54 protein-coding genes and 2 tRNA genes (1 of these 56 only partly in view) are annotated in these 57,333 nt (G+C 67.4%); 33 read left to right on the top strand and 23 right to left on the bottom strand.

Translation table 11 applies throughout. The annotated features are described in order from the left end of the window. The 3 genes from murJ to R1101_RS0100545 all read left to right on the top strand — a co-directional run. Positions 1–314: the 3' end of a murein biosynthesis integral membrane protein MurJ gene (gene murJ, locus R1101_RS0100555; protein WP_016931541.1), read on the top strand. 3,529 nt of this gene lie to the left of the window's left edge; the window shows 314 of its 3,843 coding nt (coding positions 3,530–3,843); the start codon falls outside the window, past its left edge; it ends in the stop codon at positions 312–314. Positions 315–408: 94 nt separating this feature from the next. Beyond that, positions 409–1,020, top strand: a complete 612-nt coding sequence (sigM, locus tag R1101_RS0100550) for an RNA polymerase sigma factor SigM (RefSeq protein WP_016931540.1) — start codon at positions 409–411, stop codon at positions 1,018–1,020. A gap of 54 nt (positions 1,021–1,074) precedes the next feature. Next, complete coding sequence (locus tag R1101_RS0100545; protein WP_232284637.1) at positions 1,075–1,800, top strand: hypothetical protein; 726 nt, start codon at positions 1,075–1,077, stop codon at positions 1,798–1,800. Between the two features lie 17 nt (positions 1,801–1,817). Here the strand turns inward: R1101_RS0100545 and R1101_RS0100540 are convergent, their stop codons facing one another. Beyond that, complete coding sequence (locus R1101_RS0100540) at positions 1,818–2,375, bottom strand: TetR family transcriptional regulator (RefSeq protein WP_016931538.1); 558 nt, start codon at positions 2,373–2,375, stop codon at positions 1,818–1,820. Between the two features lie 107 nt (positions 2,376–2,482). Between R1101_RS0100540 and R1101_RS0100535 the strand changes: the two genes are divergently transcribed. The 4 genes from R1101_RS0100535 (at position 2,483) to R1101_RS0100520 (ending at position 6,528) form a co-directional block, all read left to right on the top strand. After that, entirely contained in the window at positions 2,483–3,682 is a 1,200-nt protein-coding gene (locus R1101_RS0100535; protein ID WP_026002741.1) for an NADH:flavin oxidoreductase, read from the top strand. A 188-nt stretch (positions 3,683–3,870) separates the two neighbouring features. Next, positions 3,871–4,836 (top strand): thioredoxin-disulfide reductase, encoded by a 966-nt coding sequence (trxB, locus tag R1101_RS0100530; RefSeq protein WP_016931536.1) that lies wholly within the window; start codon positions 3,871–3,873, stop codon positions 4,834–4,836. 44 nt (positions 4,837–4,880) lie between these two features. Then, positions 4,881–5,216: a thioredoxin gene (gene trxA, locus R1101_RS0100525; RefSeq protein ID WP_016931535.1), complete on the top strand. Its 336-nt coding sequence runs from the start codon at positions 4,881–4,883 to the stop codon at positions 5,214–5,216. Positions 5,217–5,349: 133 nt separating this feature from the next. Beyond that, positions 5,350–6,528 (top strand): N-acetylmuramoyl-L-alanine amidase, encoded by a 1,179-nt coding sequence (locus R1101_RS0100520; RefSeq protein WP_016931534.1) that lies wholly within the window; start codon positions 5,350–5,352, stop codon positions 6,526–6,528. A 94-nt stretch (positions 6,529–6,622) separates the two neighbouring features. Here R1101_RS0100520 and R1101_RS0100515 read toward each other — a convergent pair whose 3' ends face one another. The 9 genes from R1101_RS0100515 to rpmH all read right to left on the bottom strand — a co-directional run bounded on the left by R1101_RS0100515 (position 6,623) and on the right by rpmH (position 13,553). Next, positions 6,623–7,312, bottom strand: coding sequence for a hypothetical protein (locus R1101_RS0100515; RefSeq protein WP_026002740.1), 690 nt, complete (start codon positions 7,310–7,312; stop codon positions 6,623–6,625). 58 nt (positions 7,313–7,370) lie between these two features. Continuing rightward, positions 7,371–8,585, bottom strand: a complete 1,215-nt coding sequence (locus tag R1101_RS0100510) for a ParB/RepB/Spo0J family partition protein (RefSeq protein ID WP_026002739.1) — start codon at positions 8,583–8,585, stop codon at positions 7,371–7,373. Further along, positions 8,582–9,553: a ParA family protein gene (locus tag R1101_RS0100505; RefSeq protein ID WP_026002738.1), complete on the bottom strand. Its 972-nt coding sequence runs from the start codon at positions 9,551–9,553 to the stop codon at positions 8,582–8,584. Before R1101_RS0100505 ends, R1101_RS0100510 begins: the two co-directional genes overlap by 4 nt. A gap of 620 nt (positions 9,554–10,173) precedes the next feature. Then, a complete protein-coding gene (gene rsmG, locus R1101_RS0100500; protein ID WP_037221823.1) occupies positions 10,174–10,854 on the bottom strand; it encodes a 16S rRNA (guanine(527)-N(7))-methyltransferase RsmG in 681 nt (226 codons plus the stop codon). Between the two features lie 108 nt (positions 10,855–10,962). After that, positions 10,963–11,511, bottom strand: coding sequence for a Jag family protein (locus R1101_RS0100495; RefSeq protein ID WP_016931529.1), 549 nt, complete (start codon positions 11,509–11,511; stop codon positions 10,963–10,965). Positions 11,512–11,533: 22 nt separating this feature from the next. Beyond that, positions 11,534–12,637 (bottom strand): membrane protein insertase YidC, encoded by a 1,104-nt coding sequence (yidC, locus tag R1101_RS0100490; protein WP_016931528.1) that lies wholly within the window; start codon positions 12,635–12,637, stop codon positions 11,534–11,536. Positions 12,638–12,706: 69 nt separating this feature from the next. Next, on the bottom strand, positions 12,707–12,997 hold the full coding sequence (gene yidD, locus R1101_RS0100485; RefSeq protein ID WP_016931527.1) for a membrane protein insertion efficiency factor YidD: 291 nt from the start codon (positions 12,995–12,997) through the stop codon (positions 12,707–12,709). After that, positions 12,994–13,389 (bottom strand): ribonuclease P protein component, encoded by a 396-nt coding sequence (gene rnpA, locus R1101_RS25595; RefSeq protein WP_026002736.1) that lies wholly within the window; start codon positions 13,387–13,389, stop codon positions 12,994–12,996. The genes yidD and rnpA overlap by 4 nt, the downstream gene beginning before the upstream one ends. Positions 13,390–13,409: 20 nt before the next feature. Continuing rightward, complete coding sequence (gene rpmH, locus R1101_RS29350) at positions 13,410–13,553, bottom strand: 50S ribosomal protein L34 (protein ID WP_006550910.1); 144 nt, start codon at positions 13,551–13,553, stop codon at positions 13,410–13,412. Positions 13,554–14,139: 586 nt separating this feature from the next. On the opposite strand from rpmH, the gene dnaA reads away from it, so the two are divergent. The 17 genes from dnaA to R1101_RS0100390 all read left to right on the top strand — a co-directional run bounded on the left by dnaA (position 14,140) and on the right by R1101_RS0100390 (position 34,440). After that, positions 14,140–15,891, top strand: coding sequence for a chromosomal replication initiator protein DnaA (gene dnaA / locus R1101_RS0100475; protein ID WP_016931525.1), 1,752 nt, complete (start codon positions 14,140–14,142; stop codon positions 15,889–15,891). A 499-nt stretch (positions 15,892–16,390) separates the two neighbouring features. After that, positions 16,391–17,575: a DNA polymerase III subunit beta gene (gene dnaN / locus R1101_RS0100470; protein WP_026002735.1), complete on the top strand. Its 1,185-nt coding sequence runs from the start codon at positions 16,391–16,393 to the stop codon at positions 17,573–17,575. A 22-nt stretch (positions 17,576–17,597) separates the two neighbouring features. Further along, the gene (recF, locus tag R1101_RS0100465; RefSeq protein WP_016931523.1) at positions 17,598–18,830 is read left to right on the top strand and encodes a DNA replication/repair protein RecF; all 1,233 of its coding nucleotides are present in this window, start codon (positions 17,598–17,600) and stop codon (positions 18,828–18,830) included. Continuing rightward, the gene (locus tag R1101_RS0100460; RefSeq protein ID WP_016931522.1) at positions 18,827–19,381 is read left to right on the top strand and encodes a DUF721 family protein; all 555 of its coding nucleotides are present in this window, start codon (positions 18,827–18,829) and stop codon (positions 19,379–19,381) included. The genes recF and R1101_RS0100460 overlap by 4 nt, the downstream gene beginning before the upstream one ends. Positions 19,382–19,595: 214 nt before the next feature. After that, entirely contained in the window at positions 19,596–21,632 is a 2,037-nt protein-coding gene (gyrB, locus tag R1101_RS0100455) for a DNA topoisomerase (ATP-hydrolyzing) subunit B (RefSeq protein WP_016931521.1), read from the top strand. A gap of 350 nt (positions 21,633–21,982) precedes the next feature. Then, positions 21,983–25,537, top strand: a complete 3,555-nt coding sequence (locus R1101_RS0100450) for a sensor histidine kinase (RefSeq protein WP_016931520.1) — start codon at positions 21,983–21,985, stop codon at positions 25,535–25,537. Then, a complete protein-coding gene (locus R1101_RS0100445; RefSeq protein ID WP_006550917.1) occupies positions 25,534–25,950 on the top strand; it encodes a roadblock/LC7 domain-containing protein in 417 nt (138 codons plus the stop codon). The genes R1101_RS0100450 and R1101_RS0100445 overlap by 4 nt, the downstream gene beginning before the upstream one ends. A 13-nt stretch (positions 25,951–25,963) precedes the next feature. Beyond that, on the top strand, positions 25,964–26,338 hold the full coding sequence (locus R1101_RS0100440; RefSeq protein ID WP_016931519.1) for a DUF742 domain-containing protein: 375 nt from the start codon (positions 25,964–25,966) through the stop codon (positions 26,336–26,338). Between the two features lie 13 nt (positions 26,339–26,351). After that, complete coding sequence (locus tag R1101_RS0100435) at positions 26,352–26,906, top strand: GTP-binding protein (protein WP_016691076.1); 555 nt, start codon at positions 26,352–26,354, stop codon at positions 26,904–26,906. Further along, the gene (locus tag R1101_RS0100430) at positions 26,906–27,718 is read left to right on the top strand and encodes an MHYT domain-containing protein (RefSeq protein ID WP_016931518.1); all 813 of its coding nucleotides are present in this window, start codon (positions 26,906–26,908) and stop codon (positions 27,716–27,718) included. Before R1101_RS0100435 ends, R1101_RS0100430 begins: the two co-directional genes overlap by 1 nt. A 146-nt stretch (positions 27,719–27,864) precedes the next feature. Further along, positions 27,865–28,704 carry an MHYT domain-containing protein gene (locus R1101_RS0100425; RefSeq protein ID WP_016931517.1) on the top strand — a complete coding sequence of 280 codons (840 nt, stop codon included), beginning with the start codon at positions 27,865–27,867 and terminating at the stop codon, positions 28,702–28,704. A gap of 132 nt (positions 28,705–28,836) precedes the next feature. Further along, positions 28,837–29,670 (top strand): MHYT domain-containing protein, encoded by an 834-nt coding sequence (locus R1101_RS0100420; protein ID WP_026002734.1) that lies wholly within the window; start codon positions 28,837–28,839, stop codon positions 29,668–29,670. A gap of 149 nt (positions 29,671–29,819) precedes the next feature. Beyond that, positions 29,820–32,324 carry a DNA gyrase subunit A gene (gene gyrA / locus R1101_RS0100415; RefSeq protein ID WP_016931515.1) on the top strand — a complete coding sequence of 835 codons (2,505 nt, stop codon included), beginning with the start codon at positions 29,820–29,822 and terminating at the stop codon, positions 32,322–32,324. Then, on the top strand, positions 32,325–33,551 hold the full coding sequence (locus R1101_RS0100410; protein ID WP_016931514.1) for a DUF3566 domain-containing protein: 1,227 nt from the start codon (positions 32,325–32,327) through the stop codon (positions 33,549–33,551). It abuts the gene before it with no gap. A 75-nt stretch (positions 33,552–33,626) separates the two neighbouring features. After that, positions 33,627–33,700: transfer RNA gene (locus R1101_RS0100405), tRNA-Ile, on the top strand. Between the two features lie 137 nt (positions 33,701–33,837). Further along, positions 33,838–33,910: transfer RNA gene (locus tag R1101_RS0100395), tRNA-Ala, on the top strand. A gap of 98 nt (positions 33,911–34,008) precedes the next feature. Beyond that, positions 34,009–34,440, top strand: a complete 432-nt coding sequence (locus R1101_RS0100390; protein WP_016931512.1) for a class I SAM-dependent methyltransferase — start codon at positions 34,009–34,011, stop codon at positions 34,438–34,440. Positions 34,441–34,482: 42 nt separating this feature from the next. On the opposite strand, the gene R1101_RS0100385 is transcribed toward R1101_RS0100390, so the two are convergent. From R1101_RS0100385 to R1101_RS0100375, 3 genes are read right to left on the bottom strand one after another with little or no spacing between them, the layout of a single operon-like run. Further along, complete coding sequence (locus R1101_RS0100385) at positions 34,483–35,055, bottom strand: TetR/AcrR family transcriptional regulator (protein ID WP_016931511.1); 573 nt, start codon at positions 35,053–35,055, stop codon at positions 34,483–34,485. 31 nt (positions 35,056–35,086) lie between these two features. Beyond that, a complete protein-coding gene (locus R1101_RS0100380; protein ID WP_016931510.1) occupies positions 35,087–35,767 on the bottom strand; it encodes an ABC transporter ATP-binding protein in 681 nt (226 codons plus the stop codon). Then, positions 35,764–36,894, bottom strand: coding sequence for an FtsX-like permease family protein (locus tag R1101_RS0100375; RefSeq protein ID WP_026002733.1), 1,131 nt, complete (start codon positions 36,892–36,894; stop codon positions 35,764–35,766). Before R1101_RS0100375 ends, R1101_RS0100380 begins: the two co-directional genes overlap by 4 nt. A 142-nt stretch (positions 36,895–37,036) precedes the next feature. Between R1101_RS0100375 and R1101_RS0100370 the strand changes: the two genes are divergently transcribed. From R1101_RS0100370 to R1101_RS0100355, 4 genes are all read left to right on the top strand, one after another. Continuing rightward, positions 37,037–37,537: a hypothetical protein gene (locus R1101_RS0100370; RefSeq protein ID WP_016931508.1), complete on the top strand. Its 501-nt coding sequence runs from the start codon at positions 37,037–37,039 to the stop codon at positions 37,535–37,537. Between the two features lie 77 nt (positions 37,538–37,614). Further along, positions 37,615–38,121, top strand: coding sequence for a copper chaperone PCu(A)C (locus R1101_RS0100365; RefSeq protein ID WP_016931507.1), 507 nt, complete (start codon positions 37,615–37,617; stop codon positions 38,119–38,121). Continuing rightward, entirely contained in the window at positions 38,114–39,289 is a 1,176-nt protein-coding gene (locus tag R1101_RS0100360) for a Dyp-type peroxidase (protein WP_016931506.1), read from the top strand. The genes R1101_RS0100365 and R1101_RS0100360 overlap by 8 nt, the downstream gene beginning before the upstream one ends. A 45-nt stretch (positions 39,290–39,334) precedes the next feature. Next, complete coding sequence (locus R1101_RS0100355; RefSeq protein ID WP_016931505.1) at positions 39,335–40,312, top strand: R2-like ligand-binding oxidase; 978 nt, start codon at positions 39,335–39,337, stop codon at positions 40,310–40,312. Positions 40,313–40,340: 28 nt separating this feature from the next. On the opposite strand, the gene R1101_RS0100350 is transcribed toward R1101_RS0100355, so the two are convergent. Beyond that, complete coding sequence (locus tag R1101_RS0100350) at positions 40,341–41,447, bottom strand: hypothetical protein (protein WP_026002732.1); 1,107 nt, start codon at positions 41,445–41,447, stop codon at positions 40,341–40,343. Between the two features lie 215 nt (positions 41,448–41,662). Between R1101_RS0100350 and R1101_RS0100345 the strand changes: the two genes are divergently transcribed. Further along, positions 41,663–42,955 (top strand): lipase family protein, encoded by a 1,293-nt coding sequence (locus R1101_RS0100345; RefSeq protein WP_016931504.1) that lies wholly within the window; start codon positions 41,663–41,665, stop codon positions 42,953–42,955. A gap of 73 nt (positions 42,956–43,028) precedes the next feature. Here R1101_RS0100345 and R1101_RS0100340 read toward each other — a convergent pair whose 3' ends face one another. Together R1101_RS0100340 and R1101_RS0100335 are read right to left on the bottom strand one after the other, a co-directional pair. Then, a complete protein-coding gene (locus tag R1101_RS0100340; RefSeq protein ID WP_026002731.1) occupies positions 43,029–44,984 on the bottom strand; it encodes an acyl-CoA dehydrogenase family protein in 1,956 nt (651 codons plus the stop codon). 370 nt (positions 44,985–45,354) lie between these two features. Next, positions 45,355–45,807 (bottom strand): hypothetical protein, encoded by a 453-nt coding sequence (locus R1101_RS0100335; RefSeq protein WP_016931502.1) that lies wholly within the window; start codon positions 45,805–45,807, stop codon positions 45,355–45,357. A 102-nt stretch (positions 45,808–45,909) separates the two neighbouring features. On the opposite strand from R1101_RS0100335, the gene R1101_RS0100330 reads away from it, so the two are divergent. Together R1101_RS0100330 and R1101_RS0100325 are read left to right on the top strand one after the other, a co-directional pair. Continuing rightward, positions 45,910–46,437 carry a peptidylprolyl isomerase gene (locus tag R1101_RS0100330; protein ID WP_016931501.1) on the top strand — a complete coding sequence of 176 codons (528 nt, stop codon included), beginning with the start codon at positions 45,910–45,912 and terminating at the stop codon, positions 46,435–46,437. A 10-nt stretch (positions 46,438–46,447) separates the two neighbouring features. Continuing rightward, positions 46,448–47,374, top strand: a complete 927-nt coding sequence (locus R1101_RS0100325; protein WP_026002730.1) for a rhomboid family intramembrane serine protease — start codon at positions 46,448–46,450, stop codon at positions 47,372–47,374. On the opposite strand, the gene R1101_RS0100320 is transcribed toward R1101_RS0100325, so the two are convergent. Both R1101_RS0100320 and crgA read right to left on the bottom strand, forming a co-directional pair. Next, positions 47,359–47,817, bottom strand: coding sequence for a PH domain-containing protein (locus R1101_RS0100320; RefSeq protein ID WP_016931499.1), 459 nt, complete (start codon positions 47,815–47,817; stop codon positions 47,359–47,361). The genes R1101_RS0100325 and R1101_RS0100320 overlap by 16 nt on opposite strands. Before the next feature lie 104 nt (positions 47,818–47,921). Next, positions 47,922–48,185: a cell division protein CrgA gene (gene crgA, locus R1101_RS0100315; RefSeq protein WP_016931498.1), complete on the bottom strand. Its 264-nt coding sequence runs from the start codon at positions 48,183–48,185 to the stop codon at positions 47,922–47,924. 103 nt (positions 48,186–48,288) lie between these two features. Here crgA and R1101_RS0100310 point away from each other — a divergent pair, with 103 nt between their 5' ends. Both R1101_RS0100310 and R1101_RS0100305 read left to right on the top strand, forming a co-directional pair. Continuing rightward, a complete protein-coding gene (locus tag R1101_RS0100310; RefSeq protein WP_016931497.1) occupies positions 48,289–49,014 on the top strand; it encodes a DUF881 domain-containing protein in 726 nt (241 codons plus the stop codon). A gap of 125 nt (positions 49,015–49,139) precedes the next feature. Beyond that, positions 49,140–49,802 (top strand): aminodeoxychorismate/anthranilate synthase component II, encoded by a 663-nt coding sequence (locus R1101_RS0100305; RefSeq protein WP_016931496.1) that lies wholly within the window; start codon positions 49,140–49,142, stop codon positions 49,800–49,802. Positions 49,803–49,871: 69 nt separating this feature from the next. Here R1101_RS0100305 and pknB read toward each other — a convergent pair whose 3' ends face one another. The 5 genes from pknB to R1101_RS25590 all read right to left on the bottom strand — a co-directional run. After that, on the bottom strand, positions 49,872–51,776 hold the full coding sequence (gene pknB, locus R1101_RS0100300; protein WP_016931495.1) for a Stk1 family PASTA domain-containing Ser/Thr kinase: 1,905 nt from the start codon (positions 51,774–51,776) through the stop codon (positions 49,872–49,874). Beyond that, the gene (locus R1101_RS0100295) at positions 51,773–53,347 is read right to left on the bottom strand and encodes a serine/threonine-protein kinase (RefSeq protein WP_016931494.1); all 1,575 of its coding nucleotides are present in this window, start codon (positions 53,345–53,347) and stop codon (positions 51,773–51,775) included. The genes pknB and R1101_RS0100295 overlap by 4 nt, the downstream gene beginning before the upstream one ends. A 1-nt stretch (position 53,348) precedes the next feature. Continuing rightward, positions 53,349–54,833 carry a peptidoglycan D,D-transpeptidase FtsI family protein gene (locus R1101_RS0100290; RefSeq protein ID WP_016931493.1) on the bottom strand — a complete coding sequence of 495 codons (1,485 nt, stop codon included), beginning with the start codon at positions 54,831–54,833 and terminating at the stop codon, positions 53,349–53,351. Beyond that, entirely contained in the window at positions 54,830–56,278 is a 1,449-nt protein-coding gene (locus tag R1101_RS0100285; RefSeq protein WP_026002729.1) for an FtsW/RodA/SpoVE family cell cycle protein, read from the bottom strand. Before R1101_RS0100285 ends, R1101_RS0100290 begins: the two co-directional genes overlap by 4 nt. After that, positions 56,278–57,333 (bottom strand): PP2C family protein-serine/threonine phosphatase (locus R1101_RS25590; RefSeq protein ID WP_016931491.1); only part of this gene is annotated, 1,056 nt, incomplete at its 5' end. The genes R1101_RS25590 and R1101_RS0100285, both read right to left, overlap by 1 nt.

Here is a 57,333-nt window from a genome sequence, read left to right as displayed (position 1 = left end):
ATCCGTTCCCGTCGCTGAAGAACGGTGTCGGACTTCTGTTCACGCTCGCCGACGCATCGGAACTCTCCTCGGTGACCGTGACCACCGACATGCCGGGCACCGTTCTCGAGGTCCGCAGTGCTCCCTCCGAGTCGACGTCGCTCGATCAGACGCAGGTGATCGGTTCGGGCACACTGGCTTCCGGTGAGACCACCATCCCGGTCGAGTCGGACGGGCAGACCTCGCACGTGCTGCTGTGGATCACCGATCTGAGCTCGAGCGGCGGAAGCAACAAGAGTTCCATCTCCGAAGTGGAATTCACCACCGCAGGCTGACCGCGGACAGCCGGGCGGAACGGTCCGGATCGGCTACCATCCGCGCGTGCGAATTTTCGGGGGGATCGCAAAACTCGCCGTGCCCGACGGGGGTATGAACGACGGCTGTGCTGTGCCGGACGGGGTGGCAGCGGACGGGGTGGCGTCCGATGGTGTGGTGTCGGATGTCGAACTGCTCGCAGCACACGTCGCGGGCGACCGGCACGCCTTCTCCACCTTGCTGGCACGACATCACGACCATCTGTGGCAGGTCGCGCGGCGGACCAGTTACTCGAACGAGGACGCGGCCGACGCCTTGCAGGAGGCGCTGCTCGCGGCGCATCGGCGGGCGTCGAGCTTCCGGGAGGACGCCGCGGTACGCAGCTGGTTGCATTCGATCGTCGTCAACGCGTGCCTCGATCGCATCCGCCGCAATCGCGTACGCGTGACGGTCCCGTTGTTCGAGGACGATTCGCACGACCTGCGTACGGCCCGCGACCCCATCCGCGACGCCGAGGTGGCACTCGACATCGAATCCGCCCTGTTCGCACTGCCACCCGAGCAACGAGCGGCTGTCGTCGCGGTCGACGTCGAAGGTTTCTCCGTCCGGGAGGCCGCGCGGCGCCTCGGCATCCCGGAGGGCACGGTGAAGAGCCGGTGTGCCCGCGCGCGGAGCCGGCTCGCGGTCCTTCTCGACGACCTTCGCACCGACGGGAACCGATTGTGATCCGCCTCCGTCTTACTCTGGTGAGGGATGCCGAGCCGCGGAGGAGAGTCGCGCATGAACGAGGACGATATGCGCCCGTCGTACTCGGCCGAGGTGCCTCCGTCGTACTCTGCCGGGATGCGTCCGCCGTACTCCGCCGAGTTGCTCGCCGATCTGCACGCGGGTGTCCTCGAGGAGGCGTTCGCGGACCGGTTGTGGCCGCTGGTACGTCGCGATCCCCAGGCCGTCGCGTATCTGGCGCGACTCGATGCGACCCAGGCGCGGTTGTCGGCCCTGCGCGACGCTCCGTCGAAGGAAGCGATTCCGCCCGAGATCGCCGCGCGGATCGAGTCGGCGCTCGCGGAAGACCGGCCCACCCCGTCCCGGATGCTCGCGCAGCGTCGAGGGTGGGCGATGGCCGGTGTGGGGGTGGCTGCCGCGGTGGCGGTGATGCTCGTGATGGTCGTGCGCGGAACTGTTCTCGGCAACGATGATCCGGCCCGGATTCCCGTCGCGGCCGCGGAGGACGAGACCCTGCTCGAGCCCTCCGCCCTGCGGACGATGATCGGTGAGACCGAGCCCGGTCTTCTCGGCGGCCCCGATCGTCTCCGGGAATGTCTGGACGCGAACGGTTTTTACGGGCAGGCACCTCTCGGTTCACGCACCGTGCGGTTCGGGGACGACGATGCCGTCCTCGTCCTGATGAGCGGTGCCGACGCTCCGGCATTGACGGCGCTGGTGGTCGGGACGGACTGCGACGCAGACAATCCCGCAACATTGGTCCGGAAGACGATCGGCTGACGGCGCACCGCCTCCGGTCAGCGTTCCGCCACCGTGGAGAGCAGTTCCAGGATCCGGGTGCGCAGGGCGGGCGTGTCGTCCTCCGCGGCGATGAGCCCGGCGAACAGCGCCGACCCCGCCGCCATCACGAGCACTGCCTTGGCATCGATCTCGACGTCCGAATCCTCACCGTCGACGAACAGGGCGGTACTGGGCCCGCTGAACGTGCGCCAGAGCGTGTTGCGGAGGTCGTCGTGGTCGCGCAGTGCCGCGAGGAGCCCTGGCAGCGCTGCGCGGACCTCGGCTCGTGAGAACAGCTCGATGCTCCCGGCGACCACCCATTCGATCCAGCCCTTGCGATCGATGCCGTCGTAGGGCGTCAGGTCGGGTGCGGATCCGAGCAGCGCGTCGAGCACCAGGTGGGCCTTGGTCGGCCATCGGCGGGTGAGAGCGGCGCGGCCGACACCGGCGCGGGCAGCGATGGCACGCAGGCTCAGTCCGTCCCAGCCGTGACTGCGGAGCATGTCGCGGGTGACGGTGAGGACGTCGTTGTCTATTCGGGGGTCGCGAGGACGCCCGGGAGTGGTGGTCGGCATGGGATCCGTGATGTCGCAGGGCTGAGTGGGAATCGATCTGGCGCGGACTGTGACCAGCGTTATAGTCGAAACGTAATTACGGTACCACTGGCATCGAAAGTAGGGGCATGTCTTCGCCGCGACCCACCGTGTTCGAGCCGGCCCGACTCGGGCCGCTCACCCTCCGCAACCGCATCGTGAAGGCAGCGACCTTCGAAGGTGTGATGCCCCGCGGAACCGTCACCGACGAACTCGTCGAGTTCCACGCCGAAGTCGCCCGCGGCGGTACCGCCCTCACGACCGTGGCGTACTGCTCGGTCTCCCGCGACGGCCGCGTCCACCGCGACACCCTCGTGCTCGACGCCGATGCCGTGCCCGGCCTGACCCGGCTCACCGACGCCGTGCACTCCGCCGGCGGTCTGGCGTCCGCCCAGATCGGCCACGCCGGACTCGTCGCCAACCAGATCTCCAACAAGATGAAGACGCTCGCACCGTCCACGCGCATCAGTGCCCCCGCCATGGGGCTCGTCCGCGGCGCGACACTCGAACAGCTCGACCGGGTGGTCGAGAACTACGCCCGCGCCGCGCGCGTCGCCGCCGAGGCCGGATTCGACGCCGTCGAGGTCCACCTCGGCCACAATTATCTGCTGAGCTCTTTCATGAGCCCGAATCTCAACAAGCGCTCCGACCAGTACGGCGGCAGCATCGCCCACCGCACCGCCTTCCCACGTCGTGTGCTCGAGGCCGTCCGCACGGCAGTGGGGGAGAGGGTGGCCGTCATCGCGAAGTTCAACATGACCGACGGCGTACCCCAGGGTCTGTGGCTCGACGAGTCGCTGCCCATGGCCAAGCTCATCGAGTCCGACGGCACCATCGATGCCATGCAGCTCACGGGCGGCAGCTCGCTGCTCAACGGGATGTACTTCTTCCGCGGCGACGTGCCGATGAAGGAGTTCCAGGAGTCGCAGCCGAAGGTCGTCGGCTGGGGACTCAGGGTCTACGGACCGAAGATCTTCCCGAAGCTCCCGTTCGAGGAGGCTTTCTTCCTGCCGATGGCGCGCCAGTTCCGGTCCGAGCTGTCCCTGCCACTGATCCTGCTCGGCGGCATCAACCGACTCGACACCATCGAGACGGCACTCGACGAGGGATTCGAGTTCGTCGCCATGGGCCGCGCGCTGTTGCGTGATCCGTATCTCGTGCGCAAGTTCGAGGACAACTCGGCCCGGGAAGGTCTGTGCATCCACTGCAACAAGTGCATGCCGACGATCTACACCGGTACGCACTGTGTGATCCGCGAGACGCTGCGGGACGTACCCGACGCGGTCTGAGCAAGCGGCGGCGCATCGAGCGCGACCGCCCGAGCTCCGTACAGGACGTCTGTGGCGGGACGCACGGTCGGAGGGGAACAACACCGTTTACCCTGGTGTTGACAGTATCTGTAGGCTGCCGTCCGGTTTCGGCCGGACCGCCGGCAGTTCTTGCGCCCCCGAATCACCCAACCGGAAGGCTTCGCCGCATGACGACCTCGCCCACGATTCACGACCTCATCATCGTCGGTTCGGGACCGGCCGGATACACCGCTGCGGTCTACGCGGCCCGCGCCGAACTCTCCCCGCTCGTCTTCGAGGGAACCCAGTTCGGTGGGGAGCTCATGACCACCACCGAGGTCGAGAACTTCCCGGGTTTCAAGGACGGGATCATGGGCCCGGAGCTCATGGATCAGATGCGCGAGCAGGCACTGCGTTTCGGCGCCGATCTGCGCACCGAGGACGTCGACGAGATGGACCTGACGGGCTCGGTCAAGACGGTCGTCGCCAACGGCGAGACCTACCGCAGCCACGCCGTCATCCTCGCGATGGGTGCCGAACCGCGTTATCTCGGCGTGCCCGGTGAGTCGCAGCTGCTCGGCCGCGGCGTCTCCGCCTGCGCCACCTGCGACGGCTTCTTCTTCCGCGACCAGGACATCGCCGTCGTCGGCGGTGGCGACTCCGCGATGGAGGAAGCGACCTTCCTGACGCGCTTCGCCCGCAGCGTCACCCTCATCCACCGCCGCGAGGAGTTCCGCGCGTCGAAGATCATGCTCGAGCGCGCCCGTGCCAACGAGAAGATCCGCTTCGTCACCAACGCGAGGGTCGCCGAGGTACAGGGCGAGAACAGCGTCACGAACCTCGTCCTCGAGGACACGGTCACCGGCGAGCGCAGCGACCTCCCGGTCACCGGCCTGTTCGTCGCCGTCGGTCACGACCCGCGCAGCTCGCTCGTCAAGGGTCAGGTCGACCTCGACGACGAGGGCTATGTGAAGGTCTCGGCGCCGTCCACCGCGACGTCCGTGCCGGGTGTCTTCGCCGCCGGCGACCTCGTCGACCACACCTATCGTCAGGCGATCACCGCCGCCGGCACCGGATGCTCGGCGTCCATCGACGCAGAGCGCTGGCTGGTCGCGAACCGCGAGGTCGCCGCCCCCACGCTCGCCGAAGCCTGATCCACCCCCGTTCCACATTCCATCCCCAGATTCAGGAGACCTACGTGGCCGACAACAACGCCAACACCGTCACCATCACCGACTCGTCGTTCGTCGAGGACGTACTGCAGTCCGAGAAGCCCGTCCTTGTCGACTTCTGGGCCACCTGGTGCGGTCCGTGCAAGATGGTCGCTCCGGTTCTCGAGGAGATCGCGGCCGAGCACGGCGACAAGCTGACCGTCGCCAAGCTCGACATCGACGCCAACCCGTCGGCCGCCCGCGACTACCAGGTCATGTCGATCCCTACGATGATCCTCTTCTCCGGCGGCAAGCCCACGAAGACGATCGTGGGGGCCAAGGGTAAGGCGGCGTTGCTTCGGGACCTCGCGGACGTCCTGTAGTACCGTCCCAGGATCAACGCTCGGATGTGCCCGTGAGTCCGTTTACACGGGCACATCCTTCATCCACCCCCGTTCGATGCTGCCCAGCCCTCATGCCGGGCACCGATCCGGTCAGCACGGAAAGGCCCGATACATGCGCCCTCTTCGTCACGGCGACCACGGTCCGGCTGTCGCCGAGATCCGGAGCACCTTGGCCGGCCTGGGATTCCTTCACAACGAGCCCGAGGAGTCGGGCGACTGGATGGGATCGGACGTCCCGTTCGATCGTGAACTCGACGGAGCTGTGCGTGCATTCCAGCAGCAACGCGGTCTGCTCGTCGACGGGATCGTCGGACCCGCGACCTATCGCTCGTTGAAGGAAGCGGCGTACAAACTCGGTGCGCGCACCCTGATGTATCAGCTCTCCGCTCCGCTCTACGGAGACGATGTCGCGGCCCTGCAGACCCGCCTGCAAGACCTCGGCTTCTACGTCGACCGCGTGGACGGTTACTTCGGTCCGAAGACTCACGAAGGGCTGTGCTCCTTCCAGCGCGAGATCGGCCTCGCCTCCGACGGCATCTGCGGTGCCGAGACCCTGCGCGCGCTCGAACTGCTCGGCACCCGCGTGTCGGGCGGTTCGCCCCACGCGATCAGCGAGGAAGAAATCGTCCGCCGCTCCGGGCCCCAGCTCAGCGGCAAGCGCATCGTCATCGACCCCGGTCTCGGAGGCAACACCCACGGCATCATCGTGCCGAGCCCTCACGGCCCCATTTCGGAGGCCGACATCCTGTGGGATCTCGCGCGGCGGCTCGAGGGCCGCATGGCAGCGACGGGCATGGAGACCTTCCTGTCGCGGCCGTACCACGTGAATCCGACCGACGTCGAACGCGCGGGCACGTCCAATGCCTTCGGCGCCGACCTCATGCTTTCGCTGCGCTGCGATGCGAGTCGCAGCCCCGCGGCGAACGGAATCGCGAGCTTCCACTACGGCAACTCGCACGGTTCCGAATCGATGATCGGCCAGGTGCTCTCCGGCTACATCCAGCGCGAGATCGTCGCCCGCACGACCCTGCAGGACTGCCGTAGCCACGGCCGCACCTGGGACCTGCTGCGCCTGACCAACATGCCCACGGTCCAGATCGACCTCGGTTACCTCACCAACGAGCACGACGCCACGCTGCTCGCCGATCCGCGCAGCCGCGACATCATCGCCGAGGCGATCCTCATCGCGGTGAAGCGGCTGTACCTGCTAGGCCAGGACGACCAGCCGACCGGCACCTACACCTTCGCCGAGTTGCTCGCCGAAGAGCTCTCCATCTCGGACAGTCGCTGACCGGACCACACACGAGAAAAGGACCGCTCCGCAGACACTGCGGAGCGGTCCTTTTCCTCTGTGTCCCGGAGGACGATCGATGTCCCGGAGGACGTCAGTGGGCGCCCACCGGCGACCCTGCGGTCAGATCCGCGATGGTGAGAGAGGACTCCTCGAGGAGCCTGTCGAGCGCGGTCTCCACGGCGACCTTCCATTCATGGTCGCGGTCGAGTTCGAGACGCAGACGCGGATATCGGTGGTGCGGTGCGACGACCTCGAAGCCCATGTCCTCGAGAAAGTCGGCGTCGATCATGCACTCCGTGTCGGAGCATCCGAGTGCAGCCGTCGCGTGCGGCACATCGCCGGCCTCGGCGTCGGCGCCGTGCCGGATTCCGAAGGCCTCGATGGCACGAACATTGCGCCGGACGAGATCAGCGACGACACCCCGAACAAGGTCGGCGCCGACGTTCAGGTCGGCGGCATGCGGTTCGGTCCGCATCGACGTCAGCAGAATCGCGTCGGCGCTGACGGGTGCGGTGGGGAAGGCCTGCGAGCGGGGAACCATGCCCGGAGGAGCGTAGAGCGCGCACCCGGCGGCCTTGTCGCCGATCGTCGCGATCTGGCCGCACGACCCCCATTCGAGAAGGACCATGGACAGCCATGCTTCCTTCTCGAACTCGGGGTCGGCGAAGTGTTGCAGGTCGGGCGACGCGGTGGGATCGATCTCCCAGAACACGCACCGCCGCGCATGAGCAGGCAACTGCTCGATCGCACTCAGCGTGAGCGGTGACACTCGAGTCGACACGGGATAGTTCGCCTCCACGTCTTTCGTCTACAGACTGTTGTCCTGACCCGACGAGGAGTCAAGAAAGGTCGGTCTGCGACTCCATCATCTTCACGATGCGTTCGAGGTCGTCGACCGAACCGAACTCCACCACGATCTTGCCCTTGCGCTTGCCGAGACTCACGGTGACGCGCGTATCGAAGGAGTTCGACAGCCGCTCCGCGACATCCTGCAGTCCGGGCATCTGGATGGGCTTCCGGCGCTTCTGCTGCGGAGCGTCGGGGGTGTCGTTGCGGTTGGCGAGCACGACAGCTTCTTCCGTCGCACGCACGGACAGACCCTCGGCGACAATGCGTGCGGCGAGTGCTTCCTGGGCGTCGGCACCGGCCTCGAGCGCCAGCAGCGCGCGCGCATGCCCGGCCGACAGCACCCCGGCCGCCACCCGCCGTTGCACCGCGACCGGCAGCTTGAGCAAGCGGATCATGTTCGTGATCACCGGTCGCGATCGACCGAGCCGGCCGGCAAGTTCCTCGTGGGTGACCTCGAACTCCTCGAGCAACTGCTGATATGCCGCTGCCTCTTCGAGGGGATTGAGTTGCACCCGGTGGATGTTCTCGAGCAGCGCGTCGCGCAACAGCGACTCGTCCTCGGTGTCGCGAACGATCGCGGGAATCGTGTCGAGCCCGGCTTCCTGGACGGCCCGCCAGCGACGCTCGCCCATCACGAGCTGGAAGCGGTCGCCGTCGAGACGGCGGACCACGACCGGTTGCATGAGCCCGAACTCACGGATGGAGTGGACGAGTTCTGCGAGTGCTTCCTCGTCGAAGACCTGACGCGGCTGCTTCGGATTGGGTTCGATCCGGCCGATCGGGATTTCGAGGTACACCGCTCCGGTGGGGGAGGGGAGGGGTTCGCTCTCGATGGTCGCGGTGGACGACTTCTCCGAGTCGCCGGACGGCCGGGCAGCCTCGTTCCGGAACACCGGTGCCGTCGGCTTGCCGTCGCCGATGATGACGTCGGCGGCGGCCGTGCCCAGACCGGACGACGGCAGGTTCAGGACCGACGAAGCCGCGCGACGCGCAGCGGCCGACTTGGACTGCCCGCCCCCAGCAGGCTTCGCCGGTGCGGACGCTGCGGCCTTGGTGGACGCAGGGGCAACCGGGTCCGGCTCGGCCGGGGCGGTGGCCGTAGGGATCGTAGCGGGAGCCGGCTTCTGCTCTGCGTCCACCGGCGGTCCCGTAGGGATGAGAGCTGCCAGACCTCGACCGAGCCCGCCCTTGCGTGTCGCGCTCATCCGTTCCCCTGATTCTCGTGTGCCCCGCGTGCCGCCAACTCGCGCCCGGCGTCGAGGTAGCTCATCGCGCCGCGCGATCCAGGATCGTAGTCGAGAACTGTCATCCCGTAACCGGGAGCTTCGGAGACTTTCACACTACGGGGGATGACGGCACGCAGCACCGCGCTGCCGAAGTGGGCACGCACCTCTGCGGCGACCTGATCGGCCAGTTTGGTTCGCCCGTCGTACATCGTCAGGAGAACGGTCGAGACGTGCAGTTCGGGGTTGAGGTGGGACTGGACGAGCTCGATGTTGCGCAGGAGCTGCCCGACGCCCTCGAGTGCGTAGTACTCGCACTGGATGGGGATGAGGACTTCCTTCGCGGCAACGAGAGCATTGACCGTGAGCAAGCCGAGCGAGGGCGGGCAGTCGATGATCACGTAGTCGAAGTTGCGATCGCCGAGAGCTTCCTTCGTGAGGGCATTCCGGAGACGGTTCTCTCGCGCGACCATCGAGACGAGTTCGATCTCGGCGCCCGCGAGGTCGATGGTGGCGGGGATGCAGAAGAGACGTTCGTTGTGAGGGCTCTGTTGCACGGCATCGGCGGCACTGATCTCACCGAGGAGGATCTCGTAGCTCGAGGGAATGCCGGAGTAGTGAGGCACGCCCAATGCGGTGCTCGCATTGCCCTGCGGATCGAGGTCGACGACGAGAACGGACAGACCCTGGACAGCGAGAGCGGAGGCGATATTCACCGCCGTTGTGGTCTTACCCACCCCACCCTTCTGGTTGGCGATCGTGAAGACGCGACGCTCACGAGGCTTGGGTAGGGAGTTGGCTTCGCTCGGATGCAGGACCTGGGTGGCGCGATGAGCGGCCGCGCCGATAGGCGTGTCGATAGCGGAGAAACCATCGAAGGGCACAGGGGAGAAGTCGTCCTCGACGCCTCCGGTTTCACGTGAAACAGCGGATTCAGATCCACCCGTCATAGAACACTCCTTACACGTAGATCCGCTCGGTTCGCACGCTACATCCCCGTCGCTTCCCGGTCCCGGCTCCGAAGACCGGGTCGAGGCGCCGAAGAGAGAATGCGAGCCCCTGGCCCGGAGCTGTCCCGGCTTCCCGAGCACGCGCACGCATTCTCGGTTGGTTCAGTATCCCATCCGCATTCTAGGTTCCGTCGGCGACATGGCCGGGCGTTGTTTCACGTGAAACGGCGCAGCGGTTGTTTCACGTGAAACACAGCGAAAGGAATCGCCATGTTTCACGTGAAACGTCGACAGCGGTCAGCGAAAGGGGAGGGACGATAGAAGGAGGAAAATGAATTACTGTGCATTGCAACCAGAGTCATGGTACTCATCTCGAAATTCATTGCGTAGAAACCTTTTCGGAAAGTCCTACGCTTGCAGTCGAGTCAAACATCACAGTGACGAAACTCCCTGGGGTGAATGGGTCTGGTGTGACAACGACGGAAACGACCCTTTCGTCCCGGAAAAGCACTCGAGTAGATTCCTCGAGTCGGCACCGAGTCGTCCCGAAAAGACAACACCCTCCCGGCCCGGTGGGGGAGGGGAGGGTGATGCGGGGTTGCCGAATGCTCGATCCTGCGTCAGCGCTTCTTGCGACGTCTCGCCGGACGTGGGATCCGCTCGGCCTTGACGACGAGAGTAGGAACGGGAAGAAGATCACCTCCGCACTCGAGCACCTCGAGATTGCCGGCGCCCAAGCGAGTGAGTTCGTCGTGATCCCGCTCGATCTCCTCTCGAGCGGAGGAGCCCTTCAATGCCAGCATCCGTCCTCCCTCATGGACGAGGGGCAGTGACCACTTGGCGAGTTTGGCGAGGGGTGCGACTGCACGCGAGGTGACGACATCCGCACCGCCGGCTTCCTGGAGCACGCTCGGCTGCTCGGCTCGGCCGCGGACCACAAGGACATTCTCGATCCCGTTGGATTCCACGAATTCCGCCAGATAGACGGTGCGACGCAGAAGCGGCTCGACGAGAGTGACCTGGAGGTCGGGACGGGCGAGCGCGAGAGGAATGCCCGGCAGGCCGGCGCCACTGCCCACGTCGACGACCGTCTCACCCTCCTGGATGAGTTCGCCCACCACAGCGCAATTGAGAATGTGCCGCTCCCACAGGCGCGGTACCTCGCGCGGCCCGATGAGTCCCCGCTCGACACCCGCCGTCGACAACGACTGGTGGTATCGCTCGGCGAGGTCGATTCGATCCCCGAACACCTGCTGTGCGATCGCCGAAAGTTCCGCCTCGTGCTGTTCCACGTGAAACATCCTTTCCTGTGGACCCATCTGAAACAACATCGGGGCCCACAGCATCGATACGAAAAGCGAAGAGGGACCCTGGCGACGCAGAGTCCCTCTTCGGTCGGCGAGGCCGACTCAATCCTTGACGATCACCACACGGCGGTTCGGCTCCGCACCCTCGCTCTCGCTGGACACACCGTCGATCTTCGCCACGGCGTCGTGCACGATCTTGCGCTCGAACGGCGTCATCGGCTCCAGCTCTTCACGCTTACCGGACTCGAGCACGCGCTTCGCGGCCGACGCACCCAGCGAGGACAGTTCGTTACGCTTACCCGCGCGCCACCCCGCGATATCGAGCATGAGCTTGCTGCGCTCGCCCGTCGCCTGCTGCACGGCGAGGCGGGTGAGTTCCTGCAGAGCGTCGAGAACCTCGCCGTTGCGACCCACCAGCTTGGTGAGATCCTTGCCACCATCGATGCTCACGACCGCGCGGTCGCCCTCGACGTCGAGGTCGATGTCGCCGTCGAAATCGAGAACGTCGAGCAACTGCTCCAGGTAGTCGCCGGCAATTTCGCCTTCCTCGATGAGGTAATCGTCGTCATCGAGATCGGCGTCCGCCGCGGTGTCGCTCCCCTCGGGTGCCACCGCGAGGTCCTCTTCCACCTTGTCCAGGTCACTGGCCATGTTCAGCTCTCTTCTACTTCGGTCAGCGCCGCTTGCGCTTGGAGTTCTTGGGGCGGCTGCCCGGTTTGGGAGCGGTCGCACCGGGCTTCGGAGCCGATGCTGCCGTGTCCGCGTCACCCGCGGAGTCCTTCTGCAGCGACACTTCGCCGGTCTCGTCGACCGTGGCGTCACCGGCATCGGACACTGCCGCTGCGGCCGTGCCCTTCTTCTTGGACTTGTCGGGTCGGGCACCCGGCTTCGGTGCGTTCTCGTTCCGGCGTGCCAGGGCGGCAGCCTTCTTCTCCTCTTCCTCCTTGTCGATACGTCGGAAGACGAGGTGCTGCTGTCCGTAGGTCCAGATGTTGTTGCTGACCCAGTAGAGGATGACGGCGATCGGGAGGAACGGGCCACCGACGAGCACACCCAGCGGGAAGACGTACAAGGCCAACTTGTTCATGATCGCGGCCTGCGGATTCGCGGCGGCCTGAGCGCTCTGGCGGGCGACGGAAGCGCGCGCATTGAAGTGCGTGGCGATACCGGCGACGACCATCAACGGCACTGCGACGGCGGCGATCTCCCAGCGCGTCGGAATGCCGCCGAACGGCGCGAAGGCTTCGAGCGACGCCATCGGCTGCGTGATCCACGACGAGATCGGAGCACCGAACAGACGGGCACTGAGGAAGGACTGGACGTCTTCCGGGCTGAACGCGTAGTTTCCGAGCTGCGCATTCTGCTCGGGAGTCAGCCCGAGCTGGCCGAAACCGGTGCCGGTGCGGTTGAACGAACGCAGCACGTGGAACAGGCCGATGAAGACGGGAACCTGCAACAGGACGGGCAGGCATCCCATCAGCGGGTTGAAGCCGTGCTCCTTCTGGAGCTTCTGCATCTCGAGCGCCTGGCGCTGTCGATCCTTGGCGTACTTCTTCTGGAGCGCCTTGATCTGCGGCTGCAGTTCCTGCATCTGGCGGGTGGTACGCACCTGCTTGACGAACGGCTTGTACAGGATCGCGCGGAGGGTGAACACGAGGAACACCACCGACAGCGCCCAGGTCCAACCGCTGTCCGGCCCCAGAAATGGGATCGCGGCGAAGACTTTGTGCCAGACCCACAGGATCCAGGACACGGGATAGTAGATGAAGTCGAGCACGGCTCTATGTACTCCTCTGGTCGTCCATGATCGCCACGAAGAGGCGTCGGTCTCGGGTCTCGGCTCCGGTCAGGTACCCACTGGGGACGACCGATGTTTCCGTTCGGGTACCGGATCCCACCCACCAGGGTGCCAGGGGCCGCACTTGAGCAGTCTCACCGATGCCAGGACCGAACCGACGACGACACCCCGCGTGCGCAGCGCCTCCACGGCGTACTCGCTACAGGTCGGGGTGAATCGGCAGGTCGGCATCCGCGTGGGCGACACATAGGTGCGATAGAACTCGATGCAGAGGATCAGTGCCCGGGCCGGGGCGGACCGCAGCGATCGCCACCACGACCTCGGCTCCGCCTCGTTCATGCGCGGGCACTCCCACTCGGGACCGGAGCAGCGGAGTCGAGCAGCCCGAGGCGAGCGAGACCCGATCGCACCTGCTTGTCGAGTTCGCGGGATTCCGCGGTGGCGGCGCCGGGTAGCGCGCGCAGCACGATGTCGGTCTCGGAGGGCAGAGCCTCGACGAGGCCTGCGCAGATATGACGAAGCCGGCGTGCGACTCGATGTCGAATCACCGCCGGCCCGACAGCCTTGCTCACGACCAGTCCGAAACGCGGACCGCCGACACTCACCAAGGACTCGGTGCGATCGCGTTCGAGAACGTGAACGACCAGATCCCGCCGCCCCTGACGACGCCCTCGGCGGACGGTGTCCGAGAAATCCGAGTGGCGCCGCAGTCGATACGGCTCAGGTAACACCCCGAGCTCCCGTTAGGGAATCAGGCGGTGAGAGAAGCGCGGCCCTTGCGGCGACGCGCCGAAACGATTGCGCGACCCGCACGGGTCCGCATCCGGAGACGGAAGCCGTGAACGCGCGCGCGGCGTCGGTTGTTCGGCTGGAACGTCCGCTTGCCCTTGGCCACGGTCGACACTCCTCGATAATTCTGCGACGGCGCGGGTGAGCGCCGTCGTTCCAACGTGTACGTGAATTCGCAGGATCCGCTTGCCCGGAAGAGCAGGACGAACCCATCACCTCAGTATGAGTGACTGTTCGAGGCTACTCGGACGCGGGCGCGAAATCAAACCGCGACCATCACCGGCAATCAACGCGACACGCCGGACGCGTCGACGAAAACTACACCCCGAGAAGGTATGTGATCCGGGGCACAGCTCGGGTACGCTGTGGGCCATGTCTTCGACGGCGCATCGCGACTACCTGTGCAGTCCCGCGTCACGCTCCGTTCGACGACGATGTGCCGGCCGGTGACGGCCCGCTGCCCCGCGCCTGCACGGGCGCTCTCGCGCAGCTTCTCCGGGCGCATTCGCGGCGTACGAGCCCGGATCGCATCGCATCGTGTGTCACACTGATCCCCGCAGACCGCCCGGGCCCACGAACCCGCTGAGCGAATACACAACCTCCCATCCACATATCCACCGGGTGATTCCCCCGGTTGTCCACACCTGTGGATAATCGTGTGGAAAACCGGTGATCAAAGGGAGGGAAGCTGCGTGAGCGACGAGCCGAACGCGCTGGCCGATGTGTGGACGGACGTCGTATCCGAGCTGACCATCGACGACGGATTGCTGACGAAGAGCCAGAAGGCATGGCTCGCACTCGTCAAACCGATCACGCTCGCACAGGGATTCGCCCTGCTCTCGGTGCCTTCCACGCTCGCCCAGCAGTCGATCGAACGCGATCTGCGCGAACCCATCCTCCGCACCCTCAACCGGCACCTCGGCCACCGGGTCGAGGGTCTCGGTGTGCGCGTCGAGCCGCGGGAACGTGTGGATGATCCTGCCGAGGATCCCTACGCCGAACCTCGCGACACACTGCCCCTCGAAGGCCTGCCGGTCGATGCACAGCCTGTGAATCCGCGCACCGCGGAGACACGCAGCCGTGATCTGCGCCGGGAGGTTCCGATGCCCCGCGATGTCGGTGCCTCGCGCGACGGGGCGATGCCGCGGGACGGCGCCGTGTCCAGGGACGGCACCGGACAGAGGGACGGCGTCGGACCGAGGGACGGGGAATTCACGCGCGACGGCATGCTTCCCGGTGAGGGTGCCGCCTATCGGCGACGCCTGATCTCCTCGCGCGAGCACGACATGCTCGAGGCCGACCACGGCGAACTCGAGGAGGTCGACGACGACCGGGAGGCGATGACCGCCGTGCGCGAGTCGTGGCCGTCCTACTTCACCCAGCCCCCACCGCCCGAGACGCCGCCCATGGGCAGCAGCAGCCTCAACGCGAAGTACACCTTCGACACCTTCGTGATCGGCGCGTCGAACCGGTTCGCGCACGCCGCAGCGGTGGCGATCGCCGAAGCGCCGGCACGGGCCTACAACCCGCTCTTCATCTGGGGTGCGTCGGGCCTGGGCAAGACGCATCTGCTGCATGCCGCCGGCCATTATGCCCAGCGGCTCTTCCCGGGGATGCGGGTGAAGTACGTCTCCACCGAGGAGTTCACGAACGACTTCATCAACAGCCTCCGCGACGACCGCAAGGTCGCGTTCAAGCGGCGCTACCGCGAGACCGACATCCTGCTCGTCGACGACATCCAGTTCATCGAGGGCAAGGAAGGTATCCAGGAGGAGTTCTTCCACACTTTCAACACCCTCCACAACGCCAACAAGCAGATCGTCGTCTCGTCCGACCGCCCGCCCAAGCAGCTCGCGACGCTCGAGGAACGTCTGCGGACCCGGTTCGAGTGGGGTCTGATCACCGACGTCCAGCCGCCGGAACTCGAGACGCGCATCGCGATCCTGTCGAAGAAGGCGCGCATGGACGGCCTGAACGTGCCGCACGACGTGCTCGAGCTGATCGCGAGCCGGATCGAACGCAACATCCGCGAACTCGAGGGTGCCCTGATCCGCGTGACGGCCTTCGCGTCACTCAACAGGCAACCACTCGATCTCACCCTCGCCGAGGTGGTGCTGCGTGATCTGATGCCGGACTCATCCGCGCTCGAGATCAACGCCGCCACGATCATGGCCGTGACCGCGGAGTACTTCGGCACGTCGATCGACGACCTGTGCGGCCCCGGGAAGGCACGCCCACTCGCGCAGGCACGCCAGATCTCGATGTATCTGTGCCGCGAGCTCACCGATCTGTCGCTGCCGAAGATCGGGCAGACCTTCGGTCGCGACCACACCACAGTCATGTACGCGGACAAGAAGATTCGCAAGGAGATGACCGAGCGTCGCAAGGTCTACGACCAGGTGCAGGAGCTCACCGCGCGCATCAAGCAGCGGTCCAAGCGCTGATCCTCGAGCCTCGAGTATCCATCCACAGGGAGCGTCCACAGGGCGCTCCCTGTCCCGTATCTCGAGAAATTTCGGGTTCCCACACCTGTGGACAAGGGTGTGCAGAACGTGGGATCTTTGTGGACGAACGGTGGACAAAGGATGAACAGTCTCGAGGAATCCACATTCATCCTCGAGAACTCCTCGAGTTCATCCTCGAGTTCGTACCCCTCGAGAACATCGCCCACCAGCCTAGACGGTCGTTCGTCCACAGATTCCACAGGCCCTATTACTACTTCTGTGAGTTCTCTTCAGAAATCTTCTTTCAAAACAGGTGTGTGGAGAGCGTCGGTCCACAGGCCCTCGAGTGAGGGTCACGCCTCGAGCCTCCCGGCTTTCCAAGCAGCGACGGAAGGCATAACGTGGACCCGCATCCCCCGGCTCCGCCTCATCGGTGTCGGGGTTCTGTGACAGACTTCGTAGACTTGTCGAGACCACGATCGAAGGGATCCACCGGGCGATGGAGCTGGGAAGTATGAAGTTTCGTGTGCCTCGCGAGGACTTCGCCGATTCCGTTGCATGGGTTGCCCGAAGCCTTCCGTCGCGACCCCCCGTTCCGGTTCTGGGCGGTGTCCTGCTCGGTGCCGACGAACGCGGGCTGACGGTCTCGGGCTTCGATTACGAGGTATCCGCGCAGGTCCACGTCTCGGCCGAGGTCATCACTCCGGGCCGGGTGCTGGTGTCCGGCAAACTGCTCGCCGACATCACCCGCGCGTTGCCCCACAAGCCTGTGGATGTCGTGCTCGACGGCACCCGCGTGCTCATCACGTGCGGTAGCGCCAAGTTCTCGCTCCCCACCATGCCTGTGGAGGACTACCCGCAGCTGCCCGAGCTCCCGCAGCAGACCGGTGCGCTGTCCGGCGATCTGTTCGCCGAGGCCATCAGCCAGGTCGCCGTCGCAGCCGGCAAGGACGACACGCTCCCCATGCTCACGGGCATCCGGGTGGAGATCGAGGGCACCGACATGGTGCTCGCGGCCACCGACCGGTTCCGTCTCGCGGTGCGGAAGCTCGAGTGGATGCCCACCGCGGAATCCACGAGTTCGGCCGTGCTGGTACCCGCCAAGACCCTCTCCGAGGCCGCGAAAACCGTTGGCGGATCCTCGAACTCCCCGGTCCAGCTGGCTCTCGGCAGCGGCTCGTCGGTGGGTGCCGAGGGTCTGCTCGGCATCGTCGCCGAAGGTCGCCGCACCACGACGCGCCTGCTCGACGCCGAATTCCCCAAGTTCCGCCAGCTGCTCCCCAACGAGCACACCGCGATGGCGACCGTCGAGATCGCACCGCTCGTCGACGCGATCAAGCGCGTGGCGCTGGTCGCCGAGCGCGGTGCGCAGGTCCGACTCGAGTTCACGGAGGGCAGCGTGCTGCTCTCGGCCGGTGGCGACGACGCGGGCCGGGCCGAGGAATCCCATCCCGCCGAGTTCTTCGGGGAGCCGCTGATCATCGCGTTCAACCCGGGCTACCTGCTCGACGGACTGACGTCGCTGCACACCGACAAGGTCTCGTTCGGGTTCACCACCTCGAGTCGGCCCGCCGTGCTGCGCCCCGCGCTCGACGAGGAACCCGTGCCGGACTCCTCGGGTACCTTCGCCGCTCCGGACAGCGATTACACCTATCTGCTGATGCCGGTGCGCCTGCCGGGCTGACCGGCCCCGAGACTGGACCCCCGTGTACGTTCGCACCTTCTCGCTGCGCGACTTCCGTTCGTGGAGAACGGTTTCCGTCGACCTCACTCCGGGGGCGACGGTCTTCGTCGGGCGCAACGGACACGGGAAGACCAACCTGCTCGAGGCCCTCGGATATCTGTCGACGCTGTCGTCGCACCGGGTGTCCTCCGACGGTCCGTTGCTGCGGACCGGCGCATCGCGGGCGTTCGCCGGGGCTCTGGTCGTCAACAACGGCCGTGAGCTCGGCATCGACATCGAGATCAACGAGGGCAAGCAGAACCGGGCGCGGATCAACCAGTCGCCGGCCCGCCGGCCCCGCGAGATCCTCGGCATCCTCCGCACGGTGCTCTTCGCACCGGAGGATCTCTCCCTCGTCCGCGGCGACCCGGGCGATCGCCGCCGGTTCCTCGACGAGCTGCTCAGCACGCGATTCCCGCGGATGAGTGGGGTCCGCGCCGACTACGACAAGGTGCTGCGCCAGCGGTCCGCGCTGCTCAAGACGGCGGGTGGGGCGCTGCGGCGGGGAAACCGCTCCGACGACGGGGCGAGCGCTCTGGCCACCCTCGACGTGTGGGACGGCCACCTCGCGGCCCACGGGGCCGAACTGCTCGCGGAGCGCATCGCGTTGCTGCACGAACTGGCCCCGCACGTGTCCGAGGCGTACCGATCGATCGCACCCGAGTCGCGTCCGGCGAGCCTGCGCTACCGCAGCAGCCTCGGTGACGCGCTGCCACCGGAGTTCTCCGATCCGGCCCGGATGCCTGCACGGGACGATCGCGAGTTTCTCGAGACTGTCTTCCTCCACCGGCTCGCGGAGATGCGGTCCAGGGAGATCGAACGCGGAGTCTGCCTCGTCGGACCGCACCGCGACGATCTCGAGTTGATGCTCGGCGCCGAGCCGGCGAAAGGTTATGCGAGCCACGGCGAATCGTGGTCGTTCGCGCTCGCGTTACGGCTCGGGGCGTTCGCCCTGCTGCGCACCGACGGCACCGATCCGGTTCTCATGCTCGACGACGTCTTCGCCGAACTCGATCGTCGCCGGCGGTCCGCGCTCGCCGAGGTCGCCACGACGGCCGAGCAGGTGCTGATCACGGCGGCCGTGCCGGAGGACGTGCCCGCCGAGTTGAACGGTGCCCGGTTCTCCGTCCACGTCGAGGACACCGGAGAAGGTCGTATCTCTGTGCTGGGATCGGTGCAACGGGAGACGGACCGGATCACCGGGGAGGTCGGATGAACGACGAACGGACAGGTGCCGACGGCGGTGCGAACGAGCCGGAGCTGAAGGGCATCGACCTGGCCCGTCGCGCGCTCGAGGAGGCTCGGGCCGCCGCGAAGGCGAGCGGTAAGGCCGTCGGGCAGGGACGCGCGTCGCGCGGCCGGTTGCGCCCGAAACGCCGGCGTCGGGGCTGGTCGGGGCCCGGACCGGACGACCGCGACCCCCAGCCGCTCGGTTCTCTCGCGCAGTCCCTGTCCAAGCAGCGGGGGTGGTCGACGCACGTGTCCGAAGGCACCGTCATGGGGAGCTGGGCCCGGGTCGTGGGTGACGACATCGCGAGCCATGCCCAGCCGACCACACTGCGCGACGGAATCCTGCACGTCTCGGCCGAGTCGACGGCCTGGGCGACGCAGCTGAGGATGATGCAGTCTCAGATCCTCGCGAAGATCGCCGCGGCCGTGGGGCACGGAGTGGTGAAGGAACTGCGGATCACCGGCCCGACGGCTCCGAGCTGGCGGAAGGGCGAACGTCACATCCGCGGCCGCGGACCACGCGACACCTACGGGTGATTCCCGGATCGCTCGCGGCCCGTACGCGGGGCGAAAATCCGGGTGCCTAGGAAATCACGTCGTCCCGCTCGCGAAGGGGCGGCTACGGGGACGTCAGCGGTGCGGATGCCCGCATTCGTGTCGACCCCGGTGCAGGGCCTGAGGGCACGTAGGATGGACAGGAATGCGTCGCGCGCGTGCGCGGGGCCGATCGGAGAAGGAGAGCTACCCACCCGTGGCTGCCCAGAAGTCGAACAACAACAAGAATGAGTACGGTGCGTCGTCCATCACCGTCCTCGAGGGTCTCGAGGCGGTGCGCAAGCGCCCCGGCATGTACATCGGTTCCACCGGAGAGCGTGGTCTGCACCACCTGATCTGGGAGGTCGTCGACAACTCGGTCGACGAGGCCATGGCCGGTTACGCGTCGAAGGTGGAGGTCACCCTCCTCGCCGACGGCGGCGTCCAGGTCGTCGACGACGGCCGCGGTATTCCCGTCGGTATGCACGCGTCCGGTGTCCCTACCGTCGAGGTCGTCCTCACCCAGCTCCACGCCGGCGGCAAGTTCGACTCCGACGCCTACGCCGTCTCCGGCGGTCTGCACGGTGTCGGTATCTCCGTGGTGAACGCCCTGTCCACAATCCTCGAAGTCGAGATCGACAACGACGGGTACCACTGGGAGCAGACGTACACCGCCTCGAAGCCGGGCGAGCTGGTCAGAGGAGAGGCCACCAAGCGCACGGGTACCACCGTCCGGTTCTGGCCCGACCCCGAGATCTTCGAGACCACGACGTTCAACTTCGAGACCGTCGCGCGTCGCCTGCAGGAGATGGCGTTCCTCAACAAGGGATTGACCATCACCCTCACCGACGAGCGGGTCGCACCCGAAGAGGTCACCGAGGAAGACGTCCCCGACACCGCGGACGCCCCCAAGACCGCGGAAGACCAGGCCGTCGAGGCCGCCGAACCCGAGGTCCACAAGGTCAAGGTCCGCACGTACCACTACCCCGGTGGTCTCGAGGACTACGTGCGGCACATCAACCGCACGAAGACGCCCATCCACAACTCGGTCGTCGGGTTCACGGCCAAGGGCACCGGCCACGAACTCGAGGTCGCGATGCAGTGGAACTCGGGTTACTCCGAGTCCGTCCACACTTTCGCCAACACCATCAACACCCACGAGGGCGGCACGCACGAGGAAGGCTTCCGCGCGGCGCTGACCACCGTCGTCAACCGTTACGCGAAGGACAAGAAGCTCCTCAAGGAGAAGGACCCCAACCTCACGGGCGACGACATCCGCGAGGGCCTGGCAGCGATCATCTCCGTCAAGGTCGCCGAGCCGCAGTTCGAGGGCCAGACCAAGACCAAGCTCGGCAACACCGAGGTGAAGTCGTTCGTGCAGAAGGCGTGCAACGAGCACATCTCGCACTGGTTCGAGGCCAATCCGGCCGACGCGAAGACGATCGTCACCAAGGCCGTGTCGTCGGCGCACGCACGTGTGGCCGCCCGAAAGGCACGCGAGCTCGTCCGCCGCAAGAGCGCGACGGACATCGGTGGTCTGCCCGGCAAGCTGGCCGACTGCCGGTCGAAGGATCCGAGCAAGTGCGAGATCTACATCGTGGAGGGTGACTCCGCAGGTGGGTCCGCCAAGTCGGGTCGCGACTCGATGTACCAGGCGATCCTTCCGTTGCGCGGCAAGATCATCAACGTCGAGAAGGCCCGTATCGACAAGGTGCTCAAGAACGCCGAGGTCCAGTCGATCATCACGGCGTTCGGTACCGGCATCCACGAAGAGTTCGACATCGCGAAGCTGCGCTATCACAAGATCGTCCTGATGGCCGACGCCGACGTCGACGGTCAGCACATCGCGACGCTGCTGCTCACGCTGCTGTTCCGCTTCATGCGCCCGCTGGTCGAGGAAGGTCACGTCTTCCTGGCGCAGCCGCCGCTGTACAAGCTCAAGTGGCAGCGCAGCGAGCCGGAGTTCGCGTACTCGGACCGTGAGCGCGACGCCCTGCTCGAGGCGGGTCTCGCCGCGGGCAAGAAGATCAACAAGGACGACGGTATCCAGCGTTACAAGGGTCTCGGTGAGATGAACGCCAAGGAACTGTGGGAGACCACGATGGATCCGAGCGTCCGCGTCCTGCGTCAGGTGACCCTCGACGACGCCGCTGCGGCCGACGAGTTGTTCAGCGTCCTCATGGGCGAGGACGTCGCGGCACGACGGAGCTTCATCACCCGTAACGCGAAGGATGTCCGCTTCCTCGACGTCTGATCACGGCCGGCCCCGCCGGAGAACTGCATGCGAATCCCCGCTGTGTCGTACATCACGGCGGGGATTCGCATGTCGTGCGCTCGGAAGTGGGAAGGGCCGTTAGCCTTCTTCGTTACTCGTGAGTACACTCCTATCGGCCATCTGTACGTGTGGCTGCCGACGAGGGGGCCGGGGCAGCGCGGGGGTACGGGAAGAACTCACTCTTCCGTATCCGCTGTATGTCCCGATATGGTGCCCTCACCCGAAACGTCTCGTTCGACTGCACTCGATCGAAAACGCGCTCATCGGAGTGCAGTGCCGACTGGTGTTCGTCGCCCGGCGCGGACGGGGTGGAAGGAGAGCTGTGATCCATGAGTGACAAGTCGCCGCCCCAGCAGCGGTGGTGGAACATCGAGGGGTGGGGTCTTCGCAGGAAGGTCACCGCTGTTCTCGCTGTCCCCGTGACCGTGGCAATGGTCCTCGGTGGTCTTCGGGTCGAGAACGAGCTCAGCAACGCCGTCCACTTCTCGTCCGCAGCCGATCAGGTTGCGGCCGTGCCGGACATCGTCGATTTCTCGACGGCGTTCGCCACCGCCACCGCGGATGCCGCGGTCGGAACGGCGACCCCCGAGGAAATGGCGGCTCTCGGTGACGCTTTCGGCACGATCGCCTCGATCACGGAGAACCCCGAGCTCGATCCCGCCGTGACCGCCGACCTCAGCCGCACCGCCGCCACGGCCCAGTCGCTCTACACGAAGATCCAGGCGGGTCCGGTGCCGATCGAGGAGATCGGTGCCGTCACCAACGAGGTGCGCGACAGCCTCAACCGTATCGTCGAGGCCATCCTCGGCGAGGTCGACGATCGCGAGATCATCGGTTACGGCGACCAGCTGATCAACGCGTGGTACTCGCAGCGCTACCTCTTCGGTCAGGTTCTCGGTCTGCTCCAGCTGATCGGCGACCCGACCCAGCCCGGCACCGCCCTGGTGTCGGCGTCCGGTGCCGAGCTCGCGATGCTCGATCTGCTCGCCCGCTCCTACCCCATGGCCGACGCGCAGATCGCGGAACTCCGGTCCGGCGTCCAGGAGCGCGCCGACATGGTCGACGCGGCCGGTTCGGGCCCGCTCCCGATTCTCAACCTCCGCGCGTCGTTGCTCAACAGTGTCGACATCTACGGCACCATCATCGAAGAAGCGTCGAACCAGGTCAGCACCACCATTCAGGAACGCGCGGCGGAAACCCGCTCGGCTGCGCTCCGCGATACCGCGATCGTGCTCGCGGCCCTGCTCGCGGCACTCGTGCTCGCACTGCTCGTGTCGCGTTCGCTCGTCGGGCCGATCCGTCGTCTGCGCTACGGCACCCTGAAGGTGGCGCGGCAGGAGCTTCCCGAGGCGATCGACCGAATCAAGGTCGGCGACAACATCGAGGACATCGAGTTCACCCGCGTCCCGGTGCACACCACCGAGGAGATCGGGCAGCTCGCCCGCGCGGTCGACGACATGCACGGGCAGGCTCTGCGCCTCGCCGGCGAGCAGGCCCACCTGCGTCTGCAGATCAGCGACATGTTCGAGACGCTCGCGCGTCGGTCGAAGTCGCTCGTGGAGCAGCAGCTCGGTCTCATCGAACGACTCGAGTACGAGGAGAAGGACCCCGCTCGACTCGAGAGCCTGTTCCGTCTCGACCACCTCGCCGCGCGTATGCGTCGTAACGGCGACAACCTGCTGATTCTCTCCGGTACGCGCATGCGTCGTGGTCACTCCGCGCCCGTTCAGCTCGGCGACATCCTGCGCGCCGCCATGTCGGAGGTCGAGGACTACCAGCGCGTACAGATCGGCTCGACGCCCGACGGTGCTCTCAGTGGCGCGGTCGCGACCGACATCGTGCACCTCCTGGCCGAGCTGGTCGACAACTCGTTGCGTGCGTCACCGCCCGACAGCAACGTCACCTTCAGCTTCGCGCGTGCCGTCGACGGCGGTCTGCTCGTCGAGATCGCCGACCGCGGCATCGGTATCCCGGCCGACGAACTCGAGGTCATCAACCAGCGTCTCGCCAAGGGCGGCGAGGTCGGTCCGGACACCGCACGTCACATGGGTCTGTTCGTGGTGTCGCGACTCGCCGAGCGGCACGGTCTCACCGTGCGTCTGCGCCCGACCTTCGACACCGCACGCAACCCGGGTATCACCGCGAGCGTCCACATCCCGGACGTGCTGCTGGTGTCCCCGCTTGCGTTGTCGCACACCGGTCCTCAGCCCCCTCTCGAACTGGAGCCGGAGGAGTACTCGGCACCGCCGGCGATCTCGGCGCCCGTCGCACGGCAGGGTCTTCCCGAGGCCGCGAACGACGATGTCCGGGCCGGCGAGTCCGACGACGCATACGCGAAAGCCGGCTACGCGAACGACAGTTACGCGAGCGATGTCGACGAAACCCCTTCCGCTGCGCGGGACACGGCGCCGTCCTACCAGGACGAGCGCCGGGACGAGTCGCAACGCGAATCGGGACGGAACGAGTTCGCCCCGCCTCCGTCGTCACTTCCGGCACCCTCGCTGCGCGACTCTCGAGCGTCCTCGCCCGACGACCGGACACCGTCGGCCTCGCGCGAGTTCGGGCCGTCGGGTCTTCCGCAACGTCGCCCCGGCGGAACTCCGGGTCTGCCCACTCGTCAGCCGGGCGGGACTCCGGGTCTGCCGACTCCGCCCAGGTCGCCGCAGCCGCGCCGGATCGAACCGGATGCCGCAGCAGCGTTCGCGTCGTCCCTGCCCCCGCGCGGTCCTCGCCGCGGACCGGAAGAGACCAACGGGCACTCGGCCGACGGTCGCAACGGTGAGGGACACAACGGTTCCACTCCGCGGCCCGACACCGATCCCGCTCGTCGTGAAGGACTTTCGGGTCTTCCGCAGCGTCGCCCCGGTGCCACGCCGGGTCTGTCGCCGACGAATTCCGCGCCCACACGCGACAGCCGCCAGGATCAGTCGCAGGCATGGGACTCGCAGCAGTCCCTGCCGGTCCGCGAGCCGCAGCAGGACTCGGCGCATCGTGCGCCCTCCCCGCAGCCGCGCCCCGCTTCCCCCGGTCTTCCGCAGCGTCGTCCGGGCGCGACTCCCGGGCTTCCGGGACGGGCATCCGGATCGTCCCCCTCGGTTCCGCAGAACCGGCCGCAGCAGCCGATGGCGGGTCCGCTCGCGGGTGGCGAATCCACGGATCGGACGGAGGCACCGAGCCGTTCCGACCTGCCGCAGCGCGCGCCGGCCTCGGATCCGGGCCGTCGTCAGTCGGAACTCTTCCAGGGTCTTCCGCAGCGGCGTCCGGGAAGCGCGCCCGGTCTGCCGCGTCGTCAGCCGGGCAGCACTCCGGGGCTTCCGCAGCGACCTGCTGCGGCCACCAACGGTTCCGGATTCGATTCGGCCGCAGCGGCGTCCGGGCCCAGCATCGCCGACGGTGGTTCCGTGTCGCCCCGCAGCGACGCGCAGCAGGCGGCCCGGCACCGCTACCGGACCAACTCGGCGAAGACGGCGTCGTTCTTCCAGCCACGGTCCGACCTGGCGTCGGCCCGTCCGCAGCCGGCGAACACTCCGATCTTCACCACGATGATGTCGGATTGGCTCGTCGACCCGACGAGCCTTCCGGAGGATCGCAGGAAGCGGGAATGGCACTCCGCCGCGGACGCGGGTTGGGAAGCAGCTCAGCGTGCTTCGGAAGCCCCCGTAGAGGAGCACACCACCGCGGGTCTTCCGCGGCGTGCCCCCGGCGAACGCCTGGTGCCGGGTGCCGTACGGGCGCCGGCAACGGGTGAACTGCCGAGGACCATTCGACGTCGAGACCCGGAAGCCATCCGGGCCAACTTGAGCCGCCATCAGCAGGGTGTCCGCGACGGACGCGCCTCGGCGAATACCAGCAATCGCGAGAACGACGAACAGGGAGTTCGATGAATATTGATCATGGATCCGACGCAGCTCGTCCATTGGACTGGTTGGTTTCCAACTTCGCGCGCGAAGTCCCGGGTGTCTCGCATGCCGTACTCGTGTCCGCCGACGGCCTTCTCATGGCCGCCAGCGCCCACCTCCCGGTGGATCGTGCCGAGCAGCTCGCTGCGGTGACCTCGGGCCTGGCGAGTCTGTCCAACGGTGTGTCGCAGCTGTTCGACGGGGGAGGTGTGCTGCAGTCCGTCGTGGAGATGCAGCACGGTTACCTGTTGCTGATGAGTGTCGGCGACGGCTCCCACCTTGCGGCTCTGACGGCCTCCGAGTGTGACATCGGACAGGTCGGTTACGAGATGGCGCTCTTGGTCGATCGAGTGGGTGCTTCGGTCGAAGCCACTCCGCGGGTCGGTCTAGGGTCCTGACGTCGAGGTGGCCATGGAATCGCGGAAGCCGGAGTCGGTGCCGGATCAGCCCAGTCTGGTCCGGCCCTACTCCCTGACTTCGGGACGTACGAGTCCTGCGGTCGAATTGGCGTTGGAGGCGCTCATCCAGGCCATTCCGGGTACCGACGATCGGTCTCGGGATCTGGACAACATCAACGCCACGATCCTGGAGCTGTGCAAGGAATCACCCTCCGTCGCGGAGATCGCCGCGCGCGTGGGGTTGCCGATCGGCGTGGCACGCGTGCTCGTCGCCGATCTCGTCGAAGCCGGACACGTACAGATCCTGGCCACGCTGAAAGACGATTCGAGCGACGCGGAGCGTCGTGAGCTGATTGAAAGGGTCCTCAGTGGACTTCGCGAACTCTAACGCCACGAAGCGCGTGACCTCGACCAAGATCGTCATTGCCGGAGGCTTCGGCGTCGGTAAGACGACTCTGGTCGGGGCGGTGTCGGAAATCGTGCCGCTTCGCACCGAGGCGCTCGTGACGAACGCCAGCGACGGCGTCGACAACCTCTCTGCGACACCGCAGAAGGCCACTACTACGGTCGCCATGGACTTCGGTCGTATCAGTCTGGCCGACGACCTCGTCCTCTACCTGTTCGGCACCCCCGGACAGCATCGCTTCTGGTTCATGTGGGACGACCTCATCCGCGGCGCCATCGGTGCCATCGTGCTGATCGATACGCGTCGCCTGGACGAGAGCTTCGCCGCCGTCGACTTCTTCGAGGCGCGCAATCTCCCGTTCATCGTCGCCATCAACGAATTCGACGATGCTCCCCGGTACCCGCTCGAGGACATCCGGCAGGCGATGGCGATCTCGGCTGATGTGCCGATCGTCTCCATCGACGCCCGAGCACGGGAATCGGCGAAGCAGGCGCTGGTCACCGTCACCGAATATGCCTTGCGCAAGTTGCACCAGCCGGTGACCCAGTAATGGGGGAGGGCCTCGAGCTCTTCACGATGGGGTCGTGGGTTACGGTCCTCGCTTACCTGACCTCGGCGATCGGGGTGTTCGTCGGGGGCACCGGTGCTCGGCGTGTACGAACCACCTCCAGCGATCGATTGCGTTCGTACTGGATGATTCTCGCGGCGCTGGTGAGCGGCGGTGTGGGTGTCTGGCTCGCCGTCTTCCTGCCCATGGCGGGCTTCAACGTCGACGACAGCGTGGTGCGGTACGACACCGTCACCATCGTGTTCTCGATACTCGTCGCGATGGTGTCGGTGTACGTGGCCCTGCTCGTCGCGATTTCCGGCGACAGCCCTGCCACCCTCGGCCGCACGGTCATGGGGGCTCTGGTGCTGGGCGCCGGCCTGGCAGCCGTACCGTTCACGGTCCTCGCCGCGGTGCGGATCCGGGGTTCACTGACGTTCGATCCCGTCTGGGTCGTCGCCGCGGTGGTGCTGGCGGTCGTGACCGCCTTGGGCTTCCTGGCACAGGTGAAGACCGCGGACACGTGGCCCAAACGCCTGCTCAGTAGCGCGCTGGCCGGTGCGGCCGTGATCGCCGTGCACTTTCTCGCTGCCGCGTCGGTGCGTGTGAAGATCGATCCCGCGGTGGTGGTCTCGGGTGGGATCGAGGTTTTCTCGATTCTCTTCCCGCTCTTCGTCGTCGGTCTGTTGTTGCTGGCCGTACCCATCGTGCTGGTGCTTCAGGCGCCGGATCGGGTTGCGGCGGAACTGGAAGCGGAGTCCGAGCGGTGGGCTGCGGAAGGACCGGTGGAGTCCGTCGACGGACGGACCTTCTGAAGATTTTCCGAATATATTGTCACCCAGCACATCTGGTTGAAACCGGAAAAGGGGAGTACGCTGCTGGATAGCGTCGGGGGGCGCTGTCGGTCTACTCGGCACGACACGAACCGATGCGTCGTGCGTGCCGCTCTCCTGGGGGCAACATGTCGCACGAGGTTCACCATTTTTCCATGGGGGTATGGGTTTTCGCCCTCGCCTACATCACTTCCGCGGTCGGATGCTATGCCGGTCTGTCCTGCGCGCGCAAAGCCGCGAACGCGTGGACATCGGTCGCCCGAACCCGATGGACGCTCATGGCAGCCCTGTCCATCGGGGGTGTCGGGATCTGGTTGATGCACTTCATCGGGATGATGGGATTCGACGTACCCGGTTCCACCATCCGCTACGACCTCGGACTGACGCTGCTGTCGGTTGCGCTCGCCGTCGCAGCCACCCTGTTCGGCTTACGGATCGTCGACACCGACGTGCAGTGGCTCCGCGCGATGCCGTCCGACGTGCGGATTCTCATCGGTGGAGTGATCATGGGGTTCGCCGTCGCCGGCATGCACTACAGCGGCATGGCCGCGGTGCGGGTTCAGGGCGAACTCGAGCAGGGACGGTTGTACGTCGCAGCGTCCGTGGCCATCGGTGTCGTCGCGTCGGTCGTGGCGCTGTGGTTGTCGCGGGTCGCGGAACGGCCCGCCGTACGGATCCCGGCCGCTGCGGTCATGGGATGCGCTGTCGTGGCGTTGCACTACACGGGAATGGCCGGGATCGCGGTGACCGTCGATCCGTCCGCTCCGAACCCGGAGGGGATGACCATCATGACTCTGCTGTTCCCCGGATTCATCATCGGCGTCGCGCTGCTCGCTGTCCCGGTCGTCGCTCTGATGGCGTCGGCGAGCACCCAGGACCTCGAGCAGGAACGAGAAATGGCGAGCTGGCTGGGTGAGGACCGCCCCGATGTTATGTCCGGTCCCGACGAACGACGTGTGGAACGGTGATGTGATGTGAACGCCCACAGTGCGATAAGGTCTCTTACGCTGCTGGACAGTCGGGGTGCAGCTCGCATCGGGTAGGTCGTGGCGCGCGCCCTCCGAGCGCGGTGGTGACAGCGTGCCACTGTGAGGGCCCACGTGTCACACGACGTACACCACTTCTCCATGGGGATGTGGGTATTCTTCCTGTCCTATGCCACTGCGGTAATAGGGTCGTTCGTCGGGTTGTCCTGCGTTCGACGGTCGCTCGACGAGCCCCGGCGCAGCGGCAACTGGTGGCTCCTCATGGCGTCGCTGTCCATCGGTGGTGTGGGTATCTGGCTCATGCACTTCATCGGCATGATGGGTTTTTCCGTGCCGGGCACAGCCATCCGGTACGAGCTGGCACCGACCGTCTTCTCGGTCGTTCTCGCCGTCGTCGCGACTCTCGTGGGGTTGAGGATCGCCGACGTGCACGCCGTCAGCAAGCGCCAGGTGGCGGAATCGGTGCGTCTGCTCGTCGGCGGTCTGCTGATGGGCGCCGCGGTGAGCATGATGCACTACAGCGGCATGTTCGCCATCCGCATCCGGGGCACGATCGAACACGAGACGGGCTACGTGATCGCGTCGGTGATCATCGGTGTCGTCGCCTCCACGGTTGCCCTCGCACTCGCGCGCCGGGCGCGGCGGCTCGAGATCCGCATCGTCGCCGCGGTCGTCATGGGATGCGCGGTCGTGGCGTTGCACTACACCGGTATGGCGGGGGTGCGGGTCACCCTCGACCCGAGTCTGCCCACGCCGGAAGGCATGACCGTGTTGTCGCTGCTGTTTCCTGCGTTCGTTCTCGGCATCATCGTCCTGGCCGTGCCGATCACCGCGCTGCTGCTCGCCTCCGACCCGGAGGACGCCGTGCGCGACGCCCGGCTCGAGCAGTGGGCGGCGGAGGTGGAACGGCAGGTCGACCGCGACCCCGTGACCGGATCCCACATGTGAGAGCCCCGTTCCGGACAGATCTCGGCATGTGAAGTGCCTGTCCTTCGCGGCACCAGCTGACCTGCACCTATAGACTCGTGTGGTTGCGAGACGTCCGTCCGGCCGAAGGCCGGAGCCGGGGCGTGCGAGCCGAGTAGAAGAAGGAGCTCATGACCGACACCACGTTGCCTCCCGAGGGGCCGGGGCACGACCGCATCGAGCCCGTCGACATCCAGCAGGAGATGCAGAGCAGCTACATCGATTACGCGATGAGCGTGATCGTCGGCCGTGCTCTGCCCGACGTGCGTGACGGCCTCAAACCGGTGCATCGTCGCGTGCTCTACGCGATGTTCGACAACGGCTTCCGCCCCGACCGCGGGTACGTGAAGTCGGCGCGCGCGGTCGCCGAGACCATGGGCAACTATCACCCGCACGGCGACTCGTCGATCTACGACACGCTGGTGCGTCTGGCCCAGCCGTGGTCGATGCGCTATCCGCTCGTCGACGGCCAGGGCAACTTCGGTTCCCGCGGCAACGACGGCGCGGCCGCCATGCGGTACACCGAATGCCGGCTCACGCCGCTCGCGATGGAGATGCTGCGCGAGATCGACCACGAGACGGTCGATTTCCAGCCCAACTACGACGGTCGCACGCAGGAACCGACGGTTCTCCCCAGCCGTATCCCCAACCTGTTGATCAACGGTTCGGGTGGCATCGCGGTGGGTATGGCCACCAACATTCCTCCGCACAACCTTCGCGAAGTCGCCGAGGCCATCTACTGGGCGCTCGAGAACTTCGAGGCCGACGAGGAGACCACCCTCGCCGCTGTGATGGAGCGGATCAAGGGACCGGACTTCCCGACGGCCGGCCTGATCACCGGCACCCAGGGCATCCACGATGCGTACACGACCGGTCGCGGCTCGGTGAAGATGCGCGGCGTCGTCGAGATCGAAGAGGACGCCAAGGGTCGCAACACCATCGTGATCACCGAGCTGCCGTACATGGTCAACCCGGACAACCTGATCACCTCGATCGCCGAGCAGGTCAGGGACGGCAAGATCGCCGGCATCTCCGACATCCACGACGAGTCGTCGGACCGCGTGGGAATGCGCATCGTCGTCACGGTGCGCCGCGACGCCGTCGCAAAGGTCGTCCTCAACAACCTGTACAAGCACACGCAGCTGCAGACCAGCTTCGGCTGCAACATGCTGTCGATCGTCGACGGGGTGCCCCGCACGCTGCGCCTCGACCAGATGATCCGGTTGTACGTCAACCACCAGGTCGAAGTCATCGTCCGGCGCACCCGCTACCTGCTGCGCAAGGCCGAGGAACGCGCCCACATCCTGCGCGGCCTGGTCAAGGCGCTCGACGCGCTCGACCAGGTCATCGCGCTCATCCGTGCGTCGCAGACCGTCGACATCGCGCGTGCCGGCCTGATCGACCTGCTCACGGTCGACGAGATCCAGGCCGACGCGATCCTTGCGATGCAGCTCCGTCGCCTCGCCGCTCTCGAACGGCAGAAGATCATCGACGACCTCGCCGAGATCGAGCGCGAGATCGAGGACTACAAGGACATTCTCGACAAGCCCGAGCGGCAGCGCGCGATCGTCCGCGACGAGCTGAAGGAGATCGTCGACAAGTACGGCGACGATCGTCGCACCCGGCTGGTCGCGGCCGACGGCGACGTCAACGACGAGGACCTCATCGCACGCGAGGACGTCGTCGTCACCATCACCGAGACCGGCTACGCCAAGCGCACGCGCACCGACCTGTACCGCTCGCAGAAGCGTGGCGGTAAGGGCGTCAAGGGAGCCGAGCTCAAGCAGGACGACATCGTCAAGCACTTCTTCGTGACGTCCACGCACGACTGGCTGCTGTTCTTCACGACGAAGGGCCGCGTCTACCGGGCGAAGGCGTACGAGCTGCCCGAGGCGAACCGCACGGCGCGTGGTCAGCACGTCGCGAACCTGCTGGCCTTCCAGCCCGACGAGCGCATCCAGGGCGTCATCCGTCTCAAGACCTATGAGGACGCCCCCTACCTGGTGCTCGCCACCCGCAACGGTCTGGTGAAGAAGTCGCGCCTGTCGGACTTCGACTCCAACCGCTCGGGCGGCATCGTCGCGATCAATCTGCGCGGCGACGACGAGATGGTGGGCGCCGTACTGTGCTCCGCCGACGACGACCTGCTGCTCGTGTCGGAGCAGGGCCAGTCCATCCGCTTCTCGGCCACCGACGAGGCACTGCGTCCGATGGGCCGCGCGACCTCCGGTGTGCAGGGCATGCGGTTCAACGGCGACGACAGGCTGCTCTCGCTCAATGTCGTCAAGGAAGGCACCTATCTGCTGGTCGCAACGTCCGGTGGTTACGCGAAGCGCACCGCGATGGAGGACTACCCGGTGCAGGGCCGCGGCGGTAAGGGCGTCCTGACGATCCAGTACGACCGGAAACGTGGCACCCTTGTCGGCGCACGCATCGTCGAGGACGACGACGAGTTGTACGCCATCACCTCGAGCGGCGGTGTCATCCGCACTGCGGCGAAGCAGGTGCGCAAGGCAGGCCGTCAGACCAAGGGCGTGCGGCTCATGAATCTGGCCGAGGGCGATACATTGCTCGCGATCGCACGCAACGCCGACGAGCCGGACGAAGCCGACGCAGCCGGAGCTAAGGAGTCGTAAGTGAGCACTCCCCAGGGACCGAACGGGGCCGATCGCGGGCAACCCGGTCGGAAGCCGGAGGACCGTACACAGAACGAGGTGACACCCGAGAAATCGGGTCAGCAGCAGGGCACGGCACCGGAGCAGAAACCGGCGCCGGAGAACCGGCCGTCCCAGGCGGCCGGGGCACCGGCGCAGGACTCGTCCGGTCCGACAGCGGGGGCGCCGGAGCAGCCGCGTCGCGACGATTCCCCGGCAGATACGGCACCCGCGCAGAAGGCCGCCGAGGCACCGGCGAAGGTGACCCCGGAGAAACCGGTCCAGGAGGGCGCACCGAAGTCCGGTGGTGTATCCGTGGCCGATGGTCAGGGGCGCACAGGTCAGTCGCCTCGCTCCGGTGGCCCGACCCCTCCCTGGCAGCGGGGAACGGCCTCGGCGCAGTCGGGTGCCCAGCAGAACGCTCCGCAGACGAACGTTCCCGGTGTCGGCCCCGGTCTCTCCAAACAGGGCGGATCGCCTCAGCGTCCCGCTGCGTCCGCGGGTAAGGGTGCTGCGCCCGGAGGTGCGAATCCGTCGACGCGTCCCGTCGTGACGGGTACGGCCGCTCCCAAGGCCGCCGGAGGGGCTCGCCCCGCCGGTTCCGGAGATGCCGCTCGGGCGGCGGCCGACCGGGTCGCTGCGGCGAAAGCGGATCGTGCCGCTGCGGCGAAGGCGAAGTCCGCGGTCATCGACGGTCCGACCCGGCACATCGAGCGCAAGGATCTCGCCAAGGATCTGCCCGATCTGTCCGCCGTGAAGCATCCGTCGTCCGGTTCGCCGAGCACGGGGGAGACCCCTCAGGTGAGCGCGGCTGCCGCCACGACTGCGGTTCCCACGGCGATCCCTGCCACGGGACCGCTGCGAGCCACCGTCCAGATCCGCCGGATCGACCCGTGGTCGATGCTGAAGATCTCGTCGGTGATCTCGGTGTCGCTGTTCTTCGTGTGGATGATCGCGGTGGGCCTGCTCTACGGCGTGCTGGCCGGTATGGGGGTGTGGGAACGCCTCAACAGTGCGTTCACCGACATCGTCTCCGACTCCGGTAGTGGTGCGCTCGTTTCGGCCGGCCAGGTGTTCGGCTACGCGACGATCATCGGCATCGCCAACACGGTGTTGCTGACGGCTCTCGCGACTCTCGGTGCGTTCATCTACAACCTCTGCACCGATCTCGTCGGGGGTGTTCAGGCGACCCTCGCCGACCCGGATTGACCTGCGGGAACGCTGCCCCGCCGAGGCGATTTGTTTCTGGCGGCTTCGGTGGGGTAGTGTTCCATCTCGGTTCGAGGGCCTATAGCTCAGGCGGTTAGAGCGCTTCGCTGATAACGAAGAGGTCGGAGGTTCAAGTCCTCCTAGGCCCACTCCCGTGCCGGAAGGGTGATCGGAATGAAGGTTCTCGCACTCGTGGGAACCGGGTTCCTGATCGTTCTCGGAATCGCTCGCATGCTTCGGAGCGAAGACGAATGGCACGCGGTTCCCAGTCGCTGAAGCGGCGGACGGGGCCTTAGCTCAGTTGGTAGAGCGCTGCCTTTGCAAGGCAGATGTCAGGAGTTCGAATCTCCTAGGCTCCACAAGAAAATATTCAGATAGAGGGCGTTTCCGGGATTCCGGAAGCGCCCTTTCTCTGTTGCTGCCCCCGGCTGGTGTGCCTACATCCCACACTCGAAGGGTGACGCCTCGCCTCTCTCCGCGACTCGCCGAGATCGTCGCGGCCCTGCCTCTGGAGCCGCACCTGAGGGTGCTGGAGATCGGCTGTGGGCCCGGGGCCGCAGCGCGTGCGGTCGCCGAACGGTTGACCACCGGACACATTCTCGCTCTCGACCGGTCCCCGGTGGCGATCGACCGGCTGACCTCGTCGTCCGGAGATCTGATCGCTGCGGGCCGGTTGAGGGCGCGCTGTGTCGCCGTCGAGGACTTCGTCCCGGGCGTGGACGAGGAGCCGTTCGACCTCGTCTTCGCAATCAGGGTCGGCGCCCTCGACGGACGTCACCCCGAAGCCGGTAGGGCAGCTCTGGCACGCATCGCGGCGGCGACGCGCCCGGATGCGCGACTGTTCATCGACGGTGGTGATCCGTTGAGGGAACTTCCGATCCCGAGATGATCGTGAACGGTCCCTAACCGGGGCACCGTTTCACGTGAAACATCAGGACAGGGCGGTGGTGAGGACCCGTCGGATCGAGGCACGTACGTCGTCGAGCCCGCGACCGGCCTCGATCAATTCCGTTCCCTTGTGCACGAGCGCGGTGACGAGCTCGGCATCGAGTTCGGGATCCGCGACTCCGAGAGCCCGCAACGCGTCGACGAGGGGGAGGACGAGGTCCTGATGCATGGCGTGCATGCTCTCGTCACTGAACGCCTGAGGGGTGAAAGCGGCGAGAGCACCGACGATCGCGTGCTCTCCCTCGGCGACCAGCTGCAGATTGACGTCGATGTACGTCAGCACCCGCTCCGTCGGATCGGACACCTTCTCCATCGCCTCGATCACGCGCGTGTTCCAGCGCGGGAACATGTCGACGACGACCGCGTGCAGCAGGTCGTCGCGCGAATCGAAATAGTTGTAGACGCTCGACCGGGCCAGACCCGCGCGACGCGCCACGTCGCCGAGCGAGGGTGCCTGTTCCGGTTTCTCGGCGAGGAGTACGAGTGCCGCGTCGAGGAGGGCACGGCGCTGCGCGGCGCGGTGCTCCGCGACCGTCGCTGCGGAAATCTTCGGCACCGCCGGCCCTCCTCGTTCGGCTGTCGACCGTTCAGTCGTGTGGTCGAAGTCTTCCGTCGACCATCTCGAGCACGCGGTCGCAGTGCCGCAGGATTTCGTGGTCGTGGGTGACCATGATCGTAGCCACTCCACTGGTGTGGGTTTCCCGTGCCAGCAGTTCGACGACCTCGTGGCTGCGTTTCCGATCGAGGGCGGCGGTGGGTTCGTCGACGAGCAACAACGACGGTTCGGCCATCAGGGCCCGCGCGATGCCGACACGTTGACGCTCACCGCCCGAGAGCTGCCCGGGTCGCCGATGGGCGCGGTGCTCCATGCCCACCGAGGCGAGCAGCTCGTCAGGGTTCCGTCCGGGGCGTCCGGCGATCTTCTCGACGAGGAGCAATTGATCGCGTGCGGTCAGGGCGGGGAGGAGATTGCCGGACTGGAATACGAAGCCGACCCGCTCCCGGCGCAGCTTCGCGGTCGCCCGCGGGTCGAGTGCGGTCACCTCGATACCGTCGACGTTCACGGTGCCGGAAGTGGGTCGGCTGAGGCCACCGGCGACCGCCAGCAGACTCGATTTGCCGGCACCGGACGGCCCGACGACGGCGACCAGCTCACCCGGCTCGACGCCCAGGTCGACGTGATCGAGGGCGCGGACCGTGCTGTCGCCGTCGCCGAAGGACAGGCAGACGTCGGACAGTGCGAGGCCGGTGGAGGTGGTGACGGTCATCTGTTCTCTCCCAGGGCAGCGAGCGGATCGACACGGACGATGCGGACCACGGCGAGGGCGGCGCCGAGCAGGCCGAGGACGACGAGCAGGACGGCACCTCGAGCGACGGGGCCGGATTCGAGGACGAACGGCATGCCGCTGCCCTCGAGGCCCGACCCGAGTCCGAGACCGACGAGCACACCGAAGGCGACCGAGCCGACGAGCACGATCACGGCCTGCAGGAGGGCGTCGCGCAGGAGGAATCCGGTGGAGGCGCCCATGGCGCGGAGGACGGCGATCTCACGGCTGCGCTGCACGGTCCAGATCGTGAAGAACGCTCCTACGACGAGGGCTGAGATCGCGTAGAGGAAGGCGGTGATCATCGACATCGTCATCATCTCGGCGCTGTAGCCGGGGGAGGAATCGAACGATTCCTCCAGGATCTTCGCTGTCGTACCGGCCGCTGCGTCACCCGCGGTGAGATCGGGCAGTGCTCCGTCCACACCCTCGATCGCGACCACACTGGCTTCGGTGTACGCGCTCGGAGGGACCTGTTCACCGAGCCGGACACCGGCGTGGATCTCCTGCCAGGTGCTCAGGGGAAGGTAGGCGACGTCGACGTGACCGAAGGTGCGCTTGTCGGAGGCGAACCCGACGACGTCCAACCGGGTACCGAGACGATCGACGACGATCGTGTCGCCGAGTTCGACGCCGGTGGCGCGGGCGCTGTCGCTGAGGACGACATCGGTGTCACCACCGAGCGGTGCCCCCTCGGCGACCGAGGGTTCGAGGAACGAGCCCGGCCGGATGCCGAAGAGTGTGAGGTCCACGGGGACCCCGCTCTCGGTCTTCGCGTTGACGATGGTGTTGCCGAACAGTTCGGCCCGAGCGACGTCCGGGCGGGCACGCCAGGCATCGGCCTGGTCCTCCGTGACCACGGATCGGGAGAATGCGGAGTCGGCCTTGGTTCCTTCGGCGAAGGCGAATGCCTGCACCGGTGTGCGTTGCAGTGCGGAGACGCCGTCGACGACGAGACCGGACGACAGACCGGACAGGATCACCATGAGGATCGAGATGAGCGCGACGACGGCGCCCATCAACAGGAAGCGGGTGCGCGCGAACCATAGTTCGCGCATGGCAAGAAACATGCGGAGTCCTTCGTGGGCTGGACCGGATATGTGCCCAATCTTCTCGACGGCACGTCGATATCTTACCGACGAGCTGTCGTTATATTTCGTGATGGTTACTACATGAGGTAGTAATCGCAGGTGAGGGAAGTATTCTGACTTCATGGCCGAGGTGAACACCGTGATGCGCATGCGCGCGGTCTTCGTGAGCGGAATCTCGGCCGCACTGAGCATCGCCGCGCACGCCTTCGCCGGCGGAGCAATTCCCCACCAGGACGCCCTGGTGTTCCTCCTCGGGCTTGCCTTCGCCATCGGAGTCCTCACCGGCGAAACCAGGCTTCCGGTGCCGCTCGTCCTCGTCCTCGGGCAGGTCGCCGGCCACCTCGTGCTGGGACTCCACGACGGTCACCTGCACACACCGGGATCCGGAATGATCTCCGCCCACGCGGTTGCCGTCCTCCTCGCCGCAGTACTGGTACGGGGCGCCGAGAAGGGCTGCGAAGCAGCACTCGCAGCGCTGCGCCGGATCGTTCCCGAGACGTACCGCACGCTGCCCGTGGCCGTCGCCGAACCTGTCCCGACGATCCACCGCCCCGATATCGGTCCCGGCGTACTACTCGTCGGCGGAACCGGCAGCCGCGCACCTCCCGTTGTTCTCCGCTAGGTCAACCTTCTCGGTCGCCGCCGCCGGCGACCGCTCGTTCCGTGTGCCCGCAGAGGCACCGACACTTACGGAGAATCATGAAGAAGACCATGTTCGGCACTGCGATCGCCGCAACGGCCCTGCTCGCCGCCGCCTGCGGGTCCGACACCGGCACCACCGACTCGGCCGAGGCCGTCGTCGTGTCCGAGGCCTGGGTCAAGGCCTCCGACGCCGGGATGACCGGCGCCTTCGCCGAGATCGAGAACACCGGCAGCAGTGACGTGCACATCGTCGGCGCGTCCAGTCCTGCATCCGCCACCACGGAACTGCACGAGATGGTGTCGTCCGACGGCGCCTCGATGGTGATGCAGGAGATGGGGGACGGGCTCGTCATCCCCGCGGACACCGTGCACACCCTCGCGCCCGGCGGCGACCACCTCATGCTCATGGACCTCGTGGAGCCTCTGCGACCCGGGAGCACGGTGACCTTCACCCTCGAGTTCGCAGACGGATCGACCGAGGAGTTCACGGCCCAGGTCCGCGACTTCGCCGGGGCACAGGAGGAGTACGTGCCGTCCCACGACGGGGCAGCCCACGATGGCTAGGTTCACTCGACGCACCCTGCTCGGTGGCGGTGTTGCCGCGCTGGGTGCGGCCGGGCTCGGTGCGGTCGGCGGTGGCACAGCGGTCGCGTCCCGTGCGCCCGAACCGAGGGGCTCGCAGACCGTCGAGATCCACGGTGCCCATCAGGCGGGTATCGACACCCCCGCGCAGTCGTTCGTGTCGTTCGTGGCACTGGACCTCGCCGACGGTGTCGATCGTGACGGGCTCGTCGGGATCATGCGGGTGTGGGCCGAGGATTCGCGGCGACTCACCACCGGGACGCCGGCGCTGGGCGACACCGAGCCCGAACTCGCCGTCGACCCGGCCCGTCTGACGGTCACGGTCGGCTACGGTCCCGCGGTCTTCGCCGCTGCGGGCCTGACCGACCGGCGACCGGTGTGGCTGAAGCCGCTGCCGGCCTTCCCGATCGACCGGCTGGAGGAGCGATGGTCCGGCGGTGACCTGCTGGTGCAGGTCTGCGCAGACGACCCGGTGACCGTCTCGCACGCTGTGCGCACACTCACCAGGAGCGTGCGATCGCTGGCGACGGTCCGGTGGATCCAGCGCGGATTCCGGCGTGCGGCCGGTACGCGGCCCGACGGGACGACGATGCGCAACCTCATGGGACAGGTCGACGGCACCGTCAATCCCGTGCCGCGCAGCCCGGACTTCGACCGGCAGGTGTGGAATCCCGGCGACCCGCCGTGGATGGCCGGTGGCACCTCGCTCGTGCTGCGCCGGATCCGCATGGAACTCGACACGTGGGACGAGCTGGACCGTCCGGCTCGCGAACTCGCGCTCGGCCGGCGACTGTCGAACGGCGCTCCGCTGACGGGTTCGGAGGAACACGACGACGCCGATTTCGAGGCCACCGACCGGTTCGGTATCCCGGTGATCCCACCGGAATCGCACGTCGCGCGGGCACGTCCCCGCACCGGCGACGAGCAGTTCCTGCGACGCGGCTACAACTACGACGATCAGGACGGCGCCGGTCTGTTGTTCGCCGCCTATCAGGTGGACGTGGACCGTCAGTTCGTCCCGGTGCAGCAGCGCCTCGCCGAGCACGACGCGCTGAATCCGTGGATCACGCCGATCGGATCGGCGGTCTTTCTCGTCCCTCCGGGATTCGGTCCGGAGGGGTATCCCGGCGACACTCTGCTGGGTGTCTGAGGCAAGACCGCGACGTATGTGGAATCGAGGTCTAGCCTCGAGGGTGTGACCGAGATTACACAGATACGTCAGGGTTTCGCGTCGCTGCGGGAAGGCGGCCTGAACTGGGACGCCTTCCCGCTCCGGCTCTTCGCGAAGGGCAACGCAGCGCACTGGGATCCGATGGACATCGACTTCTCCCACGACGCCGAGGACTGGGCGTCGCTCAACTCGGAACAACGCCGCAGTTCGACCTACCTGGTCGCGTTGTTCGTCGCCGGCGAGGAGGCCGTCACGCAGGACATCCTTCCGTTCCTCCGCGCCATGGAAGCGGAGGGCCGGTTGGGTGACGAGATGTACCTGACCCAGTTCTGCTACGAGGAGGCCAAGCACGTGCAGGTGTTCCGTCGCTGGATGGACACCGTGGGACTGACGTCCGACCTGCACCCGTTCGTTGCCGAGAATCCCTACTACCGGCGGCTGTTCTACGAGGAGCTGCCGCACAGCCTGCGCGTGCTCGATCGAGATCCGTCCCCGGCCAATCAGGTCCGCGCGAGTGTCACCTACAACCACGTCATCGAGGGCAGTCTCGCGCTGACGGGCTACTACGCGTGGCAGAAGGTGTGCACCAAGTACGGGATCCTGCCGGGCATGCAGGAGATCATCCGGCGGATCGGCTCCGACGAGCGCCGGCACATGGCGTGGGGGACCTTCACCTGCCGACGGCATGTGGCAGCGGACGACTCGAACTGGAACGTCGTGTTGCAGCGGATGGAGGAGTTGCTTCCCCTCGCGACCGGCATGATCCAGTGGCAGAACGAGCAGTTCGACGAACAGCCCTACGGTCTCGACAACGACGAGTTCATCTCCTATGCGGCCGACCGGGCACAGAGACGGCTCGGCGCAATAGAATCCGCGCGCGGACGTCCGCTGGAGGAGATCGATCTCGATTTCGCTCCCGCCGTGCTCGAGGACCGTTTCGGGGACGAGGACGCCGCCGCGCTCGCTGCGGTTCCCGCTCCCGACCGCACCCCGGCGGACTGAGCGGGGTCGATCGGAGACAGGGGATCGATCAGAGCAGCATGCCGGCGAGGATCGCGATCAGCACGAGAACGGCGACCACCCCGATGACGACCGTTCTCGTGTTGCCGGTGTTCTCGTCCGCGGTACCCGTGGTGAGCACCGGAACGGGTGCGGCCTCCTTCTTCGCTGCTCCGCGGTTCTCGGCGGTGCTCTCGGCCCCGAGACGTCTCTCCTCGAGTTCGCGTAGCCGAGCGAAACCGCCGGTGAGCACGTCGGTTTCGTCGTAGGAGGGCGGAAGTCCGATCCGGGTCTTGTTGGTCTCGCGTGCCGGCGTGAATCCGGCCGCGAGGATCGCGGCGCCGAGCGCCGCCGTCTGTTCCGGGCCCGGCCCGACGAGGCTGCGTACCGTGAGCTTCATGGCGAGGCTGTTCGCGATCTCCTGGATGTGGGTGCGATCGCGTGCGACGAGACCGTCGCCCATGACGACGACGGCCTCGAGATTGTCCGGTATCCAGCCGAACGATCCGAGGGCCGTGGCGAGTTGGGCCGCCGGGGACGGAGCGCCCTGAGCGGGAGTGCGGTAGGCCTTGCCGGCGGGCACGCCCGAGCGTACGAGGGTGACCGTCGAACCGCCGTCGTCGAGATGGAAGACCCCCACGAGTTGGCCTGGGGTCTCGGAGATCTCGGAGGCGTACCAGGCAGCGGCCGCCTGCGCGTCGGACACGAGATCCACGTGCCGCAGATCCGCGTAGTCCAGGGCGGCACGCAAGGTCGCGATGGTGTCCGGATCCCAGTGCGACGGGTAGGTGGCGGCGTAGCCGGGATCGCTGTCCCGGTCCATGCCGCCGAAGGTCGGCAACGGGTGGCACTCCCGCAACAGGCAGTGGATGGCGGTGGCCATCGCGTCCTCGGCGCGGTACATGCGACCGTCGCTCGCGGTGATGCCCGAGGCGTCGCCGACCCGGGTGAGGAACCCCGCGATCGTGCGTGCTTCGTCCCCGTGCGCCACGCTGCCGAGCGACGTGGTGCCGTCGTGGTCGACGTGCAGGACGGTGTCGCGGGCGAGGACGACAGGGTCGGGAGTGCCGGGTTCGTTGGATGCGATGACCGCCGTGGACACGACTCGCCCGATCCGGAGGCCGACACCGATCGCCATGTCTTCCCTTCCTCGAGAGGCTGTCCGCCCGTCGTGCTGCCGAGGACCCGACCCGTTGCGGGTAGGCCGGACAAATACACCGCTTCGGGCGCGAAGAACGATTGTGGCAGACCGGCCGGAAAGTGCCGACCCTACTTGCGGGTAGGTACGTGTTACAGTCCGTACCACCGTGACGAGGGACACATGGTGCCGGTGTGTCCAGGGGGAGGAACAACATGGTGGGGCGTGCTCGGACATGGATCACCGCGGCGGTGACGACGATCGTCCTCGCGGGTGGGCTTCTCGGAACCGCGACGACCGCAGGAGCCGAGACGGATTTCTACCTCCCACCCGACCTGTTGCCGGCGGGCGCTCCCGGCGACGTCCTGCGCACAGCACCGTCCGATCTGGCGCTGCGCGTGCCGGTCGCCGACGGCGTCTTCCCCGGTCAGGGCACCACGCTCCTGTATCGCAGCAACGATGCGAAGGGCGCACCCAACGCGGTGAGCGGCACCTACATCGAGCCGTCGACCCCGTGGAGCGGTCCCGGCGACCGTCCGCTCGTCGCGTTGGCCGTCGGCACCCACGGTCAGGGTGACCAGTGTGCGCCGTCGAGAAATCTCGGGGCGCTCGTCAATTACAACCCACCGCTCGACCTCTTCACCGAGTACGAGGTGCTGTCGATCAACGCGTTGCTGTTGCGGGGCATCGCCGTGGTCGTCACCGACTACGACGGTCTCGGTACGCCGGGGCACCACACCTACGTCAACCGGGCCGCTGAGGCGCACGCGGTCCTCGACTCGGTGCGTGCGGCGCTGAAACTCGAGAACGCCTCGGTGACCGAGAACAGCCCGGTCGGCCTGTTCGGCTACTCGCAGGGTGGCGGCGCATCGGGCGCGGCGGCCGAGCTCGCTCCCGAGTACGCCCCCGAACTGAACCTCGCCGGTGCCTACGTGGGTGCTCCGCCTGCCGATCTCGTGGCCACGCTGAAGCAGATCGACGGCACGCTGCTCACCGGTGCGATCGGTTACACGATCAACGGTCTGGGCGAGGCGTACCCGGAACTGCGCGACGAGATCGACGCAGAGATCGGGGATCGTGGCCGGCAGATGCTCGCGGCCGTGGCGAACCAGTGCGTCCCGGAGACGGTGGCGAACTTCGCGTTCCAGCGCACCGGCGACTACACGCGTACGGGCGAGCCCCTCGACATCGTGCTCGGCCGCCTCCCCGAGGTCCGGAAGATCCTCGAGGAACAGCGCATCGGCAAGCGCACTCCGGCCGTGCCCGTCCTGCTGCAGCACGGTACGCAGGACGACACCGTTCCCTACGGTCAAGGCAGGGAGCTGGCGCTGGACTGGTGCGACAAGGGCGCGACGGTGCAGTTCCTGCCCAACACGACGCCGCCCGTCCTTCCCGGCTTCGTCATCAACCACGCGGTGCCGATGATCGCCGGGCTGCCCGAATCCGTCGCGTACATCGAGGCGCGACTGCGTGGTGAGCCCGCACCGTCCAACTGCGGAACCTTCTGACGCTCCGGCCGATTCGCGGCCGATCCGGCCCGTACTCCCTCCCGGGGGTGCGGGCCGGATCCGTACGAGGGGTCTACACCGAGTGGCGGGTGTCGATGATCCGGCGCGCGACGTTCGTCTCCGACGACGGGCCCGGTTCCCAGCGGGCGATCCACGGGCCGGTGCCCTCGCTCGGATCGAGCACACCGCGCTCGAGCCACTCGTATCTGCCCTCGAGAACGCCGGCCGCGGTGTGCCGGTCCTCGGAATCGGTGTTCGTCCACAGGGCGTCGAACAATCTGTCCACCCGCAGCCGCGACTGCCGGCAGAAGGTGTCGGCCAGTTCGAAGGCCGCGTCGGCTCCGGGATGCCCGTCGACGCGTTGCCGTTCGGCGCGTACACACACGGCGGTCGCGGCGAACAGCTCGGCTCCGATGTCGACGATCCGTCCGAGGAAGTTCTCCCGCTTCTCGAGTCCGGCCTGCCAGCGGGCCATCCCGTAGAAGGTCGAGCGGGCCAACTTGCGCGAACTGCGTTCGATGTATCGAAGATGTGCTGCGAGGGAACCGAATTCGCTGTAGGTCCGCGGTAACTGTCCCTTGCCGGCGACCAGCTTCGGCAGCCACCGGGCGTAGAACCCGCTCGCCCGTACCGCGGCCTGGGCCTTGGCCTTACCCGTCGAGTCGGGGTCGGCGAGTTCGCCGGCGGCGCGCAGATGAGCGTCGACCGCCTCGCGGGCGACGAGCAGACGCATGATCTCGCTCGACCCTTCGAAGATGCGGTTGATCCGCAGGTCGCGGACGAGTTGTTCTGCGGGAACGGCTCGCTCACCGCGCGCCGCGAGCGACTCGGCGGTCTCGTAACCGCGGCCCCCGCGGATTTGCACGAGTTCGTCGGCGATAACACAGCCCATCTCGCTCGCCCACAGTTTCGCCAGTGCGGCCTCGATGCGGATGTCGTTGCGCTGCTCGTCGTTCATCTGTCCCGACAGTTCCACGACGGACTCGAGCGCGTAGGTGGTTGCGGCGATGAACGAGATCTTCGCGGCGACGGCCTCGTGCTCACCGACGGGCCTACCCCACTGGACCCGCGCCGACGACCATTCACGAGCGATCTTCAGCGCCCACTTCCCGCCGCCGGCGCACATCGCGGGAATGGCGAGCCGGCCGGCATTGAGCGTCGTCAGCGCGATCTTCAGACCGTCTCCTTCGCGCCCGATGAGGTTCTCCTTCGGGACCCGCACCGCGTGCAGCCGGGTCACGCCGTTCTCGATACCGCGCAACCCCATGAAGGCGTTGCGGCGTTCGACGGTGATGCCGGGGGAGTCCGCTTCGACGACGAATGCGGAAATCCCTCCGCGGTGCCCCTCGCTCTTCGGTACGCGTGCCATGACGACGAGCAGTTCCGCGACCACCCCGTTGGTGGTCCACAGCTTGACGCCCTCGAGTTCGTAGGCGTTCCCGTCCTCGATCGGGGTGGCGGTGGACGCGAGTCGGGCAGGGTCGGAACCGACGTCGGGCTCGGTGAGCAGAAAGGCCGAGAGGGCGCCGCGCGCGCATCGCGGCAGGAAGCGTTGCTTCTGTTCGGGGGTGCCGGCGAGTTTCAGCGGTTCCGGCACACCGATCGACTGATGCGCCGACAACAGTGCACCGAGGGTGGGATGTACCCCGGCGACCACGGTGAGCGCCCGGTTGTAGGCGACCTGCGACAGGCCGAGGCCACCGTATTCCTCGGGGATCTTCATGCCGAAGCAGCCGAGTCCGGCCAGTTCGCGCACGTACTCGTCGGGTACCCGCGAGTCGCGCTCGATGCGGGCGCCGTCCATCGAGCGGCACACCGCGCGGAGCCGGGTGAGGAACTCCTCGGTGCGGGCGTCCTCGTCGGGCGTCGGACGTGGGAAGGGATGGACGAGGTCGAGGGTGAGACGCCCGAGGAACAGTTCCTTCGCGAAGGACGGCTTGTTCCATTCGGTTTCGCGGGCCTGCTCGGCCACTTCTCGGGCCTGCCGCTCGGTGACCTGTGGGGTTCGGACATCGGCGCTGTCTGCCATGACTGCCTCCGGGTCGCGTGCCTACTGGTGAGTATGCACCCGGATGTGTCCCTTATCACAGCTTCCGGAAAGTCGATCATGAAGCCAGGGGGTGTGAACGAGATCACCGCCCGGGAGAGGGTCCGGGACGTGCCGGCTCTTCCGGACACGCCTACGCTCGAACCGTCATCGACGACGCGCCCGCCCGTTACTCACCGGTCCCATCACGGATCGGAACGGAGGTGGCCATGGAATTCCTGGCCTTCGTCCCCGTCCTATTCGCTGTGCCGACGGTGTTCTACTTCGCGGCCCGTCTCATCGTCGACTACGAGATCCGTTCGGCGGAACGACAATTCGGGCAGACGGACGAGGTCTCGGCGGGTCCCGGCGGTCAGTCGCCCGACGCGTCGGTGGTCCCCGGCGACTCCACCGTGCCGGTCGTCGCCTCCGGCGACTCCGCCGGCCGCACGCGCGGCGGTTCCGGAGCGATCGGAGGGTGGGCCGGCCTGCGTCGCCGGTAGAGCACGACCCCTCCGGCTGCGGCGACGGCCACCACCCCCGCGATGACGAGACCGGTCCGCCTACCCCTGCGCTCGCGTCTCGCGGCCGACTTCGTGGCGCACCGCGCGGCCGCGGCGTGTCGTGTTGCCGTGAGCAGTCCGCCCGCGACGTCCAGACCCTTGCGGGCCGCGAACAGTCCGGCGGCACTCGAACCCTGTGCGAGCGCGACAGCACCCTCGCCGGCCACACGGAGAGCACCTGCAAGATCGCCGGATTCGTCGTGGCGCCGCACGAATGCCGGAAGCCACACGGTGTCGGTGTCGGCATGAATCAGCTTGCTCATGCGTCCACTCTTCCATACGGTCCAGGCCTTGTGGCTGTGACCGGAGAGCGTGTCCTGCGCGGCCTGTCCTGCTCGGGAGGCGGGCAATGGCACCATGGGGGAGTGACTTCACCGCATCAGACAGCAACGGCCACGCTCCACACCAACCGCGGCGACATCGTGATTGCCCTCTTCGGCAACCACGCTCCCAAGACGGTCGAGAACTTCGTCGGCCTCGCCGAGGGCACCAAGGAGTACAAGACCCAGAACGCCAAGGGCGAGACCAGCGGCCCGTTCTACGACGGCGCGGTCTTCCACCGCGTCATCGACGGCTTCATGATCCAGGGCGGCGACCCCACCGGCACCGGCCGCGGCGGCCCGGGCTACCAGTTCGCCGACGAATTCCACCCCGAGCTGCAGTTCGACCGCGGCTACCTGCTCGCGATGGCGAACGCCGGCCCGGGCACCAACGGCTCGCAGTTCTTCATCACCGTCGGCCCGACCCCGCATCTCAACCGCCGCCACACCATCTTCGGTGAGGTCGTCGATGCCGACTCGAAGAAGGTCGTCGACGCGATCGCCACCACCGCCACCGACCGCGCGGACCGCCCGGTCGACGACGTCGTGATCAACAGCATCACCATCGCCTGAGAGAGTTCCCATGACGAACCCCGGCTGGGGCTCCGTGCCCGAGGGTGGTGGCCCGCAGCCCCAGCCGCGGTGCGTTCGCCACCCCGACCGTCCCACCCTTCTCGCCTGTTCCCGGTGCGGCCGGCCCTCGTGCCCCGAGTGCCTGCGCGACGCGTCTGTCGGACAGCACTGTGTGGACTGCGTCGCCGCAGCCGAACGGTCGGTGCCGCGGGCCCGCACGATCGCCGGTGCGCCCGTCCGTTCGGATCGGCCGTCGCCGATCGTGACGTACGTGCTCATCGCCCTGAACGTGCTCGTCTTCGGCATCACCGCCGCGCAGTCGGCGAGCGTGCTGAACAACGAGCAGGGTTCTGCGCTGTTCCTCGACTGGGCGCTGTGGCCGCCCCTCATCGCCGCGCAGGACGAGTACATCCGGATCCTCGGCAGCGGTTTCCTGCACTTCGGTCCGATGCATCTGGCCGTCAACATGTTCGCTCTGTGGGTGATCGGCCGCGACACCGAACTCGTGCTCGGACGCGTCCGCTACCTCTCGGTCTATCTCGTGTCGATCCTCGGCGGATCCGCCGCAGTGCTGTTCATGGAGACCGGTGCGGTCACGGCCGGTGCGTCGGGAGCGGTCTTCGGTCTGCTCGGGGCACAGGCCGTCATCCTGCTGCGTCTGCGCCGGAGCCCGGCACCCGTGCTCACCATCGTGGGCCTCAACGTGATCATCAGCATCACGATCCCGGGTATCTCGCTGTGGGGTCACCTGGGAGGTCTCGTCGCCGGTGCCGCCGCGACCGCGGCCCTGTTGTACGCCCCGCAGTATCTCGGCGCCGGCAACGACCGGGAACGCATCGTGCGCACCGGATGGATCGCGCTGGTCGCCGTCGTCGTGGTGACGCTGGTCGCGATCGTGTTCGCCGTGCTGCGGCTACGCGCTCAGTTGGGCGTCTGATCGGGCGCCAGATCGCGCACCGCGAGGGCCGCGTGCACGGTCCTCGGGTCGCTGCCCAGATCCCACCGGCCGAAGATCATCAGGCTCTCGGTGCCCGTCGCGGGGTCGACCGTGTCGATCTCGAGCATCGGCACGCGCCGCCCGAACCGCGGGTATTCGACGATCCGCACGCGGTGCAGGGCCGCGCGCGGGAACTCGCGACGACCCGTCAGCCGCATCGTCGCGATACCCGCTCCTCCCGGTAGCACCTCGAGACGCGGACGCTGCCGCAGTGCGAGCGCGACCGTCCCGAGGACGAGCATCGCCGCGAAACCCACCAGCACGCGACCGGCCGCGTCGGGAACCGCGACTACCGCCGTGACGGCGAGGGCGATACCGGCGGCCGACAGGGCCGCGATCGCGGCGGGCGGGGTCGACCATCGCAACGGTGTGTCGTCGGGCATGCGCGTCCTCTTCAGCGTCCTCGTGCGGGGCCGATCATCGGGTTGTGCACAGTGTTATCCCCAGGTGGGGATGAATAACATCGGTGTAACCCGTGCGGGTGGGGTCAGCGCCATCTCATCGTCATGATCAGGCCGACGACCATGAACCCGAAGCCGATCAGGAAGTTCCAGGCTCCGAGATCGTTCATCCAGGCGATCTGCTCGGCCGCGAGGTAGTACACGACCAGCCACAACAGTCCGATGACCATCAGGCCGAGCATCACCGTCACGTACAACGCGCTCGACGGCCCGGCCTTGACCTTCACCGGTGTGCGGCTCACGGTCCGGGTCGCGGAGACGTCCTTCTTGCGAACCTTCGACTTGGGCATGATGTCCTCGTTCTCACGACTCCATCCGTCGCATACGGATGGAGTGGTCGGTCGGCTACCTGTCGAGATCACGCTAACGTAAGGCCAGGATCGGAGGTACGACGTGTCGGAACGACGACTGCGCGCACCCGTGTGGGGTGTCGCGACCCTCGTCGTCTGCCTCGTGGCCGGTCTGCTCGTGGGCACCACCCGCGGAGTGTCCGACGGCGACGAACTGCGCGCCGGCGACTCCCCGCGACTGTCCGATCTGGTCCGCGCCGCGCAGGAGAAGGCCGACGAACTGGCCGCCACACGCGACGATCTCGCGGCCCGCATCGACGAACTCCAGAACCGCGCCGCCGTGACGGACGAGGACGTCGCCGCGGTACTCGACGACCTGTCGGCGATCGAGGACCCGGCCGGGCTCGTGGCCCGGCGAGGCCCGGGCGTGACCGTGACCCTCACCGACGCACCCCGCGACGCGAACGGGCGGTATCCGTCCGGTGCGTCGCCCGACGATCTCGTCGTGCACCAGCAGGACGTGCAGAGCGTGCTCAACGCGATGTGGGCCGGCGGTGCCGAGGCCGTGGCCATGCAGGACCAGCGGATCGTCGCGACGTCCGCGCCTCGCTGTATCGGCAACACGTTGCTGCTGCACGGACGTACCTACTCGCCGCCCTATGTCGTCACCGCACTGGGCGACCCGGCGCGGCTGCAGGCCGCCCTCGATGCCGAACCCGGTATCCGCATCTACAAGCAGTACGCGGCTCGCTATCAACTCGGTTACGGGCAGCAGGTGTCGAACGACCTGTCGGTTCCCGCCTACACCGGCGGTTCGTCCGCGCGCTGAGCGGTGCACGGGCGGGTCGCCCGATTGGGATACCGGGCGGGTCGCCCGATTCGGATACCGGGCGGGTCGCCCGATTGGGATACCGGGCGGGTCGCCCGATTCGGGCCACTGAGTACCCTCGTCTCATGCGCATTCTCGTCGTCGACAACTACGACAGCTTCGTCTTCAACCTGGTCCAGTATCTGGGTCAGCTCGGAACGACTGCCGACGTGTGGCGCAACGACGACGCGCAGCTCACCGCACCGGGTGCTCTCACGCGGGTCGCGAGCGAGTACGACGGCATCCTGCTCAGCCCCGGCCCGGGCACCCCCGAACGGGCCGGGGTGAGCATCGACCTGGTCAAGGCATGCGCCGACACCGGCACTCCGCTGCTCGGTGTGTGCCTCGGCCACCAGTCCATCGGCGTCGCGTTCGGCGCGACCGTCGACCGCGCCCCCGAACTGCTGCACGGCAAGACCAGCCTGGTCCGCCACACCGGTGCGGGTGTGCTCGCCGGCCTGCCGAACCCGTTCACCGCGACCCGCTACCACTCGCTGACCGTGCTGCCCGAGACGATGCCCGCCGAGCTGGAGCCGACCGGCCATACGGAGACCGGGATCGTCATGGCCCTGCGTCACGCCGAGCTGCCGATCCACGGTGTGCAGTTCCATCCGGAGTCGGTGCTCACGCAGGGCGGTCACCGGATGCTCGCGAACTGGCTCACGGTCTGCGGTGAAGCCCCCGACGAGGCGCTCGTCGCCCGGCTCGAGGCGCAGATGGCCCGCGCCCTCGACGGTGGAGCCGCCTGAGCATCCCCGTTCGACGAGAAAGGCGCCGATCCCTTCGAGGACCGGCGCCTTTCGTGATTCACGAGCCGCTCAGCGGATACCGAGCACACCCACTCCCACGGAGATGGGCTGGTTCTTCGAGATCTCCGAACCCGGCGGCTGGGCCTGCGTGATCACTGTGCCGACGAGATCGACGTCGAGCGTCGCCTCCCGTGTCTGCTGGAGCTGGGAGGCGTTGCCCGTCCAGCCGGCGCTGCGCAGGGCGGTCAGCGCGTCGGAAACCGAGCGGTTGGTGATGACGGGCATCTCGATGCGGTCGCCGTTGGACACCCGCACGGTCACCGTCGAGCCCTGTTCGGTGGAGGCGCCACCGGCGGGGCTCGTCGACACGACGGTGCCCTCGGTCTCGCTGGAGTCGATCTGCTCGACGACCACCGTGAAGCCGGCACCTTCGATGTTGTCGCTCGCCACCTCGACGGTCTGGCCCACCACATTGGGGACGCGCACCAGTTCGGGGCCGGATCCCAGGGTGACGGTGATCGGGCTGTCGCGGTCGACACTCGCGCCTGCGCCGGGGCTCTGGTCGACGACGAGATCCTCGTCGGCGGCGGCCGACGGAGCGCGGCCGACATTCGGGTCGAGCCGCAGACCGACGGCGGACAGCTCCTGGGCTGCGCGTTCCTGCGTCATCCCTTCGAGCCGCGGAATCTGCACCTGCTCCGGTCCGCTCGACACCTCGAGCGTCACGGTCGAGCCTTCCTCGGCCTGGCTTCCGGGCACGGGACGGGTGTTGATGACGTTGCCCTTCGCGACCACCGGATCGCTCTTCTGCTGGATCGAGACCCGGAAGCCGGCGTTCTGCAGCCGGCTCTCGGCGACCTCGGCGGGGACGTTGCGGACGTCGGGAACCGCGACCTGGGCGGCCGTCGAACCGGGTCCGAGCGACCACAGGAAGACACCGACCACGCCGACGACCGCCACCGCGGCGATCCCGAGCAGCACCTTCTTGAGAACCGAACCACCACCGGACTCGTCGGCGGGTGCTCCGGCCGCACCGGCGGGCGCGACGCGGTTGTACCGGCCGGGGTTGTTGTCGGCGGAGTCGAGCAGCGTGGTGCGGTCCTCGTCGGTCATCACCATCGGCGCGCTCGGACGCTGTCCGCTCAGCACGCGGATCAGGTCGCTGCGCATCTCCGCGGCCGACTGGTAGCGGTTCGCGGGGTTCTTCGCCATCGCTTTGAGGATCACCGAGTCGAGCTCGGGCGGCACGGACGAATTCACCGACGACGGCAGGGGCGGATCCTCCCGCACATGCTGGTAGGCCACCGCGACGGGCGAGTCGCCCTTGAACGGAGGTTCGCCGGTGAGGATCTCGAACAGGACGCAGCCCACCGAGTAGACGTCCGACCGGGCGTCGACCTGCTCACCGCGTGCCTGCTCGGGCGAGAGGTACTGCGCGGTGCCGATCACCGCGGCCGTCTGCGTCATCGGACTCGCGGCGTCGGAGATGGCACGGGCGATGCCGAAGTCCATGACCTTCACCGCCCCGGCCTTGTTGATCATGACGTTGGCCGGCTTCACGTCGCGGTGCACGATCATGTTGCGGTGGCTGAAGTCCAGGGCCGCGCACACGTCGGCGATGACCTCCATCGCCCGCTTGGGGGTCATCGGTCCGTCGGCGCGCACGAGGTCGCGCAGCGTGTCGCCCTCGACGTACTCCATGACGATGTAGGGCAGCGGTCCGGCCTCGGTCTCGGCCTCACCGGTGTCGTAGACGGCGACGATCGCCGGATGGTTCAGTGCAGCAGCGTTCTGCGCCTCGCGTCGGAAACGCAGGTAGAACGTAGGGTCGCGTGCAAGATCGGCACGTAACACCTTGATGGCCACATCCCGGCCGAGCCGCAGATCCCGCGCGAGATGCACCTCGGACATACCGCCGAAGCCGAGGATCTCACCCAGCTCGTAGCGGGAGGAGAGCTTGCGGGGTGTGGTCATGACGTTCCTTGGTTGTTCGTACCGTTGCTGGTTGCGGATGAATTGTCGTCCCCTCCACCTGCGGCCTCGGGGTCGGTCTCGCTGCCGCCGCCACCCTCCGTGCCGCCCGTTCCGCCGTTGCCGCCACCCGTGGCCTCCGTGGGGGTGGTCGTCGTCGCGGTGGTCGTCGGCTCCGCCGTGGTGGTGGGCTGTGTGGTCGTGGGTGGCACGGTCGTCGGCTCCACCGTGGTCGTCGGCGGCACCGTCGTGGTCGGCGTCGGGGTGGGGACGAAGGTCTCCGTCTCGACGGGCGGTGGCAACGGCACGAACGTCGTCGTGGTGGTCTGCGGCGGCCGGGTCGTCGTGGTGGTGGTCGCGCGGGTCGTGGTGAGCTGTGTCGTCGGCGACGGGGCGCGTGCGGGTTCTTCGTCGTCGCCGCCGAACAGCACGATGCCCAGGGTCACGAGGGCGAGCACGACGGCCGCACCCGCGGCCCAGGCCAGCGCGGTGGGGCTCGGCATACGCCGACCGCGGTCGTCGGCGGGCATACCCGAGGTCGGCGGACCCATCACCGGCGGGCGTCCGGCGGTGGGCGGTTGCGCGGAGCGCGGCACCGACGAGTACGCGGTCTGGTCGTACTGCTGGGTCGGATGCAGTGCACGGGTCGCGGAGGTCGGGGCCGTGGTCCCGGGAACGCCGGGCGGAAGAACCCGGTTGGCGCTGGTCACGGGCGGCACGTTGCCGGGCGGCGGCACGGGCCGGCCCGAGCGCACCGCGGCGACGGCGTTCGCGAACTCGCCACCGTTCGCGTAGCGGTAGGCGGGGTCCTTCGACATCGCGATCTCGATGAGTTCGCGCACCTCGGCCGGAAGATCCGTCGGCAGGGGTGCCGGGGTCTCCTGGACGTGCTTCATCGCGACCGTCACGACGCTGTCGCCGAGGAACGGACGCCGGCCCGACAGCACCTCGTAGCCGACGACGCCCAGCGAGTAGACGTCGCTCGCGGACGTGGCCTCCTGGCCCAATGCCTGCTCGGGCGCGATGTACTGCGCGGTGCCCATCACCATGCCGGTGCGGGTGACCGGGGAGGCATCGACCGCCTTCGCGATACCGAAGTCGGTGATCTTCACCTGGCCGGTCGGGGTGATGAGGATGTTGCCCGGCTTGACGTCGCGGTGGACCACGCCGGCGTTGTGTGCCGCCTGCAGCGCACGTCCGGTCTGCTCCAGCATGTCGAGCGCATGCGGCAGCGACAGGCGCCCCAGCCGGGACAGGACGGCGTTGAGCGGCTCGCCGTGCACCAGCTCCATCACCAGATAGGCGATGGACTGGCCTTCGGCGTCGGTGGTCTCGCCGTAGTCGAACACCCCGGCGATACCGGGATGGTTGAGCTGTGCGGTGGTGCGCGCCTCGAACCGGAACCGGGCGAGGAAGTCCTCGTCGCCGGACAACTCGGCCTTGAGGACCTTCACCGCGACCCGCCGGTCGAGCCGGGTGTCGAGTCCTTCCCACACCTGACCCATTCCGCCGGTCGCGATGAGCCGCTGGAGACGGTAACGGTCGGCGATCATGGCGCCGCTGCTCAGAGCCATGTCAGCCTCCCTGTAATCCGGCCGAGATGACGGCCCGGCCGATCGGGGCGGCCACCGAGCCGCCGGTCGCGGCGAGAGCTCGGTCGCCGCCGTCCTCCACGAGCACCGCCACGGCGATGCGGGGTTGTTGTGCGGGTGCGAACGCGATGTACCAGGTGTGCGGCGGGGTGTTCCGCGGATCGTTGCCGTGCTCCGCGGTGCCCGTCTTCGACGCGATCTGCACACCCTGGATCGCACCGCCGCCACCGGCGTTGTTCTCGGCGCCGATCATCAGGTCGGTGAGGGTCGCGGAGACCTCCGGCGAGATGGCCTGACCGAGCGACTCGGGTTTGGTCTCCGCGAGTACCGACAGATCGGGGCCCTGGCGCCGGTCCACGAGATACGGCTTCATGCGGACACCACCGTTGGCGATCGTCGCGGCGATCGACGCGTTCTGCAGCGGAGTGAGCGCCACGTCGCGCTGACCGATGCTCGACTGGCCGAGCGCCGCACCGTCCGGGATGGGGCCGACGGTGCTCGGCGCGACGGGCAACGGGATGTCGAGGGTCTCCCCGATGCCGAGCTTCTCCGCCTGGCCGACGAGGGCCTCACGTCCGTCGTCGATACCCATCTCGACGAAGGCCGTGTTGCACGACCGCGCGAACGCCTCCCGCAACGTCACCGTCGGTGCGCCACCGCACGCCGCCCCGCCGTAGTTCTCGAGGGTGGTCGCGGTGTCGGGCAGGGTGATCTGCGGTGCCGCGGTGAACTGCGTGTCGGGGGTGACCCCGTTCTCGAGCGCGGCCGCGGTCACCACGACCTTGAACGTCGAGCCCGGAGGATAGGTCTGGGAGATCGCGCGGTTGAGCATCGGCTTGTCGGGATCGGCGTTCAGCTCGTCCCAGGCCTGGGAGGTCGCGGCGCCGTCGTGCCCCGACAGGCGGTTGGGGTCGTAGCTCGGGGTGCTCACCATCGCGAGGATCCTGCCGGTGCTCGGCTCGATCGCGACCACCGAACCCGTGTAACCCTTCGCGGTCAGCTCGTCGTAGGCCACCTGCTGCACCACCGGGTCGATCGTCGACACGACGTTGCCGCCGCGCGGGTTGCGACCCGACACCAGGTCGAACAGGCGACGGCCGAACAGCAGGCTGTCGGAACCGTTGAGCAGCGAGTCCTCGGACCGCTCGAGTCCGGTGCTGCCGTACTGCATCGAGTAGAAGCCCGTCACGGGCGCGTAGGCCAGCGGACTCATCGGCTGGGTCGGCGGTGCCGGGTATTCGCGCAGGTACTTGTAGCGGCTGTCGGTGGGCACCGACACCGCGAGAGCCTGCCCGGCCGCGGCGATCTGTCCGCGCTGACGGGAGTACTCGTCGATCAGCACACGCGAGTTGCGCGGATCGGTGCGGAGATCGTCGGCCTTGATGACCTGCACGTAGGTGGCGTTTGCGAGCAACGCGACGACCATGAACATCACGGCCATCGCGACCTTGCGGAGCGGACCGTTCATTCGCGCCCCATCATTTCGGTCCGGGCCTCGGCGATGGGCGTGGGTGCCTTCTTGCGGGGGATCGCGGGTTGGCGGGCAGCGTGCGAGATCTTCATCAGCAGAGCCAGGAGCAGATAGTTTGCGAGCAGAGACGAGCCACCGTAGGACACGAACGGTGTGGTCAGACCGGTCAGGGGAATCAACTTCGTGACCCCGCCGACCACCACGAACAGCTGGACGGCGAGGGTGAACGACAGGCCGGCGGCGAGCAGCTTGCCGAAGCTGTCGCGCACCGCCAGCGCCGTACGCATGCCGCGGACGACGAGGATCAGGAACAGCAGCAGGATGGCGGCGAGACCGATCAGGCCCAGCTCCTCACCGATCGCCGCGACGACGAAGTCGGTCTTCGCGAACGGCACCTGCCCCGGCCGTCCGCTGCCCAGGCCGGTGCCGGCGACTCCGCCGGTTGCGAGACCGAACAGGGACTGGGAGATCTGGTAGCCGGTGTTGTTGTAGTCGGCGAGCGGATCGAGCCACGTCTCCACACGCACCCGCACGTGGCCGAACATCTGGTACGCCGCGTAGAAACCGACGGCGAGCAGCGAGAACCCGATGATCAGCCAGCCGACGCGTTCGGTCGCGATGTAGAGCATCACCAGTACGGTGGTGAACAGCAGCAACGACGTGCCGAGATCCTTCTCGAAGACCATCACGCCGATCGAGATGATCCAGGCCGCCAGGATCGGGCCGAGATCGCGGGCCCGGGGGAAATCCATGCCGAGGAAGTGCTTGCCCGCCGTGGTGAACAGATCGCGTTTCGCCACGAGGACCGACGCGAAGAAGATGATCAGCAGGATCTTCGCGAACTCACCGGGCTGGATGCTGAAACCGGGCAGCCGGATCCAGATCTTCGCGCCGTTGACCTCGGAGAAGCGGCTCGGCAGCAGGGCCGGGATCGCGAGTGCCACCAGGCCGACGAGGCCGAGCGTGTAGCTGAAGCGCGCGAGCAGCCGGTAGTCGTGCAGGAACACGAGGACGACGATGAACAATCCGATACCGAGCGCCGTCCACAGCACCTGCTGCGTCGCATCGGGCGACGGTGGCGGCAGACCCATGTAGCGGGCGTTCTCCTGATCGGACAGATCGAGCCGGTGGATGAGCACGAGCCCGAGACCATTGAGCAGCGCGACGATCGGCAGCAGCAGGGGATCGGCGTACTTCGCGAAGCGCCGGACCGCGAGGTGCGCGGCGAGGAACAGCGCCGCGAACGTCACCCCGTACTTGAGCAGGTCGAGGGTGAGCGCCTGCTCCATCGAGACCTCGACGAGCATCAGCGACACCGTCGTCACACCGATGGCCGCGACGATCAGGGCCAGTTCGGTGTTGCGCCGGGTCGACTGGACCGGAGCCGGGGCGAAACCTCCCGGAGGACTCGGGAAGGCCCCCACACCATGGGACACCGACATCAGGCGCCCACCCTGCAGTTCTGACCGGGGATCTGGGGCGCGGGTTCGGGAGCCGGTTCCGTGTTCGGAGCGGGTTCGCCGGGGGCCGGCTCCCCCGGGAGCGGCGCCCCGGGTTGCGACGCCGGTGCGGGCTCACCCGGTTGCGGTGCGGGCTCGCCGGGCGCCGGAGGCTGCACCGCAGGTGTCTCGGTGGGCGGAGTGCCGTTCGGTCCGGGCGCCGGCGTCGGCTCTCCCGGGCCCGGGGCGGGCCCGCCGGGGGCGGGTGCGGGTTCCTCCGGAGTACACACCGGCAGCAGATCCAGCTCCGCGAGCCGCTGCATCTGCTCGCGGGTGTCGTCGAGCGAACCCGACGGAAGGCCGGCACGGACCTGCTCGCGAGCGGCGGGCCACAGGTCGTCGACGAGCATCACCCGGCACGACGCGCTGTTCGGGTCGACGAGCGTGAGGTCGCCCTCGTCGGTGATGCACCCGACGCGCGCCGCCTCCTGCAGCGAGTAGCCGAAGACGTCGCCGGGGATACCGCGCAGCACGGTCACGCGACCGTCGTCGGCGCCGACGTAGTAGTTGTTGCGGATCAACTGCCGGCCGACGAACAGGCCGCCGACCAGCACCGCGATCACCACGACGGCGGCGACCGGCCACCACAGGCGACTGCGCTTCTTCTTCGGCGCCGGCTCCGGGGCCTTGTTGATGACCCGCTTGGGGGTGGCGCGCGGTGGCCGCATCGCGGCGGCACGACCGGCCGCGGTGTTCGGCGGGGGAGTGTCCTCGTCGTCCGCCGATGCGGCACCGGCGACGATGGGATGCGACTGGCCGTAGTCGAGATCGATGACGTCGGCGACGACGACGGTGACGTTGTCGGGGCCGCCGCTGCGCAGTGCCAGCTCGATGAGCCGGTCGGCGCACTCGTCGTGCGTGCCCTGCCGCATGGTGTCGGCGATCGTCTCGTCGCTGACGACGTCGGACAGACCGTCGGAGCACACGAGGTAGCGGTCGCCGGCGCGGGCCTCGCGCACGGTGAGGGTGGGTTCGACCTCGCTGCCGGTCAGCGCCCG

The sequence above is a fragment of the Rhodococcus sp. R1101 genome (genome assembly GCF_000278445.1).
Lineage (GTDB): Bacteria > Actinomycetota > Actinomycetes > Mycobacteriales > Mycobacteriaceae > Rhodococcus > Rhodococcus gordoniae.
The sequence above is the reverse complement of the archived record's forward strand: the minus strand, read 5'-3'. Positions and strand labels throughout refer to the sequence as shown.

Bases quoted from the DNA above. Each gene is read 5' to 3' on its own strand.
- sigM (WP_016931540.1), top strand. From the start codon at position 409: ATGAACGACGGCTGTGCTGTGCCGGACGGGGTGGCAGCGGACGGGGTG.
- R1101_RS0100545 (WP_232284637.1), top strand. From the start codon at position 1,075: ATGAACGAGGACGATATGCGCCCGTCGTACTCGGCCGAGGTGCCTCCG.
- R1101_RS0100540 (WP_016931538.1), bottom strand. From the start codon at position 2,375: ATGCCGACCACCACTCCCGGGCGTCCTCGCGACCCCCGAATAGACAAC.
- R1101_RS0100535 (WP_026002741.1), top strand. From the start codon at position 2,483: ATGTCTTCGCCGCGACCCACCGTGTTCGAGCCGGCCCGACTCGGGCCG.
- trxB (WP_016931536.1), top strand. From the start codon at position 3,871: ATGACGACCTCGCCCACGATTCACGACCTCATCATCGTCGGTTCGGGA.
- R1101_RS0100520 (WP_016931534.1), top strand. From the start codon at position 5,350: ATGCGCCCTCTTCGTCACGGCGACCACGGTCCGGCTGTCGCCGAGATC.
- R1101_RS0100510 (WP_026002739.1), bottom strand. From the start codon at position 8,585: ATGAGCGCGACACGCAAGGGCGGGCTCGGTCGAGGTCTGGCAGCTCTC.
- R1101_RS0100505 (WP_026002738.1), bottom strand. From the start codon at position 9,553: ATGACGGGTGGATCTGAATCCGCTGTTTCACGTGAAACCGGAGGCGTC.
- rsmG (WP_037221823.1), bottom strand. From the start codon at position 10,854: ATGTTTCACGTGGAACAGCACGAGGCGGAACTTTCGGCGATCGCACAG.
- R1101_RS0100495 (WP_016931529.1), bottom strand. From the start codon at position 11,511: ATGGCCAGTGACCTGGACAAGGTGGAAGAGGACCTCGCGGTGGCACCC.
- yidD (WP_016931527.1), bottom strand. From the start codon at position 12,997: ATGAACGAGGCGGAGCCGAGGTCGTGGTGGCGATCGCTGCGGTCCGCC.
- dnaN (WP_026002735.1), top strand. From the start codon at position 16,391: ATGGAGCTGGGAAGTATGAAGTTTCGTGTGCCTCGCGAGGACTTCGCC.
- R1101_RS0100460 (WP_016931522.1), top strand. From the start codon at position 18,827: ATGAACGACGAACGGACAGGTGCCGACGGCGGTGCGAACGAGCCGGAG.
- R1101_RS0100450 (WP_016931520.1), top strand. From the start codon at position 21,983: ATGAGTGACAAGTCGCCGCCCCAGCAGCGGTGGTGGAACATCGAGGGG.
- R1101_RS0100445 (WP_006550917.1), top strand. From the start codon at position 25,534: ATGAATATTGATCATGGATCCGACGCAGCTCGTCCATTGGACTGGTTG.
- R1101_RS0100440 (WP_016931519.1), top strand. From the start codon at position 25,964: ATGGAATCGCGGAAGCCGGAGTCGGTGCCGGATCAGCCCAGTCTGGTC.
- R1101_RS0100430 (WP_016931518.1), top strand. From the start codon at position 26,906: ATGGGGGAGGGCCTCGAGCTCTTCACGATGGGGTCGTGGGTTACGGTC.
- R1101_RS0100425 (WP_016931517.1), top strand. From the start codon at position 27,865: ATGTCGCACGAGGTTCACCATTTTTCCATGGGGGTATGGGTTTTCGCC.
- gyrA (WP_016931515.1), top strand. From the start codon at position 29,820: ATGACCGACACCACGTTGCCTCCCGAGGGGCCGGGGCACGACCGCATC.
- R1101_RS0100380 (WP_016931510.1), bottom strand. From the start codon at position 35,767: ATGACCGTCACCACCTCCACCGGCCTCGCACTGTCCGACGTCTGCCTG.
- R1101_RS0100375 (WP_026002733.1), bottom strand. From the start codon at position 36,894: ATGTTTCTTGCCATGCGCGAACTATGGTTCGCGCGCACCCGCTTCCTG.
- R1101_RS0100370 (WP_016931508.1), top strand. From the start codon at position 37,037: ATGGCCGAGGTGAACACCGTGATGCGCATGCGCGCGGTCTTCGTGAGC.
- R1101_RS0100365 (WP_016931507.1), top strand. From the start codon at position 37,615: ATGAAGAAGACCATGTTCGGCACTGCGATCGCCGCAACGGCCCTGCTC.
- R1101_RS0100360 (WP_016931506.1), top strand. From the start codon at position 38,114: ATGGCTAGGTTCACTCGACGCACCCTGCTCGGTGGCGGTGTTGCCGCG.
- R1101_RS0100350 (WP_026002732.1), bottom strand. From the start codon at position 41,447: ATGGCGATCGGTGTCGGCCTCCGGATCGGGCGAGTCGTGTCCACGGCG.
- R1101_RS0100345 (WP_016931504.1), top strand. From the start codon at position 41,663: ATGGTGGGGCGTGCTCGGACATGGATCACCGCGGCGGTGACGACGATC.
- R1101_RS0100340 (WP_026002731.1), bottom strand. From the start codon at position 44,984: ATGGCAGACAGCGCCGATGTCCGAACCCCACAGGTCACCGAGCGGCAG.
- R1101_RS0100335 (WP_016931502.1), bottom strand. From the start codon at position 45,807: ATGAGCAAGCTGATTCATGCCGACACCGACACCGTGTGGCTTCCGGCA.
- R1101_RS0100325 (WP_026002730.1), top strand. From the start codon at position 46,448: ATGACGAACCCCGGCTGGGGCTCCGTGCCCGAGGGTGGTGGCCCGCAG.
- R1101_RS0100320 (WP_016931499.1), bottom strand. From the start codon at position 47,817: ATGCCCGACGACACACCGTTGCGATGGTCGACCCCGCCCGCCGCGATC.
- crgA (WP_016931498.1), bottom strand. From the start codon at position 48,185: ATGCCCAAGTCGAAGGTTCGCAAGAAGGACGTCTCCGCGACCCGGACC.
- R1101_RS0100305 (WP_016931496.1), top strand. From the start codon at position 49,140: ATGCGCATTCTCGTCGTCGACAACTACGACAGCTTCGTCTTCAACCTG.
- pknB (WP_016931495.1), bottom strand. From the start codon at position 51,776: ATGACCACACCCCGCAAGCTCTCCTCCCGCTACGAGCTGGGTGAGATC.
- R1101_RS0100295 (WP_016931494.1), bottom strand. From the start codon at position 53,347: ATGGCTCTGAGCAGCGGCGCCATGATCGCCGACCGTTACCGTCTCCAG.
- R1101_RS0100290 (WP_016931493.1), bottom strand. From the start codon at position 54,833: ATGAACGGTCCGCTCCGCAAGGTCGCGATGGCCGTGATGTTCATGGTC.
- R1101_RS0100285 (WP_026002729.1), bottom strand. From the start codon at position 56,278: ATGTCGGTGTCCCATGGTGTGGGGGCCTTCCCGAGTCCTCCGGGAGGT.